General features: G+C 56.0%; 48 protein-coding genes and 4 tRNA genes (2 of these 52 running past the window's edge). 26 read left to right on the top strand and 26 right to left on the bottom strand.

Annotated features, from left to right (window positions below; all coding sequences use genetic code 11):
- The 3 genes from QLG21_RS01800 to plaP all read left to right on the top strand — a co-directional run.
- Positions 1-423, top strand: partial view of an SDR family oxidoreductase gene (locus QLG21_RS01800; RefSeq protein WP_282483780.1) — the 3' portion only. Its footprint begins 402 nt before the window's first position; the window shows 423 of its 825 coding nt (coding positions 403-825); the start codon falls outside the window, past its left edge; the stop codon is at positions 421-423.
- Positions 424-464: 41 nt separating this feature from the next.
- Positions 465-1,376: a LysR family transcriptional regulator gene (locus tag QLG21_RS01795; RefSeq protein ID WP_282483779.1), complete on the top strand. Its 912-nt coding sequence runs from the start codon at positions 465-467 to the stop codon at positions 1,374-1,376.
- A 290-nt stretch (positions 1,377-1,666) separates the two neighbouring features.
- Positions 1,667-3,025: a putrescine/proton symporter PlaP gene (gene plaP / locus QLG21_RS01790; protein WP_137849309.1), complete on the top strand. Its 1,359-nt coding sequence runs from the start codon at positions 1,667-1,669 to the stop codon at positions 3,023-3,025.
- A 60-nt stretch (positions 3,026-3,085) separates the two neighbouring features.
- On the opposite strand, the gene sbcB is transcribed toward plaP, so the two are convergent.
- Positions 3,086-4,513, bottom strand: coding sequence for an exodeoxyribonuclease I (gene sbcB, locus QLG21_RS01785; RefSeq protein WP_282483874.1), 1,428 nt, complete (start codon positions 4,511-4,513; stop codon positions 3,086-3,088).
- Between the two features lie 206 nt (positions 4,514-4,719).
- Between sbcB and dacD the strand changes: the two genes are divergently transcribed.
- The 4 genes from dacD to QLG21_RS01765 all read left to right on the top strand — a co-directional run bounded on the left by dacD (position 4,720) and on the right by QLG21_RS01765 (position 8,133).
- A complete protein-coding gene (dacD, locus tag QLG21_RS01780; protein WP_137849307.1) occupies positions 4,720-5,886 on the top strand; it encodes a serine-type D-Ala-D-Ala carboxypeptidase DacD in 1,167 nt (388 codons plus the stop codon).
- A 130-nt stretch (positions 5,887-6,016) separates the two neighbouring features.
- Positions 6,017-6,490 carry a DNA gyrase inhibitor SbmC gene (sbmC, locus tag QLG21_RS01775; RefSeq protein ID WP_137849306.1) on the top strand — a complete coding sequence of 158 codons (474 nt, stop codon included), beginning with the start codon at positions 6,017-6,019 and terminating at the stop codon, positions 6,488-6,490.
- Positions 6,491-6,581: 91 nt separating this feature from the next.
- Positions 6,582-7,640 (top strand): FUSC family protein, encoded by a 1,059-nt coding sequence (locus QLG21_RS01770; protein WP_282483778.1) that lies wholly within the window; start codon positions 6,582-6,584, stop codon positions 7,638-7,640.
- 157 nt (positions 7,641-7,797) lie between these two features.
- Positions 7,798-8,133 carry a DUF496 family protein gene (locus QLG21_RS01765; RefSeq protein ID WP_282483777.1) on the top strand — a complete coding sequence of 112 codons (336 nt, stop codon included), beginning with the start codon at positions 7,798-7,800 and terminating at the stop codon, positions 8,131-8,133.
- A 155-nt stretch (positions 8,134-8,288) separates the two neighbouring features.
- On the opposite strand, the gene QLG21_RS01760 is transcribed toward QLG21_RS01765, so the two are convergent.
- A tRNA-Asn gene (locus tag QLG21_RS01760) sits at positions 8,289-8,364 on the bottom strand.
- 194 nt (positions 8,365-8,558) lie between these two features.
- On the opposite strand from QLG21_RS01760, the gene emmdR reads away from it, so the two are divergent.
- Together emmdR and QLG21_RS01750 are read left to right on the top strand one after the other, a co-directional pair.
- The gene (gene emmdR, locus QLG21_RS01755; RefSeq protein WP_088208164.1) at positions 8,559-10,034 is read left to right on the top strand and encodes a multidrug efflux MATE transporter EmmdR; all 1,476 of its coding nucleotides are present in this window, start codon (positions 8,559-8,561) and stop codon (positions 10,032-10,034) included.
- Positions 10,035-10,114: 80 nt separating this feature from the next.
- A tRNA-Asn gene (locus tag QLG21_RS01750) sits at positions 10,115-10,190 on the top strand.
- Positions 10,191-10,284: 94 nt separating this feature from the next.
- On the opposite strand, the gene QLG21_RS01745 is transcribed toward QLG21_RS01750, so the two are convergent.
- From QLG21_RS01745 to shiA, 3 genes are all read right to left on the bottom strand, one after another.
- Positions 10,285-12,057 (bottom strand): aminopeptidase P family protein, encoded by a 1,773-nt coding sequence (locus QLG21_RS01745; RefSeq protein ID WP_282483776.1) that lies wholly within the window; start codon positions 12,055-12,057, stop codon positions 10,285-10,287.
- 18 nt (positions 12,058-12,075) lie between these two features.
- Complete coding sequence (locus tag QLG21_RS01740; protein WP_137849303.1) at positions 12,076-13,530, bottom strand: AMP nucleosidase; 1,455 nt, start codon at positions 13,528-13,530, stop codon at positions 12,076-12,078.
- 100 nt (positions 13,531-13,630) lie between these two features.
- Positions 13,631-14,947: a shikimate transporter gene (gene shiA, locus QLG21_RS01735; RefSeq protein ID WP_282483775.1), complete on the bottom strand. Its 1,317-nt coding sequence runs from the start codon at positions 14,945-14,947 to the stop codon at positions 13,631-13,633.
- A gap of 253 nt (positions 14,948-15,200) precedes the next feature.
- On the opposite strand from shiA, the gene pagP reads away from it, so the two are divergent.
- Complete coding sequence (pagP, locus tag QLG21_RS01730) at positions 15,201-15,776, top strand: lipid IV(A) palmitoyltransferase PagP (RefSeq protein WP_137849302.1); 576 nt, start codon at positions 15,201-15,203, stop codon at positions 15,774-15,776.
- On the opposite strand, the gene QLG21_RS01725 is transcribed toward pagP, so the two are convergent.
- From QLG21_RS01725 to QLG21_RS01715, 3 genes are read right to left on the bottom strand one after another with little or no spacing between them, the layout of a single operon-like run.
- Complete coding sequence (locus QLG21_RS01725) at positions 15,773-16,738, bottom strand: acyltransferase family protein (protein WP_282483774.1); 966 nt, start codon at positions 16,736-16,738, stop codon at positions 15,773-15,775. The two genes, pagP and QLG21_RS01725, sit on opposite strands and share 4 nt — an antisense overlap.
- Entirely contained in the window at positions 16,735-19,797 is a 3,063-nt protein-coding gene (locus QLG21_RS01720) for an efflux RND transporter permease subunit (RefSeq protein ID WP_282483773.1), read from the bottom strand. Before QLG21_RS01720 ends, QLG21_RS01725 begins: the two co-directional genes overlap by 4 nt.
- Positions 19,797-20,882, bottom strand: coding sequence for an efflux RND transporter periplasmic adaptor subunit (locus tag QLG21_RS01715; protein ID WP_282483772.1), 1,086 nt, complete (start codon positions 20,880-20,882; stop codon positions 19,797-19,799). The genes QLG21_RS01720 and QLG21_RS01715 overlap by 1 nt, the downstream gene beginning before the upstream one ends.
- 562 nt (positions 20,883-21,444) lie before the next feature.
- On the opposite strand from QLG21_RS01715, the gene QLG21_RS01710 reads away from it, so the two are divergent.
- Positions 21,445-24,132, top strand: coding sequence for a cation-transporting P-type ATPase (locus QLG21_RS01710; protein ID WP_282483771.1), 2,688 nt, complete (start codon positions 21,445-21,447; stop codon positions 24,130-24,132).
- Positions 24,133-24,235: 103 nt separating this feature from the next.
- Positions 24,236-25,150, top strand: coding sequence for a L,D-transpeptidase (gene ldtA, locus QLG21_RS01705; RefSeq protein WP_282483770.1), 915 nt, complete (start codon positions 24,236-24,238; stop codon positions 25,148-25,150).
- Positions 25,151-25,261: 111 nt separating this feature from the next.
- On the opposite strand, the gene QLG21_RS01700 is transcribed toward ldtA, so the two are convergent.
- Positions 25,262-25,337, bottom strand: a tRNA-Asn gene (locus tag QLG21_RS01700).
- A gap of 321 nt (positions 25,338-25,658) precedes the next feature.
- Between QLG21_RS01700 and nac the strand changes: the two genes are divergently transcribed.
- Positions 25,659-26,576 (top strand): nitrogen assimilation transcriptional regulator NAC, encoded by a 918-nt coding sequence (gene nac, locus QLG21_RS01695; protein WP_058610132.1) that lies wholly within the window; start codon positions 25,659-25,661, stop codon positions 26,574-26,576.
- A 96-nt stretch (positions 26,577-26,672) separates the two neighbouring features.
- Positions 26,673-27,623, top strand: a complete 951-nt coding sequence (gene cbl / locus QLG21_RS01690; RefSeq protein WP_282483769.1) for an HTH-type transcriptional regulator Cbl — start codon at positions 26,673-26,675, stop codon at positions 27,621-27,623.
- Positions 27,624-27,676: 53 nt separating this feature from the next.
- Here the strand turns inward: cbl and QLG21_RS01685 are convergent.
- Both QLG21_RS01685 and mtfA read right to left on the bottom strand, forming a co-directional pair.
- Positions 27,677-27,752, bottom strand: a tRNA-Asn gene (locus tag QLG21_RS01685).
- Positions 27,753-27,852: 100 nt separating this feature from the next.
- The gene (gene mtfA / locus QLG21_RS01680) at positions 27,853-28,650 is read right to left on the bottom strand and encodes a DgsA anti-repressor MtfA (protein ID WP_282483768.1); all 798 of its coding nucleotides are present in this window, start codon (positions 28,648-28,650) and stop codon (positions 27,853-27,855) included.
- A 309-nt stretch (positions 28,651-28,959) separates the two neighbouring features.
- On the opposite strand from mtfA, the gene QLG21_RS01675 reads away from it, so the two are divergent.
- Complete coding sequence (locus tag QLG21_RS01675) at positions 28,960-29,859, top strand: LysR family transcriptional regulator (RefSeq protein ID WP_282483767.1); 900 nt, start codon at positions 28,960-28,962, stop codon at positions 29,857-29,859.
- Here QLG21_RS01675 and QLG21_RS01670 read toward each other — a convergent pair.
- The 3 genes from QLG21_RS01670 to QLG21_RS01660 all read right to left on the bottom strand — a co-directional run bounded on the left by QLG21_RS01670 (position 29,834) and on the right by QLG21_RS01660 (position 33,516).
- Positions 29,834-30,622, bottom strand: coding sequence for a substrate-binding domain-containing protein (locus QLG21_RS01670; RefSeq protein ID WP_282483766.1), 789 nt, complete (start codon positions 30,620-30,622; stop codon positions 29,834-29,836). The genes QLG21_RS01675 and QLG21_RS01670 overlap by 26 nt on opposite strands.
- Positions 30,619-31,932: an MFS transporter gene (locus tag QLG21_RS01665; RefSeq protein ID WP_282483765.1), complete on the bottom strand. Its 1,314-nt coding sequence runs from the start codon at positions 31,930-31,932 to the stop codon at positions 30,619-30,621. Before QLG21_RS01665 ends, QLG21_RS01670 begins: the two co-directional genes overlap by 4 nt.
- Before the next feature lie 285 nt (positions 31,933-32,217).
- Positions 32,218-33,516 carry a serine hydrolase gene (locus tag QLG21_RS01660; protein ID WP_282483764.1) on the bottom strand — a complete coding sequence of 433 codons (1,299 nt, stop codon included), beginning with the start codon at positions 33,514-33,516 and terminating at the stop codon, positions 32,218-32,220.
- A 106-nt stretch (positions 33,517-33,622) separates the two neighbouring features.
- Between QLG21_RS01660 and QLG21_RS01655 the strand changes: the two genes are divergently transcribed.
- Positions 33,623-34,525 carry a LysR family transcriptional regulator gene (locus tag QLG21_RS01655; protein WP_282483763.1) on the top strand — a complete coding sequence of 301 codons (903 nt, stop codon included), beginning with the start codon at positions 33,623-33,625 and terminating at the stop codon, positions 34,523-34,525.
- A gap of 24 nt (positions 34,526-34,549) precedes the next feature.
- On the opposite strand, the gene fumA is transcribed toward QLG21_RS01655, so the two are convergent.
- Positions 34,550-36,199 carry a class I fumarate hydratase FumA gene (gene fumA / locus QLG21_RS01650; RefSeq protein ID WP_282483762.1) on the bottom strand — a complete coding sequence of 550 codons (1,650 nt, stop codon included), beginning with the start codon at positions 36,197-36,199 and terminating at the stop codon, positions 34,550-34,552.
- Positions 36,200-36,312: 113 nt separating this feature from the next.
- Complete coding sequence (locus QLG21_RS01645) at positions 36,313-37,821, bottom strand: anion permease (RefSeq protein WP_282483761.1); 1,509 nt, start codon at positions 37,819-37,821, stop codon at positions 36,313-36,315.
- Positions 37,822-38,428: 607 nt separating this feature from the next.
- Between QLG21_RS01645 and QLG21_RS01640 the strand changes: the two genes are divergently transcribed.
- The gene (locus tag QLG21_RS01640; RefSeq protein ID WP_137272435.1) at positions 38,429-41,209 is read left to right on the top strand and encodes a flavocytochrome c; all 2,781 of its coding nucleotides are present in this window, start codon (positions 38,429-38,431) and stop codon (positions 41,207-41,209) included.
- 93 nt (positions 41,210-41,302) lie between these two features.
- The gene (locus tag QLG21_RS01635; RefSeq protein ID WP_282483760.1) at positions 41,303-42,265 is read left to right on the top strand and encodes an FAD:protein FMN transferase; all 963 of its coding nucleotides are present in this window, start codon (positions 41,303-41,305) and stop codon (positions 42,263-42,265) included.
- Here QLG21_RS01635 and dcuR read toward each other — a convergent pair.
- Positions 42,246-42,965: a two-component system response regulator DcuR gene (dcuR, locus tag QLG21_RS01630; RefSeq protein WP_102890543.1), complete on the bottom strand. Its 720-nt coding sequence runs from the start codon at positions 42,963-42,965 to the stop codon at positions 42,246-42,248. The genes QLG21_RS01635 and dcuR overlap by 20 nt on opposite strands.
- On the bottom strand, positions 42,962-44,578 hold the full coding sequence (locus QLG21_RS01625) for a sensor histidine kinase (RefSeq protein ID WP_058610146.1): 1,617 nt from the start codon (positions 44,576-44,578) through the stop codon (positions 42,962-42,964). Before QLG21_RS01625 ends, dcuR begins: the two co-directional genes overlap by 4 nt.
- A 163-nt stretch (positions 44,579-44,741) precedes the next feature.
- Here QLG21_RS01625 and QLG21_RS01620 point away from each other — a divergent pair, with 163 nt between their 5' ends.
- Positions 44,742-45,605, top strand: a complete 864-nt coding sequence (locus tag QLG21_RS01620) for an N-acetylmuramic acid 6-phosphate etherase (protein WP_282483759.1) — start codon at positions 44,742-44,744, stop codon at positions 45,603-45,605.
- 41 nt (positions 45,606-45,646) lie between these two features.
- Here QLG21_RS01620 and ompC read toward each other — a convergent pair whose 3' ends face one another.
- Complete coding sequence (gene ompC / locus QLG21_RS01615; RefSeq protein WP_282483758.1) at positions 45,647-46,786, bottom strand: porin OmpC; 1,140 nt, start codon at positions 46,784-46,786, stop codon at positions 45,647-45,649.
- Positions 46,787-47,152: 366 nt separating this feature from the next.
- Between ompC and QLG21_RS01610 the strand changes: the two genes are divergently transcribed.
- The 3 genes from QLG21_RS01610 to QLG21_RS01600 are packed head-to-tail and all read left to right on the top strand — an operon-like array spanning position 47,153 to position 49,815.
- The gene (locus QLG21_RS01610; protein ID WP_282483757.1) at positions 47,153-47,848 is read left to right on the top strand and encodes a phosphohydrolase; all 696 of its coding nucleotides are present in this window, start codon (positions 47,153-47,155) and stop codon (positions 47,846-47,848) included.
- 49 nt (positions 47,849-47,897) lie between these two features.
- A complete protein-coding gene (locus QLG21_RS01605) occupies positions 47,898-49,331 on the top strand; it encodes a DNA cytosine methyltransferase (RefSeq protein WP_282483756.1) in 1,434 nt (477 codons plus the stop codon).
- Complete coding sequence (locus QLG21_RS01600; protein WP_137849286.1) at positions 49,312-49,815, top strand: very short patch repair endonuclease; 504 nt, start codon at positions 49,312-49,314, stop codon at positions 49,813-49,815. The genes QLG21_RS01605 and QLG21_RS01600 overlap by 20 nt, the downstream gene beginning before the upstream one ends.
- Here QLG21_RS01600 and yedA read toward each other — a convergent pair.
- Entirely contained in the window at positions 49,775-50,689 is a 915-nt protein-coding gene (gene yedA / locus QLG21_RS01595; RefSeq protein WP_006176227.1) for a drug/metabolite exporter YedA, read from the bottom strand. The two genes, QLG21_RS01600 and yedA, sit on opposite strands and share 41 nt — an antisense overlap.
- Before the next feature lie 178 nt (positions 50,690-50,867).
- Between yedA and QLG21_RS01590 the strand changes: the two genes are divergently transcribed.
- From QLG21_RS01590 to dgcQ, 3 genes are all read left to right on the top strand, one after another.
- A complete protein-coding gene (locus tag QLG21_RS01590) occupies positions 50,868-51,779 on the top strand; it encodes a DUF808 domain-containing protein (protein ID WP_282483755.1) in 912 nt (303 codons plus the stop codon).
- Positions 51,780-51,856: 77 nt separating this feature from the next.
- A complete protein-coding gene (locus QLG21_RS01585) occupies positions 51,857-52,039 on the top strand; it encodes a DUF2158 domain-containing protein (RefSeq protein ID WP_042320149.1) in 183 nt (60 codons plus the stop codon).
- Between the two features lie 78 nt (positions 52,040-52,117).
- On the top strand, positions 52,118-53,818 hold the full coding sequence (gene dgcQ, locus QLG21_RS01580) for a cellulose biosynthesis regulator diguanylate cyclase DgcQ (RefSeq protein WP_282483754.1): 1,701 nt from the start codon (positions 52,118-52,120) through the stop codon (positions 53,816-53,818).
- Here dgcQ and QLG21_RS01575 read toward each other — a convergent pair.
- The gene (locus QLG21_RS01575; RefSeq protein WP_282483753.1) at positions 53,803-54,603 is read right to left on the bottom strand and encodes a mannosyl-3-phosphoglycerate phosphatase-related protein; all 801 of its coding nucleotides are present in this window, start codon (positions 54,601-54,603) and stop codon (positions 53,803-53,805) included. The genes dgcQ and QLG21_RS01575 overlap by 16 nt on opposite strands.
- Before the next feature lie 300 nt (positions 54,604-54,903).
- The gene (gene yodD, locus QLG21_RS01570; RefSeq protein ID WP_282483752.1) at positions 54,904-55,131 is read right to left on the bottom strand and encodes a YodD family peroxide/acid resistance protein; all 228 of its coding nucleotides are present in this window, start codon (positions 55,129-55,131) and stop codon (positions 54,904-54,906) included.
- Positions 55,132-55,260: 129 nt separating this feature from the next.
- On the opposite strand from yodD, the gene dsrB reads away from it, so the two are divergent.
- Positions 55,261-55,449 carry a protein DsrB gene (dsrB, locus tag QLG21_RS01565; protein WP_003859583.1) on the top strand — a complete coding sequence of 63 codons (189 nt, stop codon included), beginning with the start codon at positions 55,261-55,263 and terminating at the stop codon, positions 55,447-55,449.
- 99 nt (positions 55,450-55,548) lie between these two features.
- Here dsrB and rcsA read toward each other — a convergent pair whose 3' ends face one another.
- From rcsA to fliP, 4 genes are all read right to left on the bottom strand, one after another.
- Positions 55,549-56,172, bottom strand: coding sequence for a transcriptional regulator RcsA (gene rcsA / locus QLG21_RS01560; protein ID WP_006176221.1), 624 nt, complete (start codon positions 56,170-56,172; stop codon positions 55,549-55,551).
- A gap of 296 nt (positions 56,173-56,468) precedes the next feature.
- Entirely contained in the window at positions 56,469-57,254 is a 786-nt protein-coding gene (fliR, locus tag QLG21_RS01555; protein ID WP_006176220.1) for a flagellar biosynthetic protein FliR, read from the bottom strand.
- Between the two features lie 7 nt (positions 57,255-57,261).
- Entirely contained in the window at positions 57,262-57,531 is a 270-nt protein-coding gene (fliQ, locus tag QLG21_RS01550) for a flagellar biosynthesis protein FliQ (RefSeq protein WP_006176219.1), read from the bottom strand.
- A 10-nt stretch (positions 57,532-57,541) separates the two neighbouring features.
- On the bottom strand, positions 57,542-57,671 hold the 3' portion of the coding sequence (fliP, locus tag QLG21_RS01545; RefSeq protein ID WP_137849281.1) for a flagellar type III secretion system pore protein FliP. The gene runs 608 nt beyond the window's last position; only the last 130 of its 738 coding nucleotides appear in the window; its start codon lies off the right edge, out of view — the gene reads right to left on this strand; its stop codon occupies positions 57,542-57,544.

Raw genomic sequence — 57,671 nt, 5'->3', positions numbered from 1 at the left:
AGTGGTCAGGTGCTGAAGGAGCTGGAAGACTGGCTGCATAACCTGCCGGGCACCCAGGTCGATATTTTGCGCCTTGCCGGGCTGGTGGGGCCGGGACGTCACCCGGGCCGTTTCTTTGCCGGAAAATCAGCTCCGGACGGGCTGCAGGGCGTCAATCTGGTGCATCTTGATGACGTTATTGGCGCAATCGAACTGTTGTTACAGGCTCCAAAAGGCGGTCACATCTATAATATATGTGCGCCTTCTCATCCGGCGCGTCAGACATTTTATCCGCTCATGGCTCGCCAGCTTGGCCTGGCGCCCCCGGTCTTCAGCAGTGAAGGAGGGGAAGGAAAAGGCAAAATCATTGATGGCAACCGTATCTGCCATGAACTGGGGTTTGAGTATCAGTACCCCGACCCGATGGTTATGCCCATGGAGTAATGCCATCAGCGGGGTTACTCGCACACCGCAAGGGGGCGAACATGAAACCGCTGCTGGATGTTCTCATTATTCTGGACGCGCTGGAAAAAGAGGGGAGCTTCGCTGCGGCGTCAGCGAAGCTCTTTAAAACGCCTTCTGCGCTGAGCTACACCGTTCACAAGCTGGAGAGCGATCTTAATATTCAGATTCTCGACCGCTCCGGTCACCGTGCGCGTTTTACCCGTACGGGGCAAATGCTGCTGGAGAAGGGGCGCGACGTGCTCCATACCGTTCGCGAGCTTGAAAAGCAGGCGATTAAACTGCATCAGGGCTGGGAAAATGAGCTGGTCATTGGCGTTGATGATACCTTTCCGTTTTCTCTTTTGACCCCGCTTATCGAAGCGTTCTATGAACGCCATAGCGTGACGCGGCTGGTATTTATAAACGGCGTGCTGGGCGGCTCCTGGGATGCGTTAACCCAGGGCAGGGCGGATATCATCGTCGGAGCGCTGCATGAACCTCCCCAGCTCAGCGATTTCGGTTTTGCCCGTCTGGGCGTGCTCGACCAGGTGTTTGTCGTCGCACCGCATCACCCGCTGGCGAACGAACCTGACCCCATCAACCGGCGGGTGATTAAAGGATTCCGCGCTATCGTGGTTGGGGACAGCTCCCGTGCAGAGTGCGCTATATCGTCGCAGCTACTGGACGAGCAGGAGGCGATCACCGTATTTGATTTTAAAACCAAGCTCGAGCTGCAAATTAGCGGCCTGGGTTGCGGATATCTCCCGCGTTATCTCGCGCAGCGGTTTATCGAAAGCGGGGCGCTGGTCGAGAAACAGGTTATCGCCCAAAACAGTAATGAGTCGGTGTGGGTTGGCTGGAATGAACAAACCGCCGGGCTGGCGAGCGCCTGGTGGCGGGATGAAATTTTAGCAAATAGTGCTATTGCTGCTGTTTACTCTCAGCCCCAGTAAGGTAATTCAAGCAGTTAGTGAAATTATTTTATTGATGGGTTTCTCAATCTATTGCCTTTTGCCTCATGATTAGGGCAAAATGCCGCCGCTGCAAACAAATGAATAATCGACGATATAAAAGGCGTCGGTTATTTTTTTTTGCATGTACGAAACGAAACTAAAAACCAAGAGGCCGGGCTTCGTACCGGATAGATATTTACTAAAATCCGACAGTTGTTGTCGCTGAGGAATACAGAAAATGGGGCAATCATTCGCTTACGCGGCGGGTATCACCGTTAAGGAGACATCCAATGTCGCATAATGCAACTCCAAACACCTCTCGCGTGGAATTACGTAAGACGCTTACGCTATTTCCGGTTGTTATGATGGGCCTTGCCTATATGCAACCAATGACGCTGTTCGATACTTTTGGTATCGTTTCAGGCCTCACAGACGGTCACGTTCCGACGGCTTACGCCTTCGCGCTGATCGCGATCCTGTTTACCGCGCTGAGCTACGGTAAGCTGGTGCGTCGCTATCCGTCTGCCGGTTCCGCCTACACATATGCCCAGAAATCCATTAGCCCGACCGTTGGCTTTATGGTGGGTTGGTCTTCGCTGCTCGACTATCTGTTCGCACCGATGATCAACATCTTACTGGCAAAAATTTATTTTGAAGCCCTGGTGCCATCGATACCTTCGTGGGTATTCGTGATTGCGCTGGTGGCCTTTATGACCGCTTTCAACCTGCGTAGCATCAAATCTGTTGCCAACTTTAACTCTGTTATCGTGGTGCTGCAGATTGTGCTGATTGCCGTTATTCTCGGTATGGTGATCTATGGCGTCTTCCACGGTGAAGGTGCGGGAACCCTGGCGAGCAGCAAACCGTTCTGGTCTGGTGATGCGCATGTCATACCGATGATTACCGGGGCGACGATCCTGTGCTTCTCCTTTACCGGATTTGACGGCATCAGCAACCTGTCGGAAGAGACGAAAGACGCAGAGCGTGTTATTCCGCGCGCTATCTTCCTGACCGCGCTGATCGGTGGACTGATCTTTATCTTCGCCACCTATTTCCTGCAGCTGTACTTCCCGGATATCTCGCGCTTTAAGGATCCGGATGCGTCTCAGCCGGAAATCATGCTCTACGTGGCGGGTAAAGTATTCCAGGTCGGGGCGCTGATCTTCTCTACCATCACCGTTCTGGCGTCGGGCATGGCTGCACATGCGGGCGTTGCGCGTCTGATGTACGTAATGGGCCGTGACGGCGTGTTCCCGAAAAGCTTCTTTGGCTATGTCCACCCGACATGGCGCACGCCAGCAATGAACATCATTCTGGTTGGGGCTATCGCGCTGTTAGCGATTAACTTCGACCTCGTGATGGCGACGGCGCTGATCAACTTCGGGGCACTGGTGGCGTTTACCTTTGTAAACCTCTCCGTGATTTCGCAGTTCTGGATCCGCGAGAAGCGTAACAAGACGCTGAAAGACCACTTCCAGTACCTGTTTCTGCCAATGTGCGGCGCGCTGACCGTGGGTGCGCTGTGGGTGAACCTGGAAGAGAGCTCAATGGTTCTGGGTCTGATTTGGGCGGCTATTGGTTTAATCTACCTGGCCTGCGTAACCAAAAGCTTCCGTAATCCCGTACCTCAGTACGAAGACGTTGCCTGATACGTAACCCATAAAAAAACCGGAGACCATTGCCTCCGGTTTTTTTATGCCTGCATTTCCTCAGACAATTTCCTGGACATACTGATACAGCGCTTTCAACTGCGCCTGTTTTTCAGCATCCCCGTTATAGTGGCTGTACAGCATCTCCAGCTCTTCTGCGTAGCGTTGCAGAAATTCCGGCGTGAAGATATTACGACGATGCTGCAACCAGCCTTCCTGCTCTGCCTCATCCAGCGTGCCAGGGTAATTACGCGCCCGATAGTTAAACATCAGTTTCTCGATGCGCTTGTCAGCGAAGGTAATATCCAGCGCCGGCAGATTACGCGGCTCGGTTTGCAAAACAATGTTCATTGCTGCACGGTCAGCATCGCTGAAGAAGCCGTTATAGAGCTGCGCATCCACGTTTTCAGACGGCACGAACGGCTCTGCCTCGGCAAAGATGGCGACGACTTTCTCGCGCACCTGCGGGTTATCGCGCAGCACTTTCAAATTATCCAGGCAGTGCTGGCGATTAATGCCCAGCCTGTCGGCGTCTTCCGGGCGCAGCGTATTGGCCTGTGCCAGCACCGGGCATTTATTAATATGCACCAGTTTCACCGGAACGGCGGGCACGTCACCCAAGGCGTCTTTCGGGGTATACAGCCGTTCGCGCAATGCATCGCTGTCGAGTTCCAGCAGCGGAGAAATGTCGCCCGCCAGATCGACCATAATGACCGCATTTCGGTTATCGGGATGCCATGCCAGCGGAGCGACCCAGCTGGTATTCCCCCGCCATGCGCCAAACATGCCGGAAATGTGGACCAGCGGTTTCATCTGCGGCACATCAATCAGGGTGATAAGTTTCTGCTTGCTACGATGGCTCAGCAGATAGTCAAACAGACGCGGCTGCGCCGTTTTTACCAGCTTCGCCATGGCAATCGTGGCATAGACATCGGCCATGGCGTCGTGGGCATTGCTGTGTTCAATGCCGTTTGCACGCGTCAGGTGTTCCAGCCTAAAGCTGGTTAACCCTTCTTCATTTTCTGGCCAGGTGATCCCCTCGGGGCGTAGCGCATGGCAGGCACGCATGATATCCAGTAAATCCCAGCGCGAGTTGCGATTCTGCCAGCTCCAGGCGTAGGGATCGTAGAAGTTGCGATAGAAGATATTGCGCGTCACTTCGTCATCGAAACGGATGTTGTTATAGCCCACCACGCAGGTATTCGGAACGGTGAAAAGGGCGTGGATACGGCGAGCAAATTCGGCCTCGTTAACCCCTTTGTCCCGCGCTTCCTGGGGTGTAATGCCGGTCACCATCACCGCGCCAGGCTGTGGCAGGTAGTCATCGGCGGGCTTGCAGTAAAAGACCTCCGGCTCGCCGATGATGTTGAAATCCTCATCGGTGCGGATGGCGGCGAACTGCGCCGGGCGGTCAAGCGCCGGGTGCGTGCCGAAGGTTTCGTAATCGTGGAATAAAAAAGTAGGGCGCGCGTCAGAGTCAGACACCAGTGATACCATCCTGTTAAAAATTGACGTCTCTATGGTAAACGATCGCAGGGGAGAGGCCGAATAAAAAGCGCCGTCAGGGATGAAATTTGCGAGCGGGCCTGAGGAAAAATATGCTCTCTGTCACATTTTTTTGCAATTAAGGCAAGTAACGACATCAGAACTCCCGTAAAAAGGTCAACGATTTTTAATGACCTGAGGATATACCGTTGAAACGCCGTCTGTTTATTGCTGTTTCTTTGCTCGCTTCGAGCATTTCATCTGCGCTGGCTGCCGATCCGCTGGATTTTTCGCCGCAGCCTCCCGCCATTCAGGCCGGGTCCTGGGTATTGATGGATTACACCACGGGTCAGATTTTAACGGCAGGCAATGAACACCAGCAGCGCAACCCGGCGAGCCTGACCAAGCTGATGACGGGGTATGTCGTCGATCGCGCCATTGATAGCCATCGTATTACGCCTGATGACATCGTTACCGTGGGCCGTGATGCATGGGCGAAGGGTAACCCGGTGTTTGACGGCTCCTCGCTGATGTTCCTGAAAGCGGGTGATCGCGTCTCGGTGCGTGACTTAAGCCGCGGGCTGATCGTGGATTCCGGTAACGACGCCTGCGTCGCGCTGGCAGATCACGTCGCGGGCGGTCAGCCGCAGTTCGTGAACATGATGAACGACTACGTGCAAAAGCTAAACCTGCGCGATACTCACTTCGAAACGGTGCATGGGCTGGATGCCCCCGGCCAGCACAGCTCAGCGTACGACCTTGCCGTGCTTTCCCGGGCCATCATTCACGGCGAGCCTGAGTTCTACCATATGTACAGCGAAAAGAGCCTGACCTGGAATGGCATTACCCAGCAGAATCGTAACGGCCTGCTGTGGGATAAAACCATGAACGTCGACGGCCTGAAAACAGGGCATACGTCCGGAGCAGGCTTTAACCTGATCGCCTCGGCGGTGGACGGTCAACGCCGTCTTATTGCGGTCGTCATGGGGGCCGACAGCCCAAAAGGGCGTGAAGATCAGGCGCGCAAATTGCTGCACTGGGGCCAGCAAAATTTCGACACGGTGCAGATCCTGCATAACGGAAAAAAAGTCGGGACCGAGCGCATCTGGTACGGAGATAAAGAGCAGGTGGAGCTGGGAACGGATCAGGATTTCTGGCTGGCCCTGCCGAAGACGGAAGTGCCTAACATCAAGGCCAAATACGTCCTGGACAAAAAAGAGCTGGAGGCTCCGCTCGCGGCCCATCAGCGGGTAGGGGAGATCCAGCTGTACGATCGTGACAAAGTGGTGGCCCACTGGCCATTAGTGACGCTGGAGCCGGTGAATAAAGGCGGATTCTTCTCCCGTTTAGGGGATTACCTGCACCACACGCTTTAACCCCACACCGCACGTCCCCCGAGCAGACTGGCAGGGTTGCGAGTCTGCTCGCATAATAAACACTCCGCATTTGTCGAGAACAGGCCATTTGCTTTACAGTGTATGAATATACAGTGAAACCGGAGGCGGCATGGACTACAGCATCACGCAGCAGCAGAAACGTAAAATCGCGGGCTTTCACTTGGTGGGGCCATGGGAGAAAACCGTTAAGCAGGGCTTTGAGCAGTTAGGCATGTGGGTCGAGGGGCGTCAAATCCAGCCGCTCGAGTGGGTGGCCGTGTACTATGACAATCCGGACGAAGTCCCGGCGGAAAAACTGCGATGCGACACGGCCGTTACGGTGCCGGAGGCGTTCGTCATTCCTGACAACAGTGAAGGGGTGATGCTGACCGAAATCGCCGCCGGGGACTACGCGGTGGCAAGCGCCCGCGTTGAGGAGCATGATTTCGCGACGCCCTGGTACCAGTTCTTCAATTCTCTTTTGCAGGATCGTCACTACCAAATTGCACCCAAACCCTGTTTTGAACGTTACCTGAACGATGGCAACGCGGATGGCTACTGGGATATCGAAATGTATGTCCCGGTAGAGCACAAGGCGGGTTGACCCAGTAAACGCAGGGTTTTTTCAGCCAGGGCGTTTCGCCCGGCTGAAAACACAGTACAATCGCGGTTTGCCGTTTAGCTGGAGAGCGGGTGTGCGTCCCGACAAATCATTAACGCCTTTTGAAATTCGCTTGTACAAACATTACCGCGTGGTGCATGGCCTTCGTATCGCGCTGGCGTTTATTCTGACCTTTGTGCTGGTGCGTTTGTTGCATGTTCCGGAAGGGACATGGCCGCTGATTACGCTGGTGGTGATCATGGGGCCTATCTCCTTCTGGGGGAACGTGGTACCACGCGCGTTTGAACGTATTGGCGGCACGGTTCTTGGCTCTGCGCTGGGGCTTATCGCGCTCAAACTGGAGCTGATCTCCTTCCCCGTTATGCTGCTGTGGTGTGCCGCGGCGATGTTTCTTTGCGGCTGGCTGGCGTTGGGGAAAAAACCGTATCAGGCACTGCTGATTGGCATAACCCTTTCGGTGGTTGTTGGTGCGCCGGCAGGTGACATGACGACCGCACTGTGGCGAAGCGGAGATGTCATCCTCGGGTCACTTCTGGCTATGCTGTTTACCGGTATCTGGCCGCAGCGCGCCTTTCTCCACTGGCGTATCCAGATGGCCAATTACGTTACCGCGTTCAACCGGGTTTATCAGGCGGGGTTTTCCCCCAACCTGGTCGAGCGTCCGCGTCTGGAAAAACATCTGCAAAAAATCCTGAATGACGTGGTTAAGATGCGCGGCCTGATTACGCCTGCCAGCAAAGAAACCCATATTCAGAAAGCCATTTTCGAAGCCATCCAGACGGTGAGCCGCAACCTGGTGTGCATGCTCGAACTGCAAATCAATGCCCACTGGGCGTCGCGTCCCAGCCATCTGCTGATGCTCAACGCACACACGCTGAGAGAGACGCAGCAGATGACCCAGCAAACGCTGCTCACCATCGCTCATGCGCTTTACGAAGGGAATCCGCAGCCGATTCTGGCGAACAGCGAGCGCCTGAATGAGATCGTGGCCGAGCTGAAGGTGCTGATGAACGAGCGGCAGGAGGACAACGTGGCAGAAACGCCGATTCATGGCTATGTCTGGCTCAGCATGGAACTGGCGCGGCAGCTGGAGTTGCTCTCGCATCTTATCTGCCGGGCACTGCGCAAATAAAAAGCAGCTATCGCCATATGTGACGCCTGCTGCTTCGATTCAGCATCAATTGGGGTTATGATAGTCTTAAACGATATACTCATTGTCATTCGCCGTCGCTGTCTGTTACAACGGTGGCATTAACGAATCCGACTCTCACATTATCAGGGGTGTAAAAATGGAAACTACCAAGCCTTCGTTCCAGGATGTTCTGGAATTCGTCCGCCTGTTCCGCCGCAAAAACAAACTGCAGCGTGAAATCCAGGACGTTGAGAAGAAGATCCGTGACAACCAAAAACGCGTACTGCTGCTGGACAACCTGAGCGACTACATCAAGCCAGGCATGAGCGTGGAAGCCATTCAGGGCATCATCGCCAGCATGAAAAGCGATTACGAAGATCGTGTTGATGACTACATCATCAAAAACGCTGAGATCTCAAAAGAACGTCGTGAGATCTCTAAAAAGCTGAAAGCGATGGGCGAAATGAAAAACGCTGAAGCGAAAAGCGAGTAATCCCCGTTAGGTGGTAAAAAGGCTCTCTGGTGACAGAGGGCCTTTTTTATTTCCCCTGTGCATGGGGTGATGCCTGGTGGCACGGCGCTTACCCGACAATGTAACCGAGCGCAGAAAAGCAAAAAGCCTGCTTTGAAAGCAGGCTTTTCAGAATGTGGCTCCTCTGACTGGACTCGAACCAGTGACATACGGATTAACAGTCCGCCGTTCTACCGACTGAACTACAGAGGAATCGTTGTGGAGGCACATATTAACGGCGAAAAAACTTTTGTCAAACCTGTTCTTTGCAAACCGCGGTTGATTGCTGATTCTGTCGTCAGTTAGTTGTAAATTCAAACAAATTTTTTATGGAAAATACTTTGCAGGATAGCCTTTTCTGCCTCATCATTTGAAATGGAGTTTCAACTTTCTCGCTAAGGTCCATTTTGAACGTCACCGCCCCCCTACGCCAGGCGATCATGCGTACGCCATGGTATGCAAAACGTAAAAGTTATCGTGTTCTGTTCTGGCGAGAAATCACCCCCCTTGCCGTACCCATTTTCCTGGAGAATACCTGCGTTCTGCTGATGGGTGTGCTGAGCACCTTCCTGGTGAGCTGGTTAGGCAAAGAGGCGATGGCAGGGGTCGGCCTGGCAGACAGCTTCAATATGGTGGTGATGTCCTTTTTTGCCGCTATCGACCTGGGTACCACGGTTGTCGTGGCCTTCAGCCTCGGCAAGCTCGATCCGAAGCGCGCCCGCGAGGCGGCCAGGCAGTCGCTGATGATCATGACCCTGTTTTCGATAATTCTGGCGGCGGTGATCCACTATTACGGCAAGGAAATTATCGATATCGTCGCAGGTGAGGCGACAAACGAGGTTAAAGAGCTCGCGCTCACCTACCTGGAAATGACGGTCTTAAGCTATCCGGCTGCCGCAATCGCCTTAATCGGCAGCGGTGCTCTGCGCGGGGCGGGCAACACCAAAATTCCGCTGCTGATCAACGGCGGGATGAACATCCTGAATATCATCATCAGTAGCGTACTTATCTACGGGATTTTCTCCTGGGACGGGCTGGGCTTCGTCGGTGCCGGACTGGGGCTGACGATTTCACGCTATATCGGCGCGGCGGCGATCGTCGGTGTGTTGATGACCGGCATTACGCCGTCGCTGCGCCTGACACTCAAAAGCTATTTTCGTCCGCTCAATTTCGCCATTATCTGGGAAGTGATGGGGATTGGGATCCCGGCCAGCATCGAGTCGGTGCTGTTCAACGGCGGTAAGTTGCTGACCCAGATGTTTGTTGCGGGCATGGGCACCGATGTGATTGCCGGTAACTTTATCGCGTTCTCCATCGCCTCGCTCATTAACCTGCCGGGTAACGCCCTGGGCTCCGCGTCGACCATCATTACCGGGAAACGGCTCGGAAAAGGGCAGATTGCACAGGCGGAACGGCAGCTGCGACACGTTTTTTGGCTCTCTACTATCGGCCTGACGGCGATAGCCTGGGGGACCGCGCCTTTCGCCGGACTCATGGCCTCGTTTTACACCCATGAAAATGATGTCAAAGAGGTCGTGAAGATCCTGATTTGGCTCAACGCCGCGTTTATGCCGATCTGGGCGGCATCCTGGGTGCTGCCAGCCGGGCTGAAAGGCGCACGCGATGCCCGCTTTGCGATGTGGGTCTCGATGCTCGGGATGTGGGGCTGTCGCGTGGTGGCGGGTTACACGCTCGGGATTGTGCTCGGCATGGGCGTGGTCGGCGTCTGGCTGGGGATGTTCCTCGACTGGGCGGTGCGCGGCGCGCTGTTTTACTGGCGGATGGTAAGCGGGCGCTGGTTGTGGAAATACCCGCGCAAAAAAGCAGAGCGTGCTCTCTCAGAGCCTGAAGAACGTCTGACAAATGCGCGAAGTGGAGAATAAACCGGCAAACGATCGGAAATCTGCATTCTGCCTTTGACATCATCGGGGAGCATCGATAATATGCGCCCCGTTCACACGATTCCTCTGTAGTTCAGTCGGTAGAACGGCGGACTGTTAATCCGTATGTCACTGGTTCGAGTCCAGTCAGAGGAGCCAAATTTAAAAAGCCTGCTTTTAAAGCAGGCTTTTTGCTTTTCTGCGCTCGGTGACATTGTCAGGTAAGCGTCGCGCCACCGGGCAACAAACCGCGCTAGCGGTTCACCCGAATCGGTGCTGTTGCTTCAAACAGCCACGGTCGTGCATCACTCTCCACGAGCGGGGAGAGCGCCTCCCGAACCTGCTGGTGATACTCATCCAGCCACTCTTTCTCCTGCTCGGTTAACAACTGCAGCTCAACCTGGCTCAGGTCAATCGGGATCAGCGTCAGCGAGGCAAATTGACAGAAACCCGGACGGCTTTCTGTGATTTCCACCTGATTCTCAATGCGTATCCCATGGCTTTCAGCCAGATAGTACCCTGGCTCAATGGTCATAATGTTGCCCGCCACCAGCGGCCACGGATTGACCTTTTTCGCGATACGGTGCGGGTTTTCGTGGATCAACAACTGGTGCCCCACGCCGTGCCCGGTCCCGTGATCGTAATCCAGCCCCATTTCCCACAGCGGACGGCGCGCAAATGCATCCAGCTGGTGCCCGTGGCTGCCGGATGGGAATTGCAGCGTCATCAGCGATAAAAAGCCTCTGAGTACGGCGGTATAGTGCAGGCGCTGTTGCGGCTCCACTTTGCCCCATGCCAGGGTGCGCGTGGCGTCTGTAGTGCCGTTGTGGTACTGACCGCCGGAATCATTCAGATAAAAATGGTTATGGCCAATCGGTTTGTTGCTGGCTTCGCTCGCGTGGTAATGGCACATCGCCGCGTTGCTGGCGGAGGCTGAGATCGTCGCAAAGCTCGGCTCAACAAACCCCGGCTGCTGCTTGCGAAAAGCGAGTTGCTTTGCCTGAACCTCCAGCTCTGTCAGCGGTTGGCCGCACGCGGCGCGCTCAGGCACTTCGCGGCTCAGCCAGGCCAGGAAGTTCACCCACGCCGCACCGTCCTGATGATGGCACTCCCGATATCCCGCCAGCTCAACCGGGTTTTTATGGGCTTTCATCAGGGTGATAGGATCGGTCAGCCAGATAATCTCTCCCTGCGGCTCGATGGCGTAACGCAGGGCGACCGGAGCGGTGTCAGGGTCGACGATCACCCGCTTGCCCTGGGCGAGCTGCTGGCAGCGATCGATAAAGGTATCCTGCGGTGAAACGCTAAACGCGTCACGTACCGGGGCCGGTAATCCGCTGAGCTTAATGTCATCGACAAACCACTCAACCGAGCCGTCACGGCTCAGCAGGGCAAACGACAGCGGAACCGGGCTGGTCGGAATGTCGGACCCGCGGACGTTCAGCAGCCAGGCGATGTTATCCGGCAAGGTCACCGCCAGATAATCGGCCTCGTTGTCGGCAAGAACAGCCGCGACGCGCTGGCGTTTGTCGGCGCTGCTTTCGCCGCTGACCGCCAGCGGCATCTCGCGGATCGGCCCTGCGGGGGCGGCAGGGCGGTCGATCCAGAGCGTATCGAACGGCGAGCCGCTCAGCGGCACCAGTTCACACGCGGTGGTCGACAGTTGATTAACGTCTGCGTGGGTCATCAGCATCGCCTCAAACCCGATGCGCGTGCACGCAGCCACGTTTTCCGCCAGCCACCCGGCCAGCGGTTCGTTGTGCAGGTGGTGGATCTCCACCTCGTCCATATTGACCTGAACCCGCGCCTGCACCTGATAACGGCCATCAACGAACAGCAGCGCTCTGTCTTTCAACACCAGCGCCAGCCCGGCGGAGCCGTCGAAGCCCGTCAGCCAGGCCAGCTTTTCATCGTAGGGCGCGCAGTATTCGCTTTGCCAGGCATCGGCGCGCGGGACGATCATCCCGTCGAGATGGTTTTCCTGTAGCCACTGCCGCAGGGCAGAGAGCGGAGAGGGTGTGTGCATGGTTTTTCCTTAACGTTCTTAGCGGAACGGCGGTTCGTTGAAAGTGCGCAGCTTACGGGAGTGCAGCTTATCGCCTTCCGCACGCAGCAAATCGATGGCACGGATGCCGATTTGCAAATGCTCCGAAATCGCCCCTTCGTAGAAACGGTTGGCCTGGCCCGGGAGCTTGATTTCACCATGCAGAGGTTTATCCGAGACGCACAGCAGCGTGCCGTAAGGTACGCGGAAGCGGTATCCCTGCGCGGCAATGGTGGCGCTCTCCATATCGATGGCAACCGCACGGCTCAGGTTAAAACGCAGCGCAGAGGCGGAGTAGCGCAGCTCCCAGTTGCGATCGTCGGTGGTGACCACCGTCCCGGTGCGCAGGCGCTGCTTCACCTCTTCGCCCGGCATGCCGCTCACCTCTTTGGTCGCGTCGTATAGCGCGCGCTGAACCTCGGCAATGCTCGGGATCGGGATATCCGGCGGCAGCACCGCGTCAAGCACGTGGTCATCACGCAGATACGCATGGGCGAGCACGTAGTCCCCAATCAGCTGGCTTTCACGCAGGCCGCCGCAGTGGCCGATCATCAGCCAGACGTCCGGGCGAAGCACCGCCAGGTGATCGCAGATCGTTTTCGCGTTGGACGGCCCCACGCCAATGTTAATCAGCGTAATGCCCTGGCCGTCAGCCGTGATCAGGTGCCAGGCGGGCATCTGATGCTTTTTCCACGCCAGGTCTGAAATGGCCTGCTCCGGCGCTTCGGTTTCGGCGGTGATCCAGATACCGCCCGCGCAGGAGAGGGCGATGTACGGGCTGTCGGGGTCGAGGATCTGGCTACAGCCCCAGCGGACAAACTCGTCAACGTAGCGGGTATAGTTGGTGAACAGCACGAAAGGCTGGAAATGCTCTGCGGGCGTGCCGGTGTAGTGACGCAGGCGCGCCAGCGAGAAATCGACGCGGCGGGCATCGAAATGCGACAGCGGGGAAAACTCGGCGGGGTGATAGATCCCGTCAGCCGTCTCGTCGCCAATCTGAGATAGCTCAGTCGTCGGGAAGTGGCGCGTCAGCCCCGCACTCATGGATCGGTCAAGCGTCAGCTCGGAGCCGTCGATCACGTACGGATAGGGGATCTCATGCCGCGACGGTTCCACCGAAATGTGTGCGCCGTAATCCTGATACAGCAGCGTAAGCTGTTCTTCCAGGTAGGGGCGAAACAGCCCCGGGCGGGTGACGGTTGTGCTGTAACAACCGGCGTGGGTAAAGCGGGCGTAAGCGCGGGTTTTCGGGTTGGAGCTGGCGCTACCGTCCCAGGTCACGGAGATCGAAGGATAAACAAAAAGGCCCTCACTTCTGGCCTTTTCGTCGGGCAGTTTGCCGCTTTCAATATAGTCGCTGATGGCGCTGCGCAGCGCGTTAACGGATTGCTCGTACAGCGCGTCGAGTGTGTCCAGCGCCTGAGCCGGGGTCAGGCTGGAGCCCTTATTATGCATGTCTGTCTCCTTGTTCCACAGGTGTGCGGCATTCACCGATAGTATGTCACACGATTGTGAAACAAAAGACAGCCATGCAGTTTAGGACAAACGCTGCCGACTAATGCGGCTTCGGCTCTTTCATCACCAGCGCGGTGAGGGCCGAGAGCAAGCAGCCTGCCAGCAGATAGATCGCCACGCTGTGCCAGTTGCCGCTGGAGAAGGTCACCAGCGCGGCGGCTATAAACGGCGTGAATCCGCCGCCCACCACGCTCGCCACCTGATACCCCACGCCAGCGCCGCTGTAGCGATAGCTCGCGCCGAACAGTTCGGTAAACATCGGTTGCTGGACGCACACCACCATGTCGTGAGCAATGTTTGCCAGCATGATGGCGAAGAAGACGATCCAGAAGACGGATTGCGCCTCCAGGGCCATAAAGAACGGCCAGGCGCTAAGGGTGCCAACCAGCGCACCGGTGATGTAGACCCGTCGGCGGCCAAACCTGTCTGCCAGCCAGGCGAAGCAGGGAATAGTCAGACAGCTTATGCCGCCGACCAGCAGGCCGATATTCAGAAACAGCTCGCGCGGCAGGCCGAGGTTTTGCGTCGAATAGTTCAGGGCGAAGGCGGTCACGATATACATCGTCAGTAGCTCGCACAGCCGCAGGGCGATGATCTTCAAAAACGCCCCCGGATGCTGGATTAGCGCCTCCATCACCGGCAGCCGTTTTTTTGCCTCCGGCTTTTCGCGCCGCTGTTGTTCAAACTCGGCGGATTCCTCCATGCCGTTTCGAACCCACAGGGCGGCAATCACCAGCACAATGCTGAAGATAAACGGAATGCGCCAGCCCCAGCTCAGGAACTGTTCGTCGGTGGTGAGTTGGCTAATCAGCGACACCAGCCCGGTGGAGAGCAGCAGGCCGACGCCATACCCCACTTGTACGCCGCTGCTATAAAAGGCTTTGCGGTTTTTCGGCGCGCTTTCAACGGAGAGCAGCGCCGCGCCGCCCCATTCGCCGCCGACGGCAAAGCCCTGCACCGCGCGAAGCGTCACCAGCAGGACGGGTGCCCACCAGCCGATGGTGGCAAACGACGGCAAAATACCAATCAGCGCCGTGGCAATGCCCATCATCCACACGGTCAGCATCAGCATGCGTTTGCGCCCCAGACGGTCGCCAAAGTGGCCGAAGATCACGCCGCCGAGGGGGCGAAACAGGAAGCCGACACCAAAGGTTGCAAAGGCGGCGAGCGTGCCCATCGCCGGGCTTATCTGGGGGAAGAACTCGCGGTTAAACACCAGCGCGGCGGTGATGCCATAAAGCAGAAAGTCATACCAGTCGACGACGGCCCCGGCAAAGCTGCCCAGAGCGGCGCGGCGGGCGCGGTTAAGCGAAGGGGTCTCCTCGTCGGGACGATCGGAGATGAGGGTGGAGTCCATAGTTGTCCTGTCTGTACTGATTTTTAATTATTGGTATAAGAAAAGGTCACTCACATTGCGTCCGTCCTGTGACGGAACGTATGAGACTACCGCGACATGAAAGCGGAGAAAACGTTTTTATCTTTCCTGAAGGCTCTGAATAAGCAAATTTCATCTCACCGGGTGCAACATAAATCCGCGCGTTTGGCTGCGGTTAGGAATGGATGGATTACAGTATTACTAACCCTGCGTGAATGATGCTGAGGAATATACTATGCAACGCCTTTTTCCGGCACTCTGGATGGCCCTGTTTTTAATCGCATTTCCCCTTCGTGCTGAACCCACCGTGTACGGTGAACAACGCATCAGCCGCTGGTGGGATGCCGTGACGGACGATATTTCTCAAACGTGGGAACAGCCAGAACGCTACGATCTCTATCTGCCGTTTCTGAGCTGGCACGCCCGCTTTATGTACGACAAGGAAAAAACCGATAACTATAACGAAATGCCGTGGGGCGGCGGACTGGGTATTTCCCGCTATAACGAGGAGGGCAACTGGAGCGCGCTCTTCGCCATGATGTTTAAAGATTCCCATAACGAGTGGCAACCCGCGATGGGCTATGGCTGGGAGAAGGGTTGGTATCTCGATAACGCCAAAGATTTTCGCCTGGGTCTGGGGGCGGCAGCAGGGATCACCGCGCGAGACGATTTTGCCAACTACGTGCCGCTGCCGTTTATCTTCCCGCTATTCTCGGCGGGCTATAAGCGCGCCACCGTCCAGTTCACCTACATTCCCGGCACCTACAATAACGGTAACGTGCTGTTCGCCTGGTTGCGCCTGGGCTTCTAAAGCGTAATGACCTTTTTCGCCACCGGGTTCGCCAGAACCAGCAGGGAAAAGAGCACGGAGGTGATAAAGGTCAGCACTATCAGCATCAGTTTTGTGCTGAGCGATGTCACCGGTATCAGCGCCGTGAGCAGATGAAAAACGGAATAGTGCAGAATATACACCCCGGTCATCGTTTTGCTGATCGCGGCAAGAATAGCCTCTTTAAATTCGACGTTGCGACGAAAACGCACGCCGTTAGCCGCAATCACCAGCGCGACAATCAGGATATAGATCTGCGAGCCGGTCAGAATAAAAGCGTTTCTGTCCGCTTTGAACAGCGCAAAAAAGAAGTGCCGCTCATAAAACCAGGTGAACAGGTAAATAAACGGGATCGCCACAAGCGCTGCTCTGACCACGTTTCGGCGGGCGATCCACGCGGCGATCTGCGGATCGCAAAACAGTTGCCCCGTCAGATAAAAGAGCAGCCACGTCCACAGGCGATACTGGGGAGAGAGCGAGAAGACATGGATTTGTGGGTACAGCACTGACAGTAAATCGTACCCGTAGGAAAAGACCAGCAGGCCCGCGATAAGGGTGCAAAAAAGCGTCCGACACTGGCTTAACCACTCTATCACCGGGTGGAAGGTATAGATGACAATGAACGCAAAGACGAACCACGGCTGAATTAAATACCCACGCTGATAGGGTTCCCACAGGTAATAAAGGGTTACCCAGAACAGAAACACCGTGACCAGACTTTTGATTTTATCCAGCTGCCAGCGGGTGCCGTGCCGGGATTGCCCGTCAAGATAGCCCGCAACCACAAAGAAAAGCGGCGTGGCGATGGTCGAAATAAAGGTCAAAAACCCGAGGATCCAGTGATAGTCATAGTCGTAGCGATCCCAGGTATTGTAGATAGTGAAGAACGTCACCGCCGTCATACACCCCAGCGTTTTAATGATATTCAGTCCTGTGGCATTCATTGTTGTTCAGCTTTGTCCTTACGATGGAAACACGCATAAATTACCGGGAGAACCAGCAGCGTCAGGATTGTAGCAAATCCCAGTCCAAACATAATGACAACAGCCATGCTCTGGAAGAAAACATCCAGCAGCAGCGGAGCCAGCCCGAGCACGGTGGTGAAGGCGGTTAACAGAATCGGGCGCAGACGCGAGGTGGCCGCATACATAATGGCCTCATGCTGATTTTTCAGCCCCTTTTGCTGCTCAATCTCTTCGACCAGCACAATGCCGTTGCGGATCAACATCCCGCTCAGGCTCAGCAGGCCAATCAGCGCCATAAAGCCAAACGGGATCCCGGTGATTAAAAAACCGGGGGTGACGCCAATCAGGGCCAGCGGCACGGTCAGCCAGATTGCCACGGCATTTTTCACCGAGCTGAACATCAGCACGGTTATCACAAACATCACCAGGTATCCCAGCGGCAGGGTGGTAAACACCCCTTGCTGTGCTTCGCTGGCGTTCTCCGCGTCTCCGCCCCACTCAATGCTGTAGCCTGCGGGAAGGGGGAGGGCGTCGATTTTCGGCTGCACGCGGGCAAGGATGTCGCCGGACGTTTGTTGGCTCTGCGGGGCCGGGTCGGTCTGCACGGTGAGCACGCGCATGCGGTCGCGGCGCAGGATCAGCGGATCTTCCCACTCCAGCGCAAACCCGCTTACCACGTTGCTCAGCGGGATGTACTGCTGCCGGGTCTGGCTCCACACCAGCACATTATTAAGATGATTCGCGTCCTGACGTTCACTCTCCGGCGGCCGGACGATCACTGGCAGCAGGTCGCTGCCTTCCCGGTACAGCCCCGCGCGGCTGCCGGAGAAGTTCATCTCCAGCGCGTTATCCACGTCCTGTTTATCAACGCCCAGTTCACGGCCAAGGGCTGGCACATACTGGGGACGGATCACTTTGCTGCGGTTCTGCCAGTCGTTTCTGACGCTGTCGGTGGCCGGGTCGCGGCTGAGAATATCGTCAACCTGGCTGGCAATCAGACGGAGCCTGTCCGGGTCAGGCCCCTTGATGCGCACCTCAATTGCACTGTCGCCGGAGGGACCAAACGCCACGCGTTTCGTGCTGGCATTGACCTGGGGATAGTTTCGCGCGATGTACTCCTCAACGTGACGCGTCAGCGGCGCGATGCTTCGCCGATCGTCCATCCTGACCATGATTTGCGCGTAATTGCTGTACTGGCGCTGCCCGCTGTAGGTCAGGATGAAGCGCATACTCCCCTGCCCAATGGTGGAGACGGTGGTTTCCACGCCCGGCTGGTCGTTAAGGGTTTTTTCGATATCGCTGGTCATTTTTTCGGTCCAGTTGATATCGGTACCGTAGGGCAACCAGAGGTCGACAAAGAAAATCGGGGTATTGGACGACGGAAAGAAGTTCTGGCGCACCGAGCCAAACCCCCAGATAGCCGCCGCCAGCAGCGCCGCCATCACGATAAGCGTTGGCGCTTTACGCCGTAACAGGGCGTTGAGCAGGCGCTGGTAAAGCCGGTAAAACGCTTTGTCATAGGGATCGGCCGCCGGCGTTTTTTCCGGCGCGCTGTCGTGTTTGAACAACCACCACGTGATCAGCACCGGCGTGATAGTGAGTGCGGAAAACCAGCTCAGCATCAGCGAAATGAGCAGCACCTGGAACAGCGATTTGCAGTATTCACCGGTGGAGTCCTGCGACAGGCCAATAGGCGCAAAGGCCAGAATGGCGATCACCGTCGCTCCCAGCAGGGGGAGGGCCGAGCGGCGGATAATGTAGTTAATCGCCGTTAACAGCGGGGAGCCCTGCTGCCGGGCGATCAGGACCCCTTCAACAATCACGATGGCGTTATCCACCAGCATGCTGAGGGCAATAATCAGCGCCCCGAGCGAGATACGCTGCAGCTCAATGCCCCACAGGTACATGATAAGCAGGGTGCCCAGCACGTTGAGCGCCAGGGAGAAGGCGATGATAATCCCGCTGCGCACGCCCATAAAAATCAGCAGCACCCCGATGACAATCGCCAGCGCCATCAGGAAGTTCACAATAAACCCGTTAACCGAATGGCCGACTTCCGCCGCCTGATCGTAAAAGAGATCGAGATGGATACCCGCGGGTTTTTCTGCCGACATCCGCTCCAGCTTCGCTTCCAGCGCGTGACCGACGTCAATGACGTTTACGCCAGGGATAAAGGAGACGCCCATGGTGACGGCTTTTCGGCCATTAGCATGGTAAATGCTGGCCGGGGATTCATTCAGCCCGCGCGACAGCGTGGCGATGTCGCGCAGACGCGTCGCGGCTCCCGTGCCGGACGGGGTGACGATCAGGTCGGCCAGCTCGTCGATATTCTGAAACTCACCTGTAGGATGCAGGCGGATGGACTCGGTGCCTGCGGTGATTTCACCGGCGCTGGAAACCACGTTAAGCCGGCTGAGCAGGGCAGAAAGCTGGTTCAGCGTAATGCCGCGCGCCGCCATTTTGGTCAACGAGATATCAATGTTGATCTGTGGGCTAATCACCCCGCCGATGGCGACCTTGCCGACACCGGGCACCAGCACCAGCTCGCGGCGAAGCTGCTCGGCATACTGCACCAGTTCCGGGTTGCTGAACGCATCTCCGGAAATGGCAAAGAAGAAGCCGAAGACATCGCCGAAATCATCGTTGACGAACGGAGTCACCACGCCCGGCGGAAACTGCCTCGCGGCGTCACCCACGCGGCGGCGCAGCTCGTCCCAGATTTGCGGAAGCTCGCTCGAGTGGTAGCGCGACGCAATATTGACGGTAATTTGGGACAGTCCGTTCGATGAGATTGAGCTGACGTTATCGAGATAGGGGAGTTGCTGAAGCGCATTTTCCAGCGGTAGCGTCACCTCTTCTTCGACCTGCTGGGCCGAAGCGCCGGGGTAATGGGTGATCACCACCGCGGTTTTAATGGTGAATGCGGGGTCTTCCAGCCGACCAATGTTCAGCAGGGCGAAAATCCCCCCCACACCCATCAGGAGTATCGTCAGCCAGACGCGAATAGGGTTATTGATAAACTGGCGTGAGATATCCATTACAGCCCCCGCTCACGCGTCCAGATGCGTACCGGCTGCCCGGCGTGAAGTTCATTTACGCCTGCCGTGACCACACGCTCACCCGCAGAGAGACCGCTTACGATCGCAACGCCTTCGGTACCGACCTGCCCGACGCTGACCTTTCGGTCCTCCAGATGCAGGTCATCGCCTTTGCCCGCCACCACCCAGACGTGCGGCTCGTTGCGCGGGCTGTTGTCCGGGTTAAAGACTGCTTCAACCGGCACCACCAGCACGCTGTCACCCGCCCCGGCGGGCAAATTCGCCAGGTTGACGGTTACCGTTCCGCTCACGCCGCCGACGGCAGGAAAGTCGGCTGGGCGCGGCATGGTGAGTATCACCTGCCATGTGAGCGTATTGCTGTCGCTGCTGCCCGAATGTTCTTTATAAACGGCGGTAAATTCCCGGTCAGGGAAGGCGTTAATTTTAACGATGGGCTGATACCGGGCGTTGCGCATATCCAGCGCCTTAAACAGGTTTTCCGGGATACTAAAGACGACATCCAGCAGATCGCTGCGGGTTAACGTCGCAATGGGCTGGCCTGCTGAAACGACCTGATGGTTACGCACGTGGACGCTCGCTACCGTGCCGCTGAACGGGGCGACAAGCGTCATCTGGTTCAGCTCTTCCCGGGCAATCTGGAGCGCGGCATTTGCCGAATCGCGGTTTGCGCGCTGAACGTCCATCTCGGCTTTTGAAATTGCCTGACGGCCTGCCAGCGTCTGAAAGCGGTCAAACTGGCGTTGCGCCAGCGTGGCGGCCACCTGCCTGTCGTTCAGGCGCTGCCGGGCGTCGCGGGCATTAAGCCTGGCAAGCTGCTGGCCCTGCTTGATGGTCGCGCCCTGGCGAATGTCCAGGGCTTCTATTTGTCCTGGGCGTTTGAAGGCGAGGTCGGTTGCGTCACCGGATTCAATCCGTGCCGGGAAAACACGCTGGCGGGCAGTGCCTGCTGCTTTCACCTCGGTAATTTTCACCATGCGGGGCAGCGGCGTATTTTCCTCAGCCTTGCGATCGCAGGCCGCGAGCGTGAAAATCACCCACGGCAATAAAAAGAGGTAGCGGTTCACGGTATTCCCCTAATAAATAATTGTTTTATTTATTCCCTCGCCATCACCGGGGCAACGCTATTCTGCGAAAGTCGACACCACAATATAGGTGAATAAACCGATCGCGGTGCTGGCAATAATGGCGAGCGCAATATAAAAACCAAGACGAATCAGGCTATAACCGAACATTCTCTTCTCCATGGGCCGGGAAAAGGCGATAGCGTCAATGAAACCAACGCAATGGGTGCACTCACTGAGCATAGACGCAGATAAAACAAATGTTAAACAACCGATTTCGGTGGGCCGGGCGCGTGTTGAGCCCCGTTGGGCTGAGGAGGTGAATGCGCAAAGCAACATCATGATAATTGATGAAATTAACAATCAAAGGTTAATTCTGATATTCCTGTGCTACGTTTTATACATTCTCTCCTGATTCATTTGCTGGCGTTTGGGGTAATAAAACAAACACGGAAGCTTGCTATGTATAACCCTGTCCCGAGTTTCCCGTGCGTCTGTTTCTTTTATTTATCTGTTATTTGCATGAGTACCAAGGTGATTTCTGAAAGAACCTGAGGAAGGAACAATGAAAACAGAGAAACCTGGCCGTCCGTTTTATCAGCAAAGCGTTGAAGAGGCGCTGGCTGCAAACCATTCCACGGTAGATGGACTGAACAGTACCGAGGCCGCCGCCCGACTACAGCAATACGGTGAGAACGCCTTACCGCAAAAACCGGGTAAGCCTGCCTGGCTGCGCTTTCTGGCCCATTTCAACGACGTCCTGATTTATGTTCTGCTGGTGGCCGCGCTACTTAAGCTGATCATGGGCCACTGGGTCGATATGTTCGTGATCCTCGGGGTCGCCATCATTAACGCCCTGATTGGTCATATCCAGGAAAGTAATGCCGAAAAATCGCTGCAAAGCATTCGCAATATGCTCTCCAGTGAAGCCGTGGTAATACGGCAGGGCAACCATGAAACCATCCCCACCACGGCGCTGGTGCCCGGCGATATCGTGGTGATCCGCGCCGGGGATCGCATTCCTGCCGATCTGCGCGTGATTGAGGCCCATAACCTGCGCGTCGAAGAGGCGATTCTCACCGGGGAATCCACCGTTGTTGAAAAGAACACCGACGCGTTGAGCGGCGAACTGCCGCTCGGCGACCGCTATAACTTGCTTTACTCCGGCACCACCGTGAGTGCCGGCGGCGGAAAAGGGCTGGTGGTCGCGACCGGGGGCGAGACCGAGCTCGGTCACATCAACCAGATGATGTCGGACATCGAAAAACACCGCACGCCGCTGATGGTGCAGATGGACAAGCTCGGTAAAACCATCTTTATCACCATCCTGGTGATGATGGTGGTGCTGTTTGTCTTTAGCCTCCTGTTCCGCGATATGCCGGTTTCTGAGCTGGTGCTGTCGTTGATAAGCCTTGCGGTGGCGGCGGTGCCCGAAGGGCTGCCGGCCATTATCTCTATTATCCTTTCGCTTGGCGTACAGGCGATGGCCCGCCGGAAGGCGATTATTCGTAAACTGCCTACCGTCGAAACGCTGGGCGCAATGACGGTGATCTGCTCGGATAAAACCGGCACCCTTACCATGAACGAAATGACGGTTAAAGCGGTGATCACCGCCGGGACGACCTACCGCGTGGAGGGAGACAGCTACGAGCCGGTTGGCAATATTCATCCGATTGACGACCCAACGCCCGTCACCGTCACCCCTGGCTCGCTGCTGGAGCGTTATCTGCGCACCATCGATCTGTGTAACGACAGCCAGCTGATGAAGGATGAGCAGGGCCTGTGGAAAATCACCGGCGGGCCGACCGAAGGCGCGCTGAAGGTGCTGGCGGCGAAAATACCGCTCCCGGCGCTGGATACGGAAATGCGCAGTAAAATCCCGTTCGATTCGCAATACAAATACATGTCCACGCTGTACCGCCTGGGCGATGAAGAGACGATCCTCATTACCGGTGCGCCAGACGTGCTGTTCCGCCTCTGCCAGTATCAGCAGACGGAGACCGGGCTGCAGCCGTTCGATCAACCCTACTGGGAAGGGAAGATTGAAGAATACGCCCGTGAGGGGCTGCGCATGGTGGCTGCCGCCTGGAAGCCCGCCGCCGACGGCCAGCGCGAGCTGGATCATGCAGATTTACAGGACGGGGTTATCCTGCTCGGGATTGCCGGCATGATGGATCCCCCGCGGCCGGAAGCGATTACCGCCATTGCCGACTGCCTGCAGGCCGGAATTCGGGTGAAGATGATCACCGGCGATCACCCGCAAACGGCGATGAGCATTGGCCAGATGCTGGGGATCGGCAATGCCGCCAGCGCTATTACAGGACGCGAGCTGGAGGCGATGGACGATCCGCTGCTGAGCGAAGCCGCGCAAAAATACGATATCTTCGCGCGAACCAGCCCGGAAGATAAGTTCCGCCTGGTGCAGGCGCTGCAAAGCCGACAGGAAGTGGTGGGGATGACCGGAGACGGCGTGAACGATGCTCCGGCGCTGAAGCGCGCTGACGTCGGTATCGCCATGGGGATCAAAGGCACCGAGGTGACCAAGGAGGCGGCCGACATGGTGTTAACGGATGATAACTTTGCCACCATCGCCAGAGCGGTGCACGAGGGGCGGCGAGTTTATGACAACCTGAAAAAGACCATTTTGTTCATCATCCCGAGCAACATTGCCCAGGCGTTACTGATCATCATTGCGCTGCTGGCGGGCAACCTGATCCCGTTAACGCCGGTGCTGATCCTGTGGATGAACATGGCGACGTCGGCCACTCTGTCGTTTGGCCTGGCATTTGAAGCGGGTGAGCGGGACATCATGAACCGGCCACCGCGCAAGTCAAACCTGCACGTTATGGACGGTTTCGCCATCTGGCGCGTGGTGTTTGTCGGTCTGATGATTGCCATCAGCGCCTTCGTGCTGGAGGCCTGGCTGCAGCCGCGCGGTTACTCGCCGGAGTTTATCCGCACCGTGCTACTGCAAATGCTGGTGACCGCGCAGTGGTTCTACATGCTGAACTGCCGCGTAACGGATGGCTTCTCGCTGAGTAAAGGGCTGCTGGCGAACAAGGGGATCTGGATTGTTAGCGCTGTGCTGCTGATCCTCCAGCTGCTGATCATCTATGCGCCGTTTATGCAAATGCTGTTCGGCACCGAAGCGCTGCCGTTCCGCTACTGGGTCATTACTTTCCTGATTGGTTTCGCAATGTTCCTGATCGTTGAATTGGAAAAACCGCTGACCCGCAGATGGCGCAAAAAGTAAGGCAACATTGAGACAAGCCTGTATAACAGCAGGCTTTTCTCACGAAATGGCTGGCAGGGGTTATAGTTATCCTGTACTCAACATCGTTAATTATAGGGACATTATGATCCGAACCCGCTTGCTGGCGTTAGCGCTGGCCGCCGTGACCCAAAGTGCATGGGCTGTAACTTATCCGCTTCCGCCTGAGGGCAGCCGCCTGGTTGGCGCGCCGATAACCATCACCGTGCCGGAAGGGAACACCCTGCCGCTGGAAGCCTTTGCCGCGCAGTATGGGCAAGGGTTGAGCAACATGCTTGAAGCCAACCCGGGTGTCGATCCCTTTTTGCCTAAAGCAGGAACGCAACTCGTGGTGCCGCAACAGCTGATCCTGCCCTCCACCGTGCGGGAGGGCATTGTGGTGAACGTGGCGGAAATGCGCCTCTACTATTACCCGCCGGGTAGCAATACCGTGGAGGTACTGCCGATCGGGATCGGTCAGGCCGGACGTGAAACCCCGCGTAACTGGGTTACTGCCGTGGAGCGCAAGCAGGATGGGCCAACCTGGACGCCTACGCCAAACACGCGCCGCGAATACGCAAAAGAGGGGAAAACCCTGCCGGCGTTTGTGCCTGCCGGGCCGGATAACCCCATGGGCCTGTACGCCATCTATATTGGCAGGCTCTACGCCATTCACGGCACTAACTCGAATTTTGGTATCGGGCTGCGCGTAAGCCAGGGCTGTATTCGTCTGCGAAACGCGGATATCAAATATCTTTTCGATAACGTCCCGGTCGGCACGCGCGTCGAACTTATCGATCGCCCGGTTAAAATGACCACGGAGCCGGACGGCAGCCGCTGGGTGGAAGTCCACGAGCCGCTGTCGCGTAACCGTGCCGAGTTTGAATCGACAAAGAAAGTGCCACTGCCCATTTCCGCCACGCAGCGGACGCAGCTGATAAACGAGGGGGCGGGCGCTGAACTGGAACGTCGGTCAGGGATGCCGGTTAAGGTCGGCAACGGAGACATTGTCGCCGGGTGACGGCTGCGGTCCAATGAAATTTGTCGGTCGGGTAAGGCGAAGCCGCCACCCGACAATGTAACCGAGTGCAGAAAAGCAAAAAGCCTGCTTTAAAAGCAGGCTTTTCAAATTTGGCTCCTCTGACTGGACTCGAACCAGTGACATACGGATTAACAGTCCGCCGTTCTACCGACTGAACTACAGAGGAATCGTGTGAACGGGGCGCATATTATCGACGTCGGCTGTGGTTGTCAAAGGGTGTATCAGACGATTTTGTTCGTTTGCTGACAAATTCAGCAAAGTGGTGCTTTTGGCAACGCTTTGCACCGCCATTGTGCAGATATACCCCTTATGGGGCAGATCATAAACCGCTGTTTCACTCATAAAGTCGCCAGCGATGATTAGATTTCCTTATTTTCAGGGCATTAGGCATGGATCTTCTCCCGGCTTAAAAAGTGGCATTCATATTGCAATACCTGTTCAACACACGAAGCCGTTAAAGGCACAGTTATTTGTTACAGGGGGCAATATGAATTTCAGACGACTCAAATACTTCGTAAAAATCGTCGATATCGGCAGCCTGACTCAGGCAGCGGAAGTGTTGCATATTGCGCAGCCCGCGCTGAGCCAGCAGGTTGCCACGCTTGAAGGGGAGCTGGATCAACAGCTGCTGATCCGCACCAAGCGCGGCGTGACACCAACCGAAGCGGGGAAAATTCTTTATACCCATGCCCGCACCATTTTGCGCCAGTGCGAACAGGCGCAGCTGGCGGTCAATAACGTCGGCCAGACGCTGAGCGGCACGGTCTCTATCGGCCTTGCACCGGGCACCGCTGCATCTTCCATTACCATGCCACTGCTGCAGGCGGTGCGTGCCGAGCTGCCCGACGTGCTGGTTTATCTGCATGAGAACAGCGGCTCCGTGCTGAATGACAAACTGCTCAACGGGCAGCTGGACATGGCGGTGCTGTATGACCGCTCGCCCATCGCCGGGATCACCAGCCAGCCGCTGCTGAAAGAAGATCTTTATCTGGTTGGTACGCGCGACTGTCCGGGTCAAAGCGTTGACCTGACGGCGGTCGCCGAGATGAACCTGTTCCTGCCGCGTGATTACAGCGCCGTGCGCGTGCGGGTGGACGAAGCGTTTTCCCTGCGTCGCCTGACGGCCAAAATCATCGGCGAGATCGACTCTATCTCCACGCTGACCGCCGCGATTGCCAGCGGGATGGGGGTCACCGTGCTGCCGGAGTCTGCGGCACGCTCACTGTGCAGCGCGGCAAACGGCTGGATGGCGCGGATCACTACACCGTCCATGAGCTTACCGCTGTCGCTCAATATGTCCGCACGCGGCTCGCTCACCCCGCAGGCGCAGGCGGTGAAAGAGATCCTGATGTCGCTGGTAAGCAAACCATCGCTGGAGAACCGCGAGCTGCAGCTGGTCAGCTGATATTCCATAAAAGCATAAGATGCTGGTTTTTATTATTTGTTCTGCAGCCCTGCTGACTCTAACAATAGCGTTATGTCAGACAGGCCGGAGCGAAACGTGAATTTCCAGCAACTTAAAATTATCCGTGAGGCGGCCAGGCGGGACTACAACCTGACCGAGGTCGCCAACATGCTGTATACCTCCCAGTCGGGCGTCAGCCGCCATATTCGCGAGCTGGAAGAAGAGCTGGGTATTGAGATTTTCATACGTCGCGGCAAGCGTCTGCTCGGGATGACGGAGCCGGGAAAAGCGCTGCTGGCCATTGCGGAGCGTATCCTCAACGAAGCCAGCAACGTTCGCCGTCTCGCGGACCTCTTTACCAACGATGCTTCCGGCGTGCTCACCATCGCGACGACCCACACCCAGGCGCGTTACAGCCTGCCGCCGGTCATTAAAGCCTTCCGTGAACTCTTCCCGGATGTGCGGCTGGAGCTGATCCAGGGAACGCCGCAGGAGATAGACGTGCTGTTGCAAAACGGCGGGGCGGATATCGGTATCGCCAGTGAACGCCTCAGTACCGACCCGCTGCTGGTGGCTTTCCCGTGGTTCCGCTGGCACCACAGCCTGCTGCTGCCGGACGATCACCCCCTCAACCAGGTGTCACCGCTTACGCTTGACGATATCGTTAAGTGGCCGCTGATCACCTACCGCCAGGGCATTACCGGGCGTTCACGTATCGATGAAGCCTTTAGCCGCAAGGGGCTGACGCCGGATGTGGTCCTCAGCGCGCAGGATTCCGACGTGATTAAAACCTACGTTGAGCTTGGGCTGGGCATTGGTCTGGTGGCGGAACAGTCGGGCGGTGAGCGCGAGGAGGGCAATCTTGTGCGGCTTGATACCCGCCACCTGTTCGATGCCAATACTGTATGGCTGGGCCTCAAGCGCGGGCAGCTGCAGCGCAATTACGTATGGCGGTTTATCGAGCTGTGTAATGCCGGGCTGTCGGTGGATGAGATTAAGCGCCACGTGATGGAGCCAGAGGCCGTGGCGATTGATTATCAGATTTGAACCGCGAATGCAGAAAAGCAAAAAGCCTGCTTTAAAAGCAGGCTTTTTAAATTTGGCTCCTCTGACTGGACTCGAACCAGTGACATACGGATTAACAGTCCGCCGTTCTACCGACTGAACTACAGAGGAATCGTGTGAACGAGGCGCATGTTAATGGCCTCGCTAAAATGTGTCAACACTAAATTTAAGGTGCTGATTCAAATGATTAATTAAGCTGCAAACTGCTCTTTTAGTGAACGTGCGCGGTGGCATACTCGCCGCTGCCGCCATTCTTACGTAAACGCTGAAGCGGGTCCTGCTGGTAGAACTGGCAAAAACGCTGCCACAACGCCGGGAAGCGGGGTGCGAACAGCTCCGGCGCGCTAAAGAAATATTCCGACAGAACCGCAAAACATTCGGCTGGATCGGTGGCAGCATAGGCGTCGATGCTCGCGGCGCTTTCACCGACAAGATCAATTTCATCCTGAATGTTGTCCATGGCCGCATGCAGATCGTGCTCCCATCCGGCCACTTCGCGTAGCGGGATGAGCGGCACGCCGCTGGCGCGATCGCCGTTGCGGGTATCAAGCTTGTGCGCCACTTCATGGATAATCAGGTTGAAGCCGGAGGCATCAAACGAATCCTGAATATCCAGCCAGTTGAGCACAATAGGCCCCTGTTGCCAGCTTTGCCCGGACTGCACAACGCGCTGGCTGTGCACCAGACCGATGTCATCTTCCCATTCGTCATCCACCACGAAAGGGGCAGGGTAGATAAGCACTTCGTGAAAGCCGTCCAGCCATTCAATGCCGAGCGCCAAAACGGGCAGGCAGAACAGTAGGGCAATACGCGTGTTTTTGAGGGGGTCGAGTTCGAAACCCTGTAACGGAACCAGACGTTTTTGCTGCAGAAAACGGTCCGCCAGTTGAATCAGCACTCGCTGTTCATCCGGCTCGAGGTTAGCCAGAACCGGGATTGCCAGCGCCTCTTCCCATGGCTGTGCCATATTTCGACCAGCGTCATTCGATTTCCAGGGCCACTTAATCATCGCTTCGCTCGCAAACTCGTCACATGAACAAAATTGAAAGGTCAGGCTAACATGCCAAAGAACCCGGCATGAAAGCAACTACAAAACGTTGAGATGTCGGAATGGCAGAAAAGGCCAGCCTCTCTGCCATTATTCAACCACTTATCCCGTTTCCTTTCAGTGACAAAACTCCCAATGATAAAACCCCGCTGAAGACCGGGCCTGAGATAACACGGTGCCCGGAGCGTCAGGTTGAAACGTTAAGGGACTGTTAAAATGTGCGTCTACCCGTCATGATGACCGTCATCAAAACGGAGAAATGTCGATACTATGCCCGTAAATTTTGACCTTAACGATCTTTATGCTTTCAGAGCGTTAGTGGAATACGGCAACTTTCGGGTTGCTGCTGAATCTATCTGTTTGTCCCCGTCAGCACTGAGCCGCAGGATTGAAAAACTGGAGGCGGCGCTGGGAACAAAGCTGTTTGACCGGACCACCCGCCACGTGGCTCTGACGTTGTACGGGCAGAACTTTGCTGAACGTTCAGCGCAGTTGCTTGATAACGTTGAGTCCATACTGGCTGATATCGATAAAGTGAGCGAAGAGCGCACCGGGCTGGTTACCGTCGCTACGGTACCGTCTGCAGCCTGTTACTTTATGCCGGATGTTATACGTCGCTTTCAGTCCCGCTACCCGCGTGTCCGGATTAAGCTCATCGACAGCAGCGCAGGGAATGTCCTTGACGCTGTTGCCCGTAGCCAGGCGGATTTCGGGATCTGTTTCGCCGGGAGTTTGCCCTCTGAAATAGAGTTTTTCCCGCTGGTGGAAGATAGCTATGTCGCCGCATGCAGGCGCGATCACCCTCTGGCAAAAAAAACTCACCTGACATGGCAGGCGTTTTATGAGCAGGACTATATCATCCTCGACAAAACGTCAGGTAACCGTAACCTGCTCGACCGGTTGTTGGGGGACAGGGTTCCTGCGCGTCCCAGCGTCTGCGAAACGCGCCATGTGACCACCATGCTCGGCATGGTAGAGGCGGGGATCGGCATTGCTGCCGTTCCCGCCATGTCGATGCCAACGTCAGAGCACTCGCTGTTGACGTCTGTCCCGCTGGTGGCGCCGGAAGTGAAACGCACTGTGGGGCTTATCCGACGCCGGGGGCGCATCCAGTCTTACATTGCGGCTGAACTGGAAAAACACATTACTGAGCAGTACCGTGGGACGTGACGGGGCTTAATCCCGTGTCGCGGATCACGGCACTGGACTGTGTCGATGAAAGGTAATTCAGCAGCGCTTTCCCTTCGCCAGGATGGTCGGCGTGGCGGGTCACGGCGCCAGCAAAGCGGGTGATGTATTGCAGGTTGTCCGGGAGTTTGCCGATAAACGTCACCCCCGGAATCGGCAACAGTTCGCTGACCTGCTGGAAACCCACCGCGTATTTCCCTTTCGCCACTTCTTCGGCGACGGGGATGCGCTCAACCTTCGTTGCTTTACCCATCACCTCTTTTTCAATCCCCAGCGTTTTGAACAGCTTCTGGCTGACGTATCTGCCGCTGGCGCTGTCGGAGTAGGCGATGGATCCGGCCTGAAGCAGCGTGTGGCGAAGTTTCGCCTCATTACCGATATCCGGGACGTCAGCGCCTTTTTTTACCACCATACCGACAGGGGAGTCAGCAAGTTCCGTGCGTGAGCCAGGCTGAGTCAGATTGTCCTTTTCGAGCGTTGCCAGCGCATCGCCCACCATGATTACCACGTCGGCTTGTTCCCCGCGCGCAAGTCGGTTAGGAATTGCCTGCGGAGTCGTCCCCATAGACGGGCCGGGAACGAGCACAATGTTATCGCCGGTCTGGCGTTCATATTCCGGTGCCAGCTTTTCAAGGGCGGCTTTAAAACCGCCTGAGATCATGACCGTCACCTCTTTTGCGGAGGCGCAGAAGCTCAGGGCGGTCATTATCAACGCGCTGGTGGTCAGCCGAGGGATCATTCTCATGCCGCCCCCTCTGATTTCACGGTATTTTGCAGCGTCACTGCACGACGACGATACAGATAGAGTGTGGCCAGCAGGGCACACACCGCGGCGAAACTCATCCAGTAGCCGGGAGAGGCTTTATCCCCGGTATATTCAATCAGCGCGGTAGACATCACCGGGGTGAATCCCCCAAATACCGCCGTTGCCAGACTGTAGGCCAGAGAGAACCCCGCCACCCGAACTTCAGAAGGCATGATCTCCGTGAGTGCCGGGATCATCGCACCGTTATAAAGGCCATAGAGGAAAGAGAGCCACAGCAGGACGCTTAGCATCATTGAGAAGCTCGGTGCCTGCGCCAGCAGCGTCAGCGCCGGGTAGCTTGTCGCCAGTGCCAGCAGCGTCATGGCGATAAGCACCGGTTTACGCCCAAAGCGGTCCGACAGCGCTCCGCCCACCGGCAGCCAGATAAAGTTAGAAATTGCCACCAGAAGCGTGACCAGCAGGCTGTCCGAGGCGCTGAGCATCAGTACTTTTTTCCCGAAAGTCGGCGCGTAAACGGTGATCAGATAAAAGGCCGTAGTGGTCATCGCCACCATCAGCATGCCGGCAATGACCACCTGCCAGTTACCGAGCAGGGTTCTAAAGACCTGATGCATCTCCAGATGATGGCGGCGCGCGCTGAACTCCTCTGTCTCCTCCAGCTTGCGGCGCAGGAAAAAGATAAAGGGTACGATTAAACAGCCGACCAGGAACGGAATACGCCAGCCCCAATCACGAATGGCGCTCTCTGCCATTAGCGCATTCAGGGCAAACCCCATGGCTGCCGCAACCATAATCGCGACCTGCTGGCTGCCGGACTGCCAGCTGGTGTAGAAACCTTTGCGGCCGGGCGTGGCAATTTCAGCCAGATAGACCGACACGCCACCCAGCTCCGCTCCGGCAGAAAACCCCTGCAATAGTCGGCCTGTCAGCACCAGTAACGGTGCCCACAGACCTATGCTGTGATAAGACGGAATAAGCACGATCAGGAAGGTTCCCGCCGCCATAATCGACAGGGTCACGATCAATCCTTTTCTGCGTCCAACCTTGTCGATATAGGCACCCAGTACGATTGCCCCGATGGGACGCATTAAAAAACCCGCGCCGAAGACGGCGAACGTCATCATCAGGGAAGCAAATTCACTGCTCGCCGGGAAAAAGGTATGCGCGATGTAGGTCGCATAAAAGCCGAAGAGAAAGAAGTCGAATTGCTCGAGAAAGTTGCCGGACGTAACGCGAAATATCGCGCCTGCTTTCGTGCGAAGGGTTGCAGGTGAGGTTGAGGAAAACATGGTTATCTCCAGTTTATTGTTGACGTTTTGCTCGTCTGTTTCTGAAAACTGGATCAACTACCCCAAATTTATAAGCGCAATTAATACAAGGACTGATGCATTTAACGCATCAATGGTGAAGAGCCGATCGGGAGGGATTGATGTAACAACAACTTAACAATTAATTGATTTTTTATTCACCAATTTGGGCGCGCTCCTGATAATGCTGTTTTGTGACATCGCGCAGAGGCGACATGGGCAGCAAAGAAGACAAAAGCCAGGCGATGCCTGGCTTTTTACCAAAACTTATCGCAATGCGTTGGCAATCGCACTGAACATCAGGGATGCCTCAAGCGGCTGCGCGCTGAACGACGGTTCCGCCTGCGGCCAGGTTGACCATTGAACGATCACCAGGTTCTCCGTTGGGTTCACCATGATCATCTGACCGAAGATCCCCAGCGCCCACAGAGAGCCTTTCAGTGAATCCTGAACCGCAGGGCTGACGTGTTGGGCATTGGCGGGAACCTCATTGTTCCACCACTGGTAGCCGTAAAGGCCGTCTGGATGGGCGTCAGATACCGAGCCTTTCGCGTGCGTCCAGTCGGACGAGTGCTGAACCCAGTTGTCCGGCAGGATCTGTTTGCCGTCTGGCAGGGTGCCGTTGTGCAGGATAAACTCCCCGAAGCGACCCCAGTCTTCCAGCGTGGCGTTAAAGCCATGCGCGCCGACGTCGTGCTGGCCCTTACTGTAGGCGTGCCACACGCCGTCGCTCGCCATGCCGTATGGCTGCCAGATGCTTTTCTCGAGGTACGCCGCCAGCGTCATGCCGGTGGCGCGCTCAAGGACATCCCCCAGCAGCCATGCGCCGCCGGATGAGTAGGACCAGTTCTCCCCGGCAGGGTGTTCACGATGTAAACCGGAGACCAGCTTACGCACGCAGTCATAGGTGCCAGGTTTGGCTTCGCACTCGGTGAGCTGGGCGAAATCCGATTTCGGGTTGGTGTAATCCTCGTTCCACGCCACGCCGGAGGTATGGGTGATCAGCTGTTTTAACGTCACGCCGTCCCAGGCGGTGCCTTTTAAATCCGGTTCGTACTGCGTAACAAGATCGTCGAGCGAATGGATCTTGCCTTCTTTAATCGCCACGCCTACCAGCGCCGAAACGACCGATTTCCCTACAGAACGAGACGTCCAGAGCGTGGAGTCGGTATTGCCTTCACCCAGATACTTCCACGCGACTTTGCCGTCTTTCAGCACCAGCATACCGCTGACGTTCTGGCGCTTAAGGTAATCCTGAAGATTGTAGGTTTTGCCATTAACCTGATAGCTGGCGTCTTTCAGCGGTTTTTCTGCGGCCAGCAGCGGGGTGGCATTACCGTGACGGAACACGTCGCCCGAGTAGTTGCGGTAGTCATTGCGAAAGCCGACAACGCGATCGCTTTGGCTCCAGGTGAGCATGCTGTGCGTGTCAGGCAGTTTTGCGTCAAACGGGGCCGGACAGGTCGCCAGGTCGGTGCCTTCACAGGCCGCCATGGCGACAGGAGAGAGCAGGCTGGTGAAGACAAGGCCCGCGAGCAGTGTGAAATTTAACGATTTATTTTTCATGGTTTTCTCGTATGGGTTAAGAATGCCTTCAGTTTAAGAACCTGCGGCCTATAATAAAAAGCGCGTAATGGGGGAAAATCCCCCGTATTTTTGATAAGGATGCAACGTGGCGACGTTACTCTATTCCTTTGCTCAACTGGAGGCGTTCACCGCCGTGGCGGAGCACGGGAGCCTGATGAAGGCGGCGGGCAAACTGGGTAAAGACCGGACGACCCTGCGCGATCTGATTGATTTTCTCGAAGACGGGCTGGGCTACGCGCTCTTCGAGCGGGAAGGGCGCACTCTGCGGTTAACCCCGGAAGGTGAGCAGCTCCGACGGCAGGCGCACCTGCTGATGCGCCAGGTAAAAGCCTTTGAGGCCTTTGCGAAAGAGGTGCCTGAAAGCGCCACGCAGGAAATCTCCCTCGTCTACGATCCCTTTACGCCCAGGGCGTTTTTGCAGGCACTGATAGGCGTGATGGCCGGGCAAAACGTCCGGTTGAGCCTGAAGAGTGCCTCGCGGGACGAGGCCGAGGCGATGCTGGCCAGCGGCCAGGCCGATCTGGGGATTTGCCAGGCGCGCAACCGCAGCGTGGGCAGTGACATGGAGTGGCGCGCTCTGGGCGCAATCGATATGGATTTCTATGCCTCGAAGGGGCGTTTTGCGTCGGCCACGCCGCCGCTTTCGCTGCTTGACCTCTCTCTGGTGCCGCAGATCGTGATGCACGACGCCTCTGACGAACCGGTTGCGCGTCGCCTGCAAATCTCCGGGCATACGATTTTTACCAACGAGCTGGAGATGCTTCGCGGCCTGCTGGAGCAGGGATGCGGCTGGGGATTTTTGCCGACGCACCTGCAGGCGACGCAGTGGAAAAACGTCAAAAGGCTGCACACCGAAGTGGGCAGCCAGGGAATCAGCCAGACGATGGTCACCATCTGGAAACCGGGCAGCGACAAGCGCGGGACTATCGCTCGTACACTGTCGCTGCTGCCGACGCTGTGGCAAAAAAGCATGCGCCAGGCCGGGTAAGCGCGGCGCTACCCGGCATTATGCTCAGCGCTGTGAACAACCTTTGCACTGTTTGTTCTGGATCTGCTGGAAGAAGTCGTTGCCTTTGTCATCCACAAGGATAAACGCCGGGAAGTTCTCGACCTCAATTTTCCAGATAGCCTCCATTCCCAGCTCAGGATACGCCACGCACTCCAGGCTCTTGATGCTGTTTTGCGCCAGCACCGCCGCCGGGCCGCCGATGCTGCCCAGGTAGAACCCGCCGTGCTGGTGGCAGGCATCCGTCACCTGCTGGCTGCGGTTGCCTTTCGCCAGCATGATCATGCTCGCACCGTGGGATTGCAGTAAATCCACATACGAGTCCATACGGCCTGCGGTCGTTGGTCCAAGCGAGCCTGACGCGTAGCCTTCCGGCGTTTTGGCCGGGCCCGCGTAGTAGATCGGGTGATCTTTCACGTACTGCGGCAGTTCTTCACCGTTGTCGAGCAGCTCTTTCAGCTTCGCGTGGGCGATGTCGCGCGCCACAATAATGGTGCCGCTCAGCGACAGGCGGGTTGAAACCGGGTGAGCCGAGAGCTGCGCGAGGATCTCAGCCATCGGCTTGTTCAGATCGATGCTGACCACGTCGCCTTCACCCTGCTGGCGCAGCGATTCAGGAATATACTGGCCCGGATTATGTTCCAGCTTCTCGATCCAAATCCCGTCGCGGTTGATTTTCGCCTTGATGTTGCGATCCGCCGAGCAGGAAACGCCCATGCCGATCGGGCAGGATGCGCCGTGGCGCGGCAGGCGGATCACGCGGATATCGTGGGCGAAGTATTTCCCGCCGAACTGCGCGCCGAGGCCGAGGTTCTGGGCTTCCTGAAGCAGTTCCTGTTCAAGCTGAACGTCGCGGAACGCCTGACCGTGCGCGTTCCCTTCGACAGGCAGACCGTCGTAGTAGCGGGTTGAGGCCAGTTTGACGGTTTTCAGCGTGCTTTCCGCCGACGTGCCGCCAATCACGAACGCGATGTGGTAAGGCGGGCAGGCCGCCGTGCCCAGGGTCCGCATTTTCTCTACCAGGAAGTTTTTCAGCTTCGCCGGGGTAATCAGCGCCTTGGTTTCCTGATAAAGATAGGTTTTGTTGGCTGAACCGCCGCCTTTCGCCATGCACAGGAATTTATACTCGTCGCCATCGACGCTATACAGATCGATCTGCGCTGGCAGGTTGGTGCCGGTGTTGACCTCCTGATACATATCCAGCGCCGCGTTCTGGGAATAGCGCAGGTTGTCCTCGATGTAGGTGTTGTAGACGCCCTGGCTCAGCGCGGCTTCATCGCCGCCTCCGGTCCACACGCGCTGGCCTTTTTTCCCCATGATGATGGCGGTGCCGGTGTCCTGACAGGTTGGCAACACGCCTTTGGCCGCGATTTCAGAATTGCGCAGGAACTGCAGGGCGACGTATTTGTCGTTTTCGCTGGCCTCAGGGTCGTTAAGAATGGCCGCGACCTGCCGCTGGTGCGACGGACGCAGCATGAACGCGGCATCGTGGAAGGCGTGTTGCGCCAGCAGCGTAAGCGCCTGCGGCTCAACTTTCAGGATCTCCTGACCCTCAAAGTCGGCCACGGAGACATACTCTTTGGTCAGCAGATAGTATTCGGTGTCGTCGTGAGACAGCGGGAAGGGGTTTTGGTACACAAAGGGCTTATTCGACATACTCAACTCCAAAATCTGTTTTTGACTGATGGCGCTTCGCTTATCAGGCCTACAACATCAAAGCATGATGAGAATGGGTAGGCCCGGTAAGCTTGCGCCACCGGGCATTGTTCTTAGAACATCATGGACATCCACGGATAGCCAATCAGCAGCAGGGCCGCCAGGAAGATGGCACCGAAGATGGTGCCCAGACGCCAGTAGTCTTTGGTTGGCAGGTAGCCGCTACCGTAGTAAATCGGGCTTGGACCCGTACCGTAAGGGGTAATGATCCCCATCACGCCCAGGGAAGTGACCATCAGCAGGACAAACACTTCCATATTCATGCCCGGGATGGTGGAGGCGATAGTCAGCATTGCAGGTAGCAGCGCCGTGGTGTGCGCGGTGGTGCTGGCAAACAGATAGTGCAGCAGGTAGAACGCCAGCAGCAGAACAATGGTCGCCACGCCAGGTGAAATACCGCTCATCAGCATGCCGCCTTCTTTGCCCAGCCAGCTGATAAAGCCGGTAGAGGAGAGGCCATCTGCCAGTGCCACCAGGGTAGCGAACCAGACGAAGGTGTTCCATGCCGCTTTGTTGCCGGTGATGTCGTTCCACTCCAGCACGCCCGTCCATAGCATCAGGCCGACGATTAACAGAGCCGCCATGGCCGGTTCAATCCACGCCGCCGCGAAGATCCACATCATCAGCGCACAGCAGACGAACACCAGCAGCAGGATTTCGTTGCGCGACAGTTTGCCCAGTTTTTCCAGTTCACGGGTCGCCCACAGCGGCACTTCGTTGTTCACTTTCACTTCTGGCGGGTAGAACCAGTAGGCCAGCAGCGGCATGGTCAGGATCAGAAGGATACCCAGCGGCAGGAAGGCGAGGAACCAAGTCCCCCAGGAGATATCAATCCCTACCGTACTTTTCACCAGAGCCAGTGCCAGCAGGTTGGGTGCCAGCGCGGAAAGGAACATGGAACTGGTGATACAGGCCGCAGTAATGGCAACCCACATCAGATACGAGCCGATCTTTCGCGCGCTCGGGTCGTTTGGTTTTGAACCGTACAGCGGTGGCAGGTTGGCGATAATCGGGTAGATGGTCCCGCCGCTGCGCGCGGTGTTGGACGGCGTGAACGGGGCCAGCAGCAGGTCTGCGAAGGTAATGGCGTAACCGAGCGTCAGGCTGCGGCGGCCAAGATACTTCACCAGAATCAGTGCCAGACGGCGGCCAAAGCGGGTTTTGTCGTAGCCCGCGGCGAACATAAAGGCGCCGAAAATCAGCCACACGGTAGAGTTACCAAACCCGCTCACCGCCCACTTAAAGGAGGCACCCGCCAGTTTGAATTTCGGGTCCGCCAGCTGTTCCGGACTGAACAGTACCCACTGGCTGCAGAGCGCAATCGCCACTACGCCAGTCAGGCCAATAACCGCGCCCGGCAGGGGCTCGAAGATTAACCCGACAATCACGCCGACGAAGATGGCGAAGTAGTGCCAGGCATAAGGAGGCAACCCGTCAGGGACGGGAACAAACAGCAGAAGTATGGCGACCACGATCGGCAGCGCCATCATCAGCAGACGTTTTGCCTTCCCGTTAGATGCTTTACTCGCCGCAGGAGGCGTTACAGCAGTTTTTGTATTCATAGTGTCACGTCTTAAGTTGTAAAAAATTCGGCTCAGGGTGAATACACACTTCCGCGTTCTTTTAGGTGTTCGCTTTTTTTAGTTATTTAAGGTGCGGTTTGTCTATTCAGTAATAGCGATTTAACGCATTTCTGGATGCGCTAAATTAAAAAATGATGATATTTATATATTGCGCCTTTAGAGTCCAATTCTATTGATCGCGATCAAATAAATAGAATAGAGGGAGTATTTTTAAACTTTTTAAAATAACTACTCCGGCTTATGTGGGTATTATGGGTTTTTGAGAATCAATTTATCATATTGATAACAATATTATATCTGGTGTTAGTATATGTAATTGATTAAAAAGAGTTTTTATTGGTAATGGGGTAATGGTAAGGCCATTCCTTACTTAACATGTTTTAAATAATTGTGAATTATTTAAACATTGTCACTAACACCAATGTATTACGAATGTTATTTCAGGGATTAAATAGTTTTATAACTAACGTAATAGCTTTAGTAACTAAAAAAATCTTTATATTAGTATTATGACATCGGCATAAAAAAAGAAATAAAACTACGCCCGATAACGAATTCTTAATTTCTCAAGTTTGGAGTTTTTATTATGAACACTAACGAACGCATGTTGAGTCCTTTCACTTTACCGAATGGTACCGAACTGAAAAACCGTTTGTTAATGGCGCCAATGACCACCTGCACCGGCTATTACGATGGTTCCGTGACCAGCGAGCTGGTGGAGTACTACCGGGCGCGGTCAGGAAGCATCGGCACAATCATCGTTGAGTGCTGTTTTGTCGACGATCTGGGCCTCGCTTTCCCCGGCGCGATTGGTATCGATAACGACGAAAAAATTGCCGGGCTGGCAAAAATCGCGGAGGCCATCAAATCCAAAGGCTCCAGAGCGCTACTGCAAATCTACCACGGTGGCCGCATGGTCGACCCGAAGTTGATTGGTGGCCGCACGCCGGTTGGGCCGAGCGCAGTTGCCGCACCGCGTGAGGGGGCCGCAACGCCGGTTGCCCTGACCACCGAAGAAGTGGAAGGGATGATCGTTAAGTTTGGCGACGCGGTGCGTCGCGCGATTCAGGCCGGCTTTGACGGCGTCGAGATCCACGGTGCCAACACCTACCTGATTCAACAGTTTTATTCCCCGAACTCTAACCAGCGCGACGACGAGTGGGGCGGCAGCCGCGATAAGCGCGCCAGATTCCCGCTGGCGGTGCTGGACATCACCCATAAAATGGTGCGCCAGTACGCGGACGATGCTTTCATCATTGGCTACCGTTTCTCACCCGAAGAGATGGAAGTGCCCGGGATCCGCTTCGACGACACCCTGTACCTGCTGGAAAAACTGGCGGCGCGCGGCGTGGATTACCTGCACTTCTCCGTCGGCGCAACCCTGCGTCCGTCCATCGTGGATACCCAGGACCCAACGCCGCTTATCGAAAAATATCTCGCGATGCGCTCTGACACCCTGGCTCAGGTGCCGGTGATGGGCGTGGGTGGCGTGGTGAATGCGTCTGACGTCAATGAAGCGCTGGACCACGGCTACGATCTGATTGCCGTAGGCCGTGCGACCATCGCCTACCCGGACTGGACCGACCGCATTGCCGCGGGCGAAAACCTTGAGCTGTTTATGGACAGCACACAGCGTGAAGCGTTGAACATCCCGGAACCGCTGTGGCGTTTCTCGCTGGTGGAAGCCATGATCCGCGACATGAGCATGGGCGAATCCAAATTCAAACCGGGCACGTTTGTTGAGAAAGTCCAGGACGACACTAACGAGCTGGTGATCAACGTTAGCCTTGAGACCGACCGCATTGCCGATATCGAACTGGCCTCCGGCCCGGAGGACAACGTAGAGTTTGTCACCAGCTTTGAAGAGATCCGCACCCGCATCCTTGATGCTAACACCCCGCACGTCGATGCCATTACTGGCGCGACAAGCCAGAGCGAAGCGGTGAAAAAAGCCGTTTCCAAAGCGATGTTGAAATCCAGTAAAGCGCTGGCGGCAGAGGAGGGGGCGGACCCGAACGAAACCAAATCCTTTGATGTTGTCGTGATCGGCAGCGGCGGTGCGGGGCTGGCAGCGGCCATTCAGGCCCACGATGAAGGCGCGAGCGTGCTGATCGTCGAGAAAATGCCGACCATTGGCGGTAATACCATCAAAGCCTCCGCCGGGATGAACGCGGCAGAAACCCGCTTCCAGCGTGTAAAAGGGATCCAGGACAGCAAAGCGCTGTTCTACAAGGAGACCCTGAAAGGCGGCGGCAACAAGAACAACCCGGAACTGCTGCATCGCTTCGTTGAGAACGCGCCTGAGGCCATCGAATGGCTGGCAACGCGCGGTATCATGCTGAACGACATCACCACCACTGGCGGGATGAGCATCGACCGCACCCACCGTCCAAAAGACGGCTCTGCGGTGGGGGGCTATCTGATCAGCGGCCTGGTGCGCAATATCAACAAACGCAATATCGACGTGATGCTCGACACCTCCGTCAGCGACATCCTGTTTGAAAACGGTGAAGTGACCGGCGTACGGCTGACCACCGAAGAGAACGAAACCTTCACCGTCGATGCGAAAAGCGTCATTGTGGCGACCGGTGGCTTTAGCGCCAACAGCCAGATGGTGGTCAAATACCGTCCTGACCTCGACGGGTTTGTGACCACCAACCATAAAGGGGCCACCGGCGGCGGCATCGCCCTGCTGGAACGTATTGGCGCGGGCACCGTGGATATGGGTGAAATTCAGATCCACCCAACCGTTGAGCAGAACACCTCGTACCTCATTTCTGAATCCATTCGCGGTGGCGGGGCGATTCTGGTAAGCCAGCAGGGTAACCGCTTCTTCAACGAAATGGAGACCCGCGATAAAGTCTCCGCGCAGATTATTGCCCTGCCGGAGAAATACGCTTACATCGTCTTTGACGAGCATGTTCGCACCAAAAACAAAGCGGCGGATGAGTATATTGCCAAAGGCTTTGTCACCAGCGCCAGCTCGCCTGAGGCGCTGGCCGAGAAGCTGGGAATGGACAGCGAGGCCTTCCTGACGACGCTGGCGCGTTACAACGGCTTTGTCGAAAAACAGCATGACGATGATTTTGGCCGGACCACCGCGCTGCGTGCGCCAATCAACGAAGGGCCGTTCTACGCCATTCAGATTGCACCGGGTGTGCACCACACCATGGGCGGCGTGACCATTAACACCGAAACCTGCGTACTGGATACTCACCACAACGTGCTGCCGGGCGCGTTTGCCGCGGGTGAAGTGGTCGGCGGGATCCACGGGGGTAACCGTATCGGCGGTAACGCCGTGGCAGATATCATTATTTTTGGTACCCTTGCCGGACATCAGGCGGCGATGCGCGCGAAAAATGCCTAAGGTATCTGTGTTGCAGGCCGGATAAGCGCAGCGCCATCCGGCATTTTCCCCGGCGGCGCGGTGCTTGCCGGGGCGACATCGAGGAGACATGCTATGCCCGACGGCCATCGCGTCTACAGCTATTCCGCCGTTCTGATGGGGTCCCCCATCCTCCTTAAACTCTTCTCCCATGACGAAGCGCTCGCCTCCCGCGTTTTTCGCCTGATCCGCCACTATGAAGATCTGTTTACCGTCAACCGCGCTCAGTCAGAGGTGATGGCGATCAATCATGCTGCCGGTCTGCACCCGGTTACCGTTAGCCGCCCGGTGTTTGAGCTGATCCGCTGTGCGCGGGCGGCAAGCCTGCTGAAAAACAGCGCGTTCAACCTCGCGATTGGTCCCCTGGTCAAGCGCTGGAAGATCGGCTTTAAGGGCGACAGCGTACCGCCTGCCGATGATATTGCCGCGCTGCTGGCTATCACCCGCCCGCAAGAGGTGGTGCTCGATGAAACTGACTCCAGCGTATTTCTGACCAAAGCCGGAATGGAGATCGACCTGGGAGCCATTGCCAAGGGCTACATTGCCGATCGCGTGCGTGATTATCTGCAAAAAGAGGGCGTTGAACGGGGGTTGATTAACCTCGGCGGCAATATCCAGACGCTCGGGTCGCCGGAGGGTGGCTGGAGCGTGGGGCTGAAAAAACCGTTCAGTACCGATGCACTGATTGGTGCCATCACGGTGGAGAACCGGTCAGTGGTGACTTCAGGAACTTACGAGCGTTATTTTGAGCAAAACGGCAAACGCTATCACCACATACTCGACCCGCGTACCGGCTACCCGCTGGACAACGCGCTGGACAGCGTCACCGTGGTGTCGAAAGATTCCCTGGATGGCGATCTCTGGACCACGCTGTTATACGGGATGGGCGCAGAAAAAGGCTGCGAGGCGCTGCGCGCGCGCCCGGACATTGAGGCCATCTTTGTGACCAAAAGCAAAGAAGTGGTGATCTCGTCGATGCACCACTTCCGCTTCACCTTACTGGATAACGCCTACCGCGTTACTGACAATACTGTTTAAGCAGCCCGATCTGCTCGGGTTGCAGACGGTAGCGATAAACCGGACGCCCGGTCGCACCGTAATGAATACTGGTGAACAGGATGTTGATCTGCGCCAGCCAAATCAGATACTTGCGGCAGGAGACGCGGGAAATATTGACCGCGTTGGCCAGATCGTCGGTGGAGAACTCCGTCTCGGGATGTTCGTCAATCCACTGGCAAATGGTGCGCAGCGTTTGCGGCGTCAGCCCCTTCGGCAATTTTTTACTGTCCGCCAGCTCAGGCGCGCCGCCGTGCAGCAGCCTGTCCACATCCGCCTGCTCATAGTACTGATGTGAGCCCATCAGGTTGTGCTTCGCCTTCCAGCCGTTCAACGCCTCTTCAAAGCGCGGGAACTGGAACGGTTTGATCAGGTAATCGACCACGCCGTAATGCATGGAGGTCTGAATGGTGGCGGCATCGGACGCGGAAGAGATCATAATCACGTCAATCGGGCGGCCGGACGCGCGGATCACGGGCAGCAGATCCAGGCCGTTATCCTGCTGCATATAGACGTCGAGCAGCACCAGATCGACAGGCTGGTCGGGATTGTTGATGATGGCCTCGGCCTGGTTGAGCGTGGAGGCGACGCCGCAGCAGCTAAACCCGTCAACACGATTGACATACAGACGGTTGAGGTCGGCTACCATGGCGTCATCATCGACAATTAATACATTTATCACGCGATATTCCTCTCGCTATCCCAGGGGATGTGAACAAAAAATTGAGTAAATACGCCCGGCTCAGACTCGACGGTAATGTCACCGCCCAGATTCTGGATCTGCTGGCGTGCAAGGAATAGCCCAACGCCGCGGTTTTCACCTTTCGTTGAGTACCCTTTGGTAAAAACGTCCTCCAGATGGAGGGGATCGATACCGGGACCGTCGTCGCTGACTTCACAGCTTAGCCAGCCGCTCTGATAGTGCAATAAAAGGCCAATCTCGCCCTCTGGCTGATCGTGCATGGCATCCAGCGCGTTTTCAATCAGGTTGCCGAGCACGGTGACCAGCACCGCGGCCTGTTCTTCGTTAGCCGTATCGGGCAGGTGACAGTCTTCGGCCAGCGTCAGGGTAACCCCGGCCTCCTTGGCGCGATTGATTTTGCCAAACAGGAAGCCCGCAATGACCGGTGATTTAATTTTGCGCTGGATCGCGCCGATATCGGTCTGGTAATTATTCGCGGTCTGGAGGATATACTCCTCCAGCTTGTCATAGCGTTTCATGTGCAGCAGGCCCAGGATCACGTGCAGCTTGTTCATAAACTCGTGAGTATGGGCGCGCAGGGCGTCCACATAGTTCACCATGCCGTCGATACGCTGCATGAGCTGGCTGACCTCTGTTTTATCACGGAACGTGCTGATCGCACCGATAACCCGGTTCTGGCTTTTCACCGGCACCATGTTACACAGCAGAAGCCTGCCGTTGCAGCCGATCTCCCGATCCTGACGCGCCACGCCGGTTTTCGCCACCTCGCGCAGGCTTGCCAGCAGCGGTTCGCTGGCGTTCTCCGACTGTTGACCCGACGGCAACAGCAAAATTTCTCGCGCGGCGTGGTTCACCATCGTCACGCGACCATGGGTATCCACCGCGATAACCCCTTCGCGCAGCGACTGAAGCATCGCCTGCCGTTGTTCAAACAGGGCCGAAATTTCATACGGCTCCAGCCCAAACAGGATCCGTTTCAGCACCCGGACCAGGCCCCAGATCGCCAGCGAACTCATTAATATGCTGAACAGGATCGTCCAGACCGCGTTCAGCCTTCCGCGCGTGATCTGATCTTCCACCTTTTTCAGGGAGATCCCCACGATCACCACGCCAATCTGATCGTGCTGGTTATCGTAAACGGGGGTAAACACGCGCAGCGCTTCGGCGAGCGCGCCCCGGTTGACGGAGACGTTCTCTTTCCCCTCCAGCGCGGGTGTCAGATCGTCACCAATAAAATGCAGCCCCAGCAGCGCTTCGTTTGGGTGCGAGTAGCGGATACCGCGCATATCGGTCACAACGGTGAACAGCAGATCGTTGCGCCGGGTAACGGCCTGCGCGATGGGCTGAATAATATTATCCTGAGGCGATGCCATTAAACCGCGCCGGACGTCCGGGCTGTCGGCAAAGGTGCGCGCAATGCCGAGGGCGGTATCTTTGACATCGTCTCGCGTGGCGCGGGTGATTTGCATGGAGTAGAGCGCAAATACCAGCAGCAGAACGGAGCCGATGATGGCACATACCATGAGCGTGACCAGAGTGTAGAGTTTCATCGGACGCCTGCGCGCCGGAGAAAGTTGCTGCAAATCGCTCATTACCGCTCCGCGATGATCGTGAAAGGGGGTAATTATCACCGATGACGGGCATTTCTTAAAGCCGTGTAAATCTGGCCGTTGCGCCGCTTTCGTGACCCTCCTCGCAGGTCATCCATATAAAACACTTTATAGTGTGTGGGAACTCATAATAAGGAGGCTGTTTATGAGCATTATGCTTACCGGTTCGGTCAAGGAAAGACGGCACGCCAGCACGATGAATATCGACCGATTGTCCACGCTGGACATGCTGAACGTCATTCACCAGGATGATGCCCACATCTTACAAGCCATTACTCCCTTTTTACCTCTTATTGCCCGCGTGGTCGATAACGCCGCCGCCACGCTAAGCCATGGCGGTCGCCTGGTGATCGTGGGCGCTGGCCCTTCCGGGCGAATAGCGGAACAGGCGGCGGCGGAGTATGCGCCGGGTAAACACCCTGTCCTTGCCATTACGGCGGGAGAGGAGGCTAACAGCTACGAGCAGGGCGTGGCCGATCTTCAGGCGATCACCTTCGGCGAGCATGACATGATGCTGGCCCTCACCGTCAGCGGTAAAACGCCCTGGGTCTGGGGGGCAATGCGCCACGCCTGGTCGCTGGGGGCTGTTGTCGCGGTTATTACGGGCGACGCCCAAAGCGAAGCGGCGCAGCTGGCAAGCATGGTGATCGCCCCTGAACTGGGTCCGGACGTGGTGGCCGGGTATGGCAATACCAAAGCCGAAATTGCCCAAAAGATGATCCTCAATCAGGTGACGACCGGGTTAGCCGTTCGTACCGGGCGGGTCTACAGCAATCTGCGCGTTGATATCGAGGCGAAAAATACCCGATGGGCGGAGCGGCAAATCGCCATTGTGATGGCGGCGGCGGGCTGTACCCGGGCGGTAGCGAAAGCGGCACTGGAGGGCTGTAACCAGAATTGCAAAACGGCGGTCTTAATGGTGCTGACAGGGCTGGATGCCTGGCAGGCGCACGAGCTGCTGGCGCAAAATAACGGGTTTATCCGGGTGGCGTTGCAGGAAGCGCCATAACAAAAAAAGCCCGCATACGCGGGCTTTATCATTTATCAGGATTAGAACTGATAGGTCATGCCAACGCCAACGATGTCGTCGGTAGAAATACCGTATGCATTGTACAGGCCTTCGTCTTCATCCAGCATGTTGATTTTGTAGTCAACATAAGTAGAGAAGTTTTTATTGAAGCTGTAGGTCATGCCCAGGTCAACGTAGTTAACCAGGTCTTTGCTGAAGCCCTGACCATCCAGGTCTTTGCCTTTTGAGTAAACCCACGCCAGAGAAGGACGCAGGCCGAAGTCGAACTGGTATTGAGCTACCGCTTCGAAGTTCTGAGTCTTGTTCGCGATACCGAAATCACCGAATGGCGTCATGTCGCGGGTTTCTGCATACATCATGGCCAGATAGATGCTGTTCGCGTCGTATTTCGCGCCAACGGTCCAGGCTTCAGCACGCTCGCCAGCAGCTACACCAACGCTTTCGTGGCTTTTCCCTTTACCTACCTGTTTGTTGGTACGATCGGAAGAAGAGTAGGCCGCACCCAGGCTCAGACCTTCGAGATCGCTCGCGAAGTCATAAGAGGTAGACATACCGTAGCCGTCGCCGTTCTGGAAGCGAACGTCGTTGTGGCCATTTTTCGTGCCTTCCTGGTCTTCTTCGGCGTTAGCGCCTTCGTTCGCACCCTGATACTGCAGCGCAAAGTTCAGGCCATCAACCAGACCGAAGAAATCATTGTTGCGGTAGGTTGCAAGGCCGTTGGCACGGCCAACCATGAAGTTGTCGGTCCAGGTGTAGGAATCACCACCGAATACCGGCAGCATATCGGTCCAGGCTTCAACGTCATACACCACGCCATAATTACGGCCATAGTCGAATGAACCGTATTCGCCATATTTCAGACCGGCATACGCCAGACGGTTATAGGATTTATTAGCGCCTTCGGTGTCGTTGGCGAAGATCTTATATTCCCACTGGCCGTAACCGGTCAGGTCGTTAGTGATCTGCGTTTCGCCTTTGAAACCCACCTGGATGTAGGTTTCGTCACCATCATCGCCTGGGTTATCAGAGAAGGTATGACGCGCGTCGACTTTGCCGTACAGGTCAACTTTGTTGCCGTTCTTGTTGTACATTTCAGCCGCGTTTGCTGCGCCTGCCATTAATAATGCGGGTACCAGAATTGCCAGAACTTTTCTTTTCATTATATATTCCCTTTAAAGATAATTTATATGAATATATGTAATCACTCTCCGCAATTACAGGGTCGATACTATTCTAAGGATTGTTTTTTTGGTTCAAAAATAAATGTAATTAATCTGGTATAAATATTACAAAATATTTCTATTTATCTCTTTATTTTTCATGTGAATGAATTTCCTTGCTGCATAAGGCCTAATTATTATTAAGTATTTCTATTTTGTATTTTTCTGGATGTTTAATTTGCAATGCTTATATATTTCATACGCCCTCAGGTAATAAATGGATAAGGGGTAATGTGTACCTCGTAAGGGAAGGGTGCTGGTTACAGGGAAAATTGCTATGGTTAGCGTTTAAAAAAGGATAAGACCATGGAACTTGCACCCTGGCAGCGCCGCTTTGAAGCGTGGCTGACCAAAAACCACACGTCGGATGACGCCGCCCATGATATATCGCACTTTCGTCGCGTCTGGATGACGGCACAAAAACTGATGGCGGGCCAGCCGGTCGATCCGCTGGTAGTCCTCACCGCATGCTATTTTCATGACATTGTCAGCCTGCCGAAAAATCATCCTGAACGCGGCCAGTCGTCGCAGCTGGCGGCACGTAAAACGCGGGACATTCTGCAGCGCGATTTCCCGGACTTCCCGGCGCAGCATTACGCCGCCGTGGAACATGCTATCGAAGCGCACAGCTTTAGCGCCGGGATTGCGCCGCAAAGTCTGGAGGCAAAAATCGTTCAGGATGCTGACCGGCTGGAAGCATTAGGTGCCATTGGCCTGGCGCGCGTCTTTGCGGTCTCCGGCGCGCTGGGCGCGGCACTCTTTAATGCAGAAGACCCTTTCGCCGAAGCCCGAACCTTAGATGACAAAGCCTGGGCGCTCGATCACTTCCAGACCAAGCTGCTCCGTTTGCCTGACACAATGCAAACCGCAGCCGGGCGCGAATTCGCGCGGCATAACGCCGATTTCCTGATAGATTTTATGGCGAAACTCAGCGCTGAACTGCAGGGTGATTGCCTGGGGCGTGATAGCCAGGTGCAGAACCGCTTCCGTCGCAGTTTGTGATCCTGAACTGTGGTAATCTGTTCCCCGTCTTTATTGTCCGGTTAAAATAATGCAGGAAAATCAATTCGTCACTGAGCCCGCGCCCGAGCGGGTTGAGAAATCAACGGCAGCGGTGCAGGCGTTACTGCGCCAGCTGCTGGATATCTATGATGCAAAAACCCTGGCAAACCAGCTGGAGAACCACGGCGGGAGCCACTGGAGCCCGGCAATCGTTAAAAGACTGCTCATCAGCGACCGGGCAGGCCAGCGCCTGAGCGACGATGAGTTCCGCTACCTGCAAAATTTGCTCCCGCGTCCCTCTGTCGCGCACCCGAACTATGCGTTCCGCTTTATCGATCTCTTTGCGGGCATCGGCGGCATTCGCCACGGTTTTGAAGCGATTGGCGGCCAGTGCGTGTTTACCAGCGAGTGGAATAAACATGCGGTGCGCACCTACAAAGCCAACTGGTATTGCGATCCAGACGAACATCATTTCAATGCGGATATCCGCGACGTGACCCTGAGCCATAAAAGCGGCGTGACCGATGAAGAGGCCGCCCACCATATTCGCCAGGCTATCCCGGCGCACGATGTGCTGCTGGCGGGCTTTCCGTGTCAGCCTTTCTCTCTGGCAGGGGTCTCGAAAAAGAACGCACTGGGGCGCGCCCACGGTTTCGCCTGTGATACTCAGGGCACGCTGTTTTTCGACGTGGTACGCATTATTGACGCCCGCCGTCCGGCCATTTTTGTGCTGGAAAACGTCAAGAACTTGAAGAGCCACGACGGCGGGAAAACTTTCCGCATCATCATGCAAACCCTGGACGAACTGGGCTATGACGTGGCGGATTCGAAGGACATGGGGGCCGACGATCCGAAAATTATCGACGGCAAGCATTTCCTGCCGCAGCACCGCGAGCGTATTGTGCTGGTGGGCTTCCGCCGCGATCTCAACCTGATGGGGGATTTCACGCTGCGCAATCTTCCCGCACTCTATCCGGCTCGCCGTCCCACCATTGCGGACCTGCTGGAACCTGCCGTGGACACAAAATTCATTTTGACCCCGGTGCTGTGGAAATATTTGTACCGCTATGCCAAAAAACATCAGGCCAAGGGTAATGGCTTTGGTTTTGGTATGGTGAATCCGAACGATCCGCACAGCGTTACCCGGACGTTATCGGCGCGCTATTACAAAGACGGTGCCGAGATCCTTATCGACAGAGGCTGGGATAAAGCGCTGGGTGAAAAAGATTTCGACGATCCGATCAACCAGCAGCACCGCCCGCGTCGCCTGACCCCGCGTGAATGTGCGCGTCTGATGGGGTTTGAAACGCCACAGGGCTACAGTTTCCGCATTCCTGTGTCGGACACCCAGGCCTATCGTCAGTTCGGCAATTCAGTGGTCGTCCCGGCGTTTGCCGCGGTCGCGAAGCTGCTGCTTCCTCGTATTCAGCAGGCCGTTGCGCGACGTCAGAGCGAGGCCGTCAATGACGGATGTTCACAATAAGGCCACCCGCAGTAAAAACATGCGGGCCATCGGCACGCGTGATACCGCCATTGAAAAACGGCTGGCCGGCCTGCTGACCGAGGCTGGCTTCGATTTTCGCGTGCAGGACGCGGCGCTTCCCGGGCGTCCTGATTTCGTTATCGCTGATTACACGTGCATCATTTTTACCCACGGCTGTTTCTGGCATCACCACGACTGCTATCTGTTTAAAGTCCCGGCCACGCGGACTGACTTCTGGCTGGATAAAATCGGCAAGAACGTGTTGCGCGATCGTCGCGATATCGCCGCGCTTATCGCGCAGGGCTGGCGGGTATTGGTGGTCTGGGAGTGTGCGCTGCGCGGCAGGTTAAAGCTGAAGGATGCGGAGCTGAGCGAACGGCTGGAAGAGTGGATCTGCGGCGGCGGTCAGGCCGCGCAGATCGATACCCAGGGGATCAGCCCGCTTACGGTTTCTCCCCCTCACACGCCACGACCACCGGCTTAGCGGGCAGCAGGTATTTGCCCAGCGTCACCAGCACCACGGCAAATACAATCACCCCAAGCGCCAGCCACTCGATGGTGGACAGCGTTTCGCCGCCAAAACCGGTTCCCAGCAGCACCGCAACCACCGGGTTCACATAGGCATAGCTGGTGGCGACGGCGGGGGAGACGTTGCGGATCAGGAACATATATGCGTTGATCGCAATAATGGAGCCGAAAAGCGCCAGATAACCCACGGCAAGGAAGCCCGAAAGCGGCGGCATCGCCGTCAGCTTCTCGCCGGTTAACAGCGAGGCGATAAGCAGCACAATGCCTGCCGCCAGCATCTCAATTGCCCCTGCCATCATCCCGGTCGGCAGCGCAATGCGCGAGCCGTACACGGACCCAAACGCCCAGCTCATCGAGCCGATCAGAATAATCACCGCGCCCCATGGGTTGCCGCTCAGATTGCCGCCGCTGTTCAGCATCACGATCCCGGCAAGCCCAATAGCAATGCCCAGCCACTCCAGCTTGCGGGTACGAATGCCAAACAGGCGGCTGAAGCAGAGCGTAAACAGCGGCACGGTCGCCACAACTACCGCCGCAATGCCGGAGGGCACGTTACGGTGTTCCGCAATGGTGACGAACCCATTGCCCACCGCCAGAAGCAGCAGGCCAATCAGGGCGGCGTTGAGCATTGGGCGCAGCGGTGGAAGTTTGTGGCCGCGCAGCAGCAGAAAGGCCAACAGCAGAACGCCAGCCGACAGGAAACGGACGCCAGCCATCAGCAGCGGTGGCCAGCTTTCGACGCCAATTCGAATCACAAAATAGGTGGAACCCCAGATGATATACAGCGAAAAAAGCGCCCCAATGAGCGGTAATAAGTGCCGGAAACGCATAATCCCTCACGACGAAATAAAAAGTTCGCTCATAGTAAACGCCAAAACTATCCCACAGGCGAGCGCTTTAATTGTGTTATAGATGTGAAATAATTGTTGACTTGAAGTGCCTGTTTCAGGGTTTTCGCTTTTGCTCCATACTATTTACTTAATTACCAAAAAAAGAAGGATAGAAATTTTGGCAGGAAGTAGCTTATTAACATTGCTGGACGATATCGCCACCTTGCTGGATGACATTTCGGTCATGGGAAAACTGGCAGCGAAAAAGACGGCCGGCGTGCTGGGAGATGATTTATCGCTAAATGCCCAGCAGGTCAGTGGGGTCAGGGCGAACCGGGAGCTGCCCGTCGTATGGGGCGTGGCGAAGGGGTCTTTTCTCAACAAGGTTATTCTTGTGCCGCTGGCGCTGTTGATCAGCGCATTTATCCCCTGGGCGATCACGCCGCTGCTGATGATTGGCGGGGCTTTTCTCTGTTTCGAAGGGGCAGAAAAAATTCTGCACTCTTTTGCATCGCGTAAAGAGAACGACACGCCGGAGGTGCGCCAGCAGCGTCTGGAGGCTCTGGCCGCGCAGGATCCGAAAACCTTCGAGCGCGATAAGGTTAAAGGCGCTATCCGTACCGACTTTATTCTGTCGGCGGAAATTGTGGCGATCACCCTCGGGATTGTCTCCGACGCGCCGCTGCTCAATCAGGTGCTTATCCTGTCCGGCATCGCCATCCTGGTGACGGTGGGCGTGTATGGCCTGGTGGGGCTTATCGTTAAGCTGGATGACATTGGCTACTGGCTTGAAGAGAAGTCGAGCGCGGTCGCGAGAGGCATTGGTAAAGGCCTGCTGGTGCTTGCGCCCTGGCTGATGAAAAGCCTGTCCATCGTGGGTACCCTGGCGATGTTCCTCGTCGGCGGCGGGATCGTGGTCCACGGCATTGCGCCGTTGCATCATGCGATCGAGCATTTTGCGTCAGCACAGGGGTCACTCGTGGCAACCATACTGCCTACGCTGCTTAACCTGGTTATCGGGTTTATCATTGGCGTCGCTGTGGTTCTTGTGGTTAAGATGGTGGGCAAAGTGCGCGGCACCTCGCATTAATTGTTGCGCGCGCCAGGATGCAAAAAGGCCGGTCCTCGTCTAAATTGAAACAGTTTCACCCTGATAAGGAGGCGGGTATGGTCTTTTTGGTCAGTGATGAAGTTAAGCCTAAAAATGGCGGCCCGCGCATGATTGTCACCGGGTATTCCAGCGGAATGGTGGAGTGTCGATGGCATGATGGTTACGGCATTAAGCGGGAGGCGTTTCGTGAAGACGAGCTTCTCCCCGGTGACCGACGCCAGCAGCGCGATAAGGCTTGATCACGTAACGCCCGGCCTGGCCGGGCGTTTTTACTGGGCTTAATGTAGTAGATAAAGAGTGGCAATCAGGGAGTGTGTGTGCAACGCGATACCTTTGTTGTAAGACGGTCTTTTCTGCACGGGTTACGCACGCGTAGCAATCCAGGCCTGATTGTAAATGTCTGTTTTCTGGTGGTGCTGATCTTTTCTACGCTGCTGACGTGGCGTGAGGTGGTGGTGCTGGAGGAGGCGTATGTCTCAAGCCAGCGAAACCATCTGGACATCGTGGCGAATGCGCTGGACCGGCAGCTGCAGTTTAGCGTGGATAAGCTGCTTTTTTTTCGCAAAAGCATGAACGAGGCGCTGAGTACCCCGCTGGCGTTTGGCGTTCTGCAGGATGCCGTTTCGCGCTTTAACGCACTGCGGACAAAACCCTTCTGGCAGCTGGCCGTCGATAAATCCCGAACCTTGCCCGTGAACGGCGTCTCCGACGTTTTCGTCGAAAAAACCACGCTGCTGAACCGGGATAACGCGTTGCTTAACCATGAAATCTCGGCCGCGCTTGAGGTCGGGTATTTACTGCGCCTGGCCTCCTCTTCGTCCCGCCGGGAAACGCGGGCGATGTACGTTTCCCGCGCCGGATTCTGGCTCGCCACCGACGCACCGGCGAAAACCACCGACGCCATTTCACGTTATTACGCGTTTGTGACCCAGCCGTGGTTCACCGGGCAGTCCGAACGTGAAAACCGCGCGGGCGCAGTGCGCTGGTTTTATGCGTCGACCCCGTCAGCCGTCGATCCACAGTCAACCGTCACCGCCAGCGTACCGGTCTATCACGATCGCTACTGGTATGGCATCATTGCCATGGAATTTACCCAGGCAACCCTGCGGCGTTTGCTAATGGAGGCGGTAGATGACCGCACGGAAGGGGAGTATCAGCTGTACGACACCCGCCTTACGCTGATTGCCTCCTCTGAGCTTTCATCAGCCAACGTTAATCAATTCGACGCCGCCGAGCTTGCGCAGATTGCGAAGGCGATTGAGGGCGATACGGAAGGGGGGCTGCGCCTGGGCAGCCGCTATGTGAGCTGGGTCAGGCTGGGACATTTCGACGGCGTAATGCTGCGGGTCCACACGCTTGATGAAGGCGTGCGCGGCGAATTCGGCAGCATCAGTATCGTGCTGGCGCTCCTGTGGGCGTTGTTCAGCGCCATGCTGCTGATCTCCTGGCTGCTTATCCGGCGGATGGTCAGCAACATGTATACCCTCCAGCACTCATTGCAGTGGCAGGCCTGGCATGACCCGCTGACCCGGCTCCACAACCGCGGAGCGCTGTTTGAGCGTGCCAACAGGCTCGCCAGAGAGTGTCAGGCGCAGTCCCGGCCGTTTTCGGTTATCCAGATCGATCTGGACCACTTCAAGAACATCAATGACCGCTTCGGGCATCAGGCCGGGGATAAAGTGCTCTCTCATGCCGCAGGGCTGATTGCGGGCGGATTGCGGCCCTGCGACGTCGCCGGGCGCGTGGGTGGAGAAGAGTTCTGCGTGGTACTGCCAGGTCTTGCCCTTCCGCAAGCGGCCGCCATTGCCGAGCGCATTCGCTCGCGCATCGACAGTAAAGAGATCCTGTTGAAAAAGAGCACGACGCTGCGCATCAGCGCCTCGTTTGGCGTGAGCTGCGCCCACGAGAAGGGGAACTACAATTTTGATCAGCTGCAGTCAATCGCCGACCTGCGCCTTTACCAGGCGAAACAGCGCGGACGCAATCAGGTGGTGTGGCAGGATCACGACAAGAAGTGATCCAGCCCCTCGCGCCAGCCTTCCGGGCCTGCGTGTTGCGTACGATAAACCCGCTCCGGCGAGTCGTTCACAAGCGTAATGCCCTGGCGGTTGATGCCTTTAATGACCACCGCATAATCAACGTTTTCCAGCAGCGGGGCGTCATTGGGGCCATCCCCGAGGCCTAACGTTGTGGGTTCGATGTTCTCATGCAGGCGGTACTGCTCAACCAGCCAGCGGGCCGCCACGTCTTTACCGCAGCGAACGTCCAGGACGTGCCAGAAGCGTGCCCCCTGCACCAGCTTAAGGCCGTGCTGGGCCAGTTCTTCTTCAAACTGCGCCATCTGTGCGTCGCTGTCGCGCCAGATTAAGGTTACGGACGCCTCATGCTTGCAGGCAAGGGTGGCGCGAAGGCGGGTAAGCCCCGTCCATTCGCCGATGGTCTGAACATCCACATCGTCAAACGTCGTGAATTTGTATTGCCTGCTGGCACGTATCCGGGCAAGACACTGCGCAATGTCCTGGTGCGCTATCCCGCTGAGGCTTCGCGAGGTGTCTTCCCAGCGAACGTCAGGCTGAATAACCGCGCCGTTTTCGGCAATGAACGGCAGGCCATCCAGACCCAACTCTTGCTGGATGTCCGCCATCTCTGCGGCGGTCTTGCTGCTGCACAGAACCACGGGGATTTGACGGTCGCGCAGCGTCTCCAGCCATGGCTTTGCAGGCTGCCAGTCATAGGTGTGAATATCGAGGAGTGTTCCATCCAGATCGGTGATGATGACCAGCGTCTCCTGCAGTGAAATCATAACTACTCCTGATTAAAAGTGGATGGCGCTCTAAGAATTTTCCTAAAAAAATTCTGAAAATGCGTGCATTGTTTTGGAACCGATCCCGTGTAAGCCACGGAACATGCTAGTTGTACACTCATAACGTAAATGTACAGCCCTGTGATGGCATATTCCGTATGAGAATATATCCTTGTCATGCTAATACGTTAAGGATAGTGTTTCTCCCACATCAGATTTCCTGGTGTAACGAATTTTCAAGTGCTTCTTGCAAAAGCAAGTTTGATCCCGGTCATCCCCATGACCGGGATTTTTTTCGCCCTAGCGGTTCGCTTCCGACACGCTAAAGTCATGAATATCCAGCTCGAAGGCTTCGGCCAGTTCACGGTAGGTATGGTAATCCCTCCCGTTCACCATCACCCTGTCGGAATCATCATCAGCACGACGTACTTCGGATTCACTGATCTCATTGATGGCGGCCAGCAGGGCATCGACATCCACTTCGACTTCGCGTTTGATGGTGTCGCTATACTCTTTGTTGGTCTTCATTACGGGGTACCTCATATAAACGTGTCCACGGTTAAGTATAGACCGCACACAAAAACGGCATTCGCATCCGCCAGCGATGTCAGCTTATGCGTTTTGTTCTACACTGGCTCAAAACCACAGGAGGAATGTATGAAGGTCAACGATCGGGTAACCGTCAAAACGGACGGTGGGCCGCGCCGCCCGGGCGTGGTGCTGGCGATAGAGGAGTTCAACGAAGGCACCATGTACCTGGTGTCACTGGAAGACTACCCGCTCGGCATCTGGTTCTTTAATGAACTGGGTCATCCGGATGGCATTTTTGTGGAAACGGCAGAATAACGCGGCGTCGGGCAACGCGCCCGACTCTGCTGCTTTAAATGCAAAAATCTCTGGCCAGGCCAGAGATCGAAGGTAGGGTACAGTAGATGTTGAAAGGGGTTAGCGCATATTGACGAAAATTCCATTTGTCACATTATCCGTCAGGCGTACGACGTGATAGATCACTTGCTTATTATGCGTTTTAATCTTCCTTTTAATATTTCCCTTATGTGACGAAACGGTTTTGGCTTTGATATTCATCTGGTCTGAGATCTGAATAGTTCCTTGCCCAGCCATCCACATTCTTAACATACTCGATTCAGTTCTGCTTAATGAAAGCGTGGGTAAGTTAACCGCGCCTACATCTTTTACTTCTTTATTCAAATAGTCACCCAAAATGTCATCCAGCGACTCGGGTTTAATTGACTTAGAACTGATCAATAAATTTTTGCGAACCAACAAATATTCGTCGAAATGGATATTTGCGATCGCCATAAAAACAATAAACAGAGTCTTAGGATGCTGATTAATGATTAGCTTAATTTTCTGACTGTTGGCTGGATCGTGTATGAAACAGTCCTCATTAATAAACACCACGCCGGGCCTGTGTTGGTCACAAGCGGCTGCAAGGTCGTCAACGGTGTGTGCATCGTTGATGTCTCTCTTTCTTACCCCTCTGCTCGCCAGATACCCGGTTAACCCTAGCCGGGTGTAACTGCATAAATCCATAATGATCGTTGACATGGCATACCCTCACTCAATGCGTAACGATAATTCACCATCTGCCTGAGAGCTCATAAACAGCCATACGGGATGGAAAAAACGTAATAAAACCTGTGAGCATCACAAAGACTTTCAGGCGGACTCACTATCCCGTAAAGTTACGTATAATTTGCCAGGAATCTTCTTAAAGTAAAGTAAATATTAAGTATTGTGAGGTGGTTAGAAACAATTAAGCCGCGTCAGATATATCCTGGTAGATGTTTTTCGAGTTTTATTTTAGGAATATCCTCAGAAAGACATTGCGGTTAGGCGGGTTATTATTTTCGCGGCAATTCGCTGACAATATCCGCTAACAGGTTGAATAGTTCGCTGAATAAATGTTCGCAAAACGGAGCGATAAGTGGCATTAGCAATGACATTAATAAAATACCAACGGTCAGGGTCACCGGAAAACCAATCACAAATACGGAGAGCTGCGGGGCCATTCTGTTGAGTAACCCCAGCGAAAGGTTGACGGTCAGCAGCAGGGTGATGATCGGCAGCGCCAGCATCAGCCCGTTAAGGAAGATCAGGCCCGCAGCCCGCGTGAGCGCCAGAAACGCGTTGCTGTTGACGGGATTATCGCCTATCGGCAGCGTGTGAAAGGTGTCGACCAGCATGGAGATCAACCACAGATGGCCGTTGAAGGTGAGGAACAGCAGCATCGCCAGCATATCGATAATGCGCGCCAGCACCGGCATATTCAGATGGGAGCCGGGGTCGATGAAGGTCGCGAAAGAGAGCCCCATCTGCAGGCCAATCAGCTCACCGGCGGTACGCACGGCGGCAAACGCCAGCTGCATGGTAAACCCGACGGCCACGCCAATCATGATCTGCTGCAGCGCCACCCAGACCGCTTTTGCGGAAAAAATCGGGATATCAACCGGCGGCAGCGAAGGGGCAATGATAATGGTGATAATAATGCCCAGCCCGACCTTTACGCGCTTGGGAATGGTGCGTTCGCTGAGGATAGGCGCGGTGGAAATCAGCGCCAGAACGCGCAGCATCGGCCAAAAATAGAGGCCAAGCCACTGCATCCACTGGTCGCTGGTAAAGTGCAGCATCCTGTTATCAGCCGATGATGTAAGGAAGGTTAGTAAACAGGGTGCGCATGTAGTCCAGCAGCAGATTCAGCATCCAAGGCCCGGCCACGATGATCGCCACAAATACCGCGATGATTTTCGGGATAAAGGACAGCGTCATTTCGTTAATCTGCGTCGCGGCCTGCAGGATACTGATGACCAGGCCGGTGACCAGCGCCACCAGCAGCAGCGGCGCGGCTACGGCAATCGCCACGCGCATTGCCTCCGTGCCCATCATCATGACCGATTCTGGCGTCATTGCGCGATCCTCAACTGTAGAAACTTTGCGCGAGGGAACTGACCAGCAGCTGCCAGCCGTCGACCAAGACAAAAAGCATGATTTTGAAGGGCAGGGCGATGGTGGCGGGGGGAACCATCATCATACCCAGCGCCATCAGC

Origin of the sequence: Enterobacter sp. V87_3, assembly GCF_029967835.1 — a bacterium.
In the GTDB taxonomy this organism is placed as follows: Bacteria; Pseudomonadota; Gammaproteobacteria; order Enterobacterales; family Enterobacteriaceae; genus Enterobacter; species Enterobacter cancerogenus.
This window is presented reverse-complemented; position numbering and strand designations above follow the sequence as displayed.

What these genes read in the sequence shown, in the direction of transcription:
- QLG21_RS01795 (WP_282483779.1), top strand. Translation starts at nt 465, where the DNA reads ATGAAACCGCTGCTGGATGTTCTCATTATTCTGGACGCGCTGGAAAAA.
- plaP (WP_137849309.1), top strand. Translation starts at nt 1,667, where the DNA reads ATGTCGCATAATGCAACTCCAAACACCTCTCGCGTGGAATTACGTAAG.
- sbmC (WP_137849306.1), top strand. Translation starts at nt 6,017, where the DNA reads ATGGACTACAGCATCACGCAGCAGCAGAAACGTAAAATCGCGGGCTTT.
- QLG21_RS01765 (WP_282483777.1), top strand. Translation starts at nt 7,798, where the DNA reads ATGGAAACTACCAAGCCTTCGTTCCAGGATGTTCTGGAATTCGTCCGC.
- QLG21_RS01745 (WP_282483776.1), bottom strand. Translation starts at nt 12,057, where the DNA reads ATGCACACACCCTCTCCGCTCTCTGCCCTGCGGCAGTGGCTACAGGAA.
- QLG21_RS01740 (WP_137849303.1), bottom strand. Translation starts at nt 13,530, where the DNA reads ATGCATAATAAGGGCTCCAGCCTGACCCCGGCTCAGGCGCTGGACACA.
- shiA (WP_282483775.1), bottom strand. Translation starts at nt 14,947, where the DNA reads ATGGACTCCACCCTCATCTCCGATCGTCCCGACGAGGAGACCCCTTCG.
- pagP (WP_137849302.1), top strand. Translation starts at nt 15,201, where the DNA reads ATGCAACGCCTTTTTCCGGCACTCTGGATGGCCCTGTTTTTAATCGCA.
- QLG21_RS01725 (WP_282483774.1), bottom strand. Translation starts at nt 16,738, where the DNA reads ATGAATGCCACAGGACTGAATATCATTAAAACGCTGGGGTGTATGACG.
- QLG21_RS01720 (WP_282483773.1), bottom strand. Translation starts at nt 19,797, where the DNA reads ATGGATATCTCACGCCAGTTTATCAATAACCCTATTCGCGTCTGGCTG.
- QLG21_RS01710 (WP_282483771.1), top strand. Translation starts at nt 21,445, where the DNA reads ATGAAAACAGAGAAACCTGGCCGTCCGTTTTATCAGCAAAGCGTTGAA.
- ldtA (WP_282483770.1), top strand. Translation starts at nt 24,236, where the DNA reads ATGATCCGAACCCGCTTGCTGGCGTTAGCGCTGGCCGCCGTGACCCAA.
- nac (WP_058610132.1), top strand. Translation starts at nt 25,659, where the DNA reads ATGAATTTCAGACGACTCAAATACTTCGTAAAAATCGTCGATATCGGC.
- mtfA (WP_282483768.1), bottom strand. Translation starts at nt 28,650, where the DNA reads ATGATTAAGTGGCCCTGGAAATCGAATGACGCTGGTCGAAATATGGCA.
- QLG21_RS01675 (WP_282483767.1), top strand. Translation starts at nt 28,960, where the DNA reads ATGCCCGTAAATTTTGACCTTAACGATCTTTATGCTTTCAGAGCGTTA.
- QLG21_RS01670 (WP_282483766.1), bottom strand. Translation starts at nt 30,622, where the DNA reads ATGAGAATGATCCCTCGGCTGACCACCAGCGCGTTGATAATGACCGCC.
- QLG21_RS01665 (WP_282483765.1), bottom strand. Translation starts at nt 31,932, where the DNA reads ATGTTTTCCTCAACCTCACCTGCAACCCTTCGCACGAAAGCAGGCGCG.
- QLG21_RS01660 (WP_282483764.1), bottom strand. Translation starts at nt 33,516, where the DNA reads ATGAAAAATAAATCGTTAAATTTCACACTGCTCGCGGGCCTTGTCTTC.
- fumA (WP_282483762.1), bottom strand. Translation starts at nt 36,199, where the DNA reads ATGTCGAATAAGCCCTTTGTGTACCAAAACCCCTTCCCGCTGTCTCAC.
- QLG21_RS01645 (WP_282483761.1), bottom strand. Translation starts at nt 37,821, where the DNA reads ATGAATACAAAAACTGCTGTAACGCCTCCTGCGGCGAGTAAAGCATCT.
- QLG21_RS01640 (WP_137272435.1), top strand. Translation starts at nt 38,429, where the DNA reads ATGAACACTAACGAACGCATGTTGAGTCCTTTCACTTTACCGAATGGT.
- QLG21_RS01635 (WP_282483760.1), top strand. Translation starts at nt 41,303, where the DNA reads ATGCCCGACGGCCATCGCGTCTACAGCTATTCCGCCGTTCTGATGGGG.
- QLG21_RS01625 (WP_058610146.1), bottom strand. Translation starts at nt 44,578, where the DNA reads ATGAGCGATTTGCAGCAACTTTCTCCGGCGCGCAGGCGTCCGATGAAA.
- QLG21_RS01620 (WP_282483759.1), top strand. Translation starts at nt 44,742, where the DNA reads ATGAGCATTATGCTTACCGGTTCGGTCAAGGAAAGACGGCACGCCAGC.
- ompC (WP_282483758.1), bottom strand. Translation starts at nt 46,786, where the DNA reads ATGAAAAGAAAAGTTCTGGCAATTCTGGTACCCGCATTATTAATGGCA.
- QLG21_RS01610 (WP_282483757.1), top strand. Translation starts at nt 47,153, where the DNA reads ATGGAACTTGCACCCTGGCAGCGCCGCTTTGAAGCGTGGCTGACCAAA.
- QLG21_RS01605 (WP_282483756.1), top strand. Translation starts at nt 47,898, where the DNA reads ATGCAGGAAAATCAATTCGTCACTGAGCCCGCGCCCGAGCGGGTTGAG.
- QLG21_RS01600 (WP_137849286.1), top strand. Translation starts at nt 49,312, where the DNA reads ATGACGGATGTTCACAATAAGGCCACCCGCAGTAAAAACATGCGGGCC.
- yedA (WP_006176227.1), bottom strand. Translation starts at nt 50,689, where the DNA reads ATGCGTTTCCGGCACTTATTACCGCTCATTGGGGCGCTTTTTTCGCTG.
- QLG21_RS01585 (WP_042320149.1), top strand. Translation starts at nt 51,857, where the DNA reads ATGGTCTTTTTGGTCAGTGATGAAGTTAAGCCTAAAAATGGCGGCCCG.
- QLG21_RS01575 (WP_282483753.1), bottom strand. Translation starts at nt 54,603, where the DNA reads ATGATTTCACTGCAGGAGACGCTGGTCATCATCACCGATCTGGATGGA.
- yodD (WP_282483752.1), bottom strand. Translation starts at nt 55,131, where the DNA reads ATGAAGACCAACAAAGAGTATAGCGACACCATCAAACGCGAAGTCGAA.
- dsrB (WP_003859583.1), top strand. Translation starts at nt 55,261, where the DNA reads ATGAAGGTCAACGATCGGGTAACCGTCAAAACGGACGGTGGGCCGCGC.
- rcsA (WP_006176221.1), bottom strand. Translation starts at nt 56,172, where the DNA reads ATGTCAACGATCATTATGGATTTATGCAGTTACACCCGGCTAGGGTTA.
- fliR (WP_006176220.1), bottom strand. Translation starts at nt 57,254, where the DNA reads ATGCTGCACTTTACCAGCGACCAGTGGATGCAGTGGCTTGGCCTCTAT.
- fliQ (WP_006176219.1), bottom strand. Translation starts at nt 57,531, where the DNA reads ATGACGCCAGAATCGGTCATGATGATGGGCACGGAGGCAATGCGCGTG.